A 56,797-nucleotide genomic window follows, 5' to 3' on the forward strand; every position below is an offset into this window, starting at 1 on the left:
ATATCGCCAAATGGTTGCTCAAGGACGGGGTGTACGACACCGCCGCGGCAGAACCGATTCTGCGCGGTGGCGGGCCAGCGGATTATTTCCAGCTGGGGCCTGAGGCATTGTTCAAGATGTTCCGCCCGGGGGCGGTCAAGTAATTACCAGATCAGGTCGCCGTCTTCGCCGACACCCTTGAGCCGGGTCAATTCCAGGGCGGCCGCTTCGTCCGCCTCTCTGGCGGTCTTGAACGTCTGGTCTTCCAGCAGTTTGTTGAAGCGCGGTGCACCGGATCCACCGATTTGTTTGGTGGCGATGGCCGCGTAGTAACCGCCCTCGCGGGGCACTACGGCCGATACGGCTTCGAAGGTTTCAAAGGCTTTGCGTGCCATGTCGCGGATCCTGGCTAATGGAGTATGGGCGCCATTAAACCTTCAACCGGCCAGTTTGTGTACCGGTGCTTGTGCGTGGCCCAGAGCCTGACCCGCCGAGACGTCCCTGAAGGTATGGAAATCCAGGCTGTTGACCACCAGCTCCTGCACCAGCTCGGCGAAGATCGCCATGGCCGGGCTGTTGAAATAGGCGGTCATGGCCTGTTGGTTGATCCAGAAACCGGACACCAGCCACAATTGCGGATCGCATTGCGAATGTTGCAAGGCAAAGCTCAAGCAACCCGGTGTGCTGCGCGACGGCTCGATCAATGCGCTCAGGCGTACACCGAGTTCTGCCGAACGCCCGGCGCGGGCGCGGACAAAGGCCATATGACTGACGGGGATCTGCGTAGACATGTTCAACCCTCCCAGGTAGTCGACCGCAGCCGTGGGACGGGCTGCGACAGGATCAAAGGTTAAGTGCGCCGGGGCCATTGCGGTTAGTCGATTCCTGCCGCCCTGTTGCACAATTCTGCGAGGCTTCAAAAAAAACCTGTAACAACCTGTAAATGCGTTCACACCCATGAAATACGGCTTTCAAGCAAGATTGCCTGGGGTTGCCCTGTTTTAGAGCCACCGCTAATTCACCCAGTGCAGAATCAGGCAAGCTTGAGGCAGGATGTGTCTACCGCTTCCTCTTGCACAAACTTAAGCTCGGCTCATTACCCACGTCCCACCGAGGATGCCTTGCATGTCGTCGCTCGATCACTTTCAAGCCCCGCTGGACGCCGATATGGAGAAACAGCGCGCGGAACTGGCCGCCATCATCCGCCGCAACACGCAGGACGATGGCAATTATGCCACTGCCATCGGTTCGCTGTTCATGGCCAAACACAGCAAGTCCCATGACTTTGCCCCGGTGCTGGCGCAACCGGCCCTGTGCATCATGGCGCAGGGGCGCAAAGAGGTCAGGCTGGCCGACGAATACTTCAATTACGATCCGCTGAATTACCTGGTGGTCTCGGTTTCGATGCCGCTGAGCGGGCGGGTGGTGAATGTCACGTCTGAAGAACCGATCCTTTCGGTGCGACTGGACATTGATCCGGCGGAAATCACCGCGCTGATCGCGGACGCTGGCCCCCTCGGCGTCCCTACCCGTCCGACGGGGCGTGGCTTGTACGTTGAACGGCTGGACGCTGCGATGCTCGACGCCGTACTGCGCCTGGCTCGCCTGCTGGACACACCAAAAGACATCGCCATGCTCGCGCCGCTGATTCGGCGGGAGATTCTCTATCGATTGTTGCGCAGCCAGCAGGGGCATCGGCTGTATGAAATTGCCATCGCCAACAGCCAGAGCCATCGCATCAGCCAGGCCATCAAATGGCTCAACGGCAACTATGAGCAGCCGTTGCGCATCGATGATCTGGCCAAGGAAGTGAACCTGAGCGTATCGACGCTGCATCATCGGTTCAAGGCCATGACGGCGATGAGTCCACTGCAGTATCAGAAGCAGTTGCGCTTGCAGGAGGCGCGGCGGTTGATGCTGGCCGAAGGGCTGGAAGCGTCGGCGGCGGGATATCGGGTAGGGTATGAAAGCCCGTCGCAATTCAGCCGGGAGTACAGCCGGTTGTTCGGCGCGCCGCCGCTGCGGGATTTGGCGCGGTTGCGGTTGTCGGTTTGATCCAGTTTTTGTTGTGTGGCTGATGGCCTCATCGCGGGCAAGCCCGCTCCCACAGGTTTTGTGTACAACGCGATTCCTGTGGGAGCGGGCTTGCCCGCGATGAGGCCAGCAAGGCCAATATCAAATCTGGATCAGGCGCTGAGCACCCGGCAAGCCTCGGCCGGCAAGGTCACCGACACCGGATTGCCAATGCTCAACCCAAACCCCTGACACGGCGTGCTCAATGCCGTAAAGGACACCCCGGAACACTCCACGGTGGTTTCAATCGTCGCACCGATATCACGCACGAACGTCACCTTGCCGAGCAAGCGATTACCCGCCGTTGCCTGGGGTTGCGACAGTTGCAGGTCTTCCGGGCGAATCAGCATCTTGATCTTCTCCCCGACCACGATACTGCTGCAGATCGGTACTTGCAGGGCATCGCCACCGGGCAAGCCCACCCTGCCATTGCCCAGCGCGGTGGCCGGGAAGATGTTGCCCGAGCCGATAAAGTCCGCGACGAACTCGTTGGCCGGATGACGGTAGATCTCGATCGGCGTCCCCACTTGCTGCACGCGATGTTCACCCAGCACAACGACGATATCCGCCATGGTCATGGCTTCACGCTGATCGTGGGTCACCATGATGGTGGTGATGTTCAGGCGCTGTTGCAGCTGGCGGATTTCCACCTGCATGGATTCGCGCAGTTTGGCATCCAATGCCGACAACGGTTCGTCGAGCAACAGGATTTTCGGGTGATTGGCAATCGCCCGGGCAATCGCCACGCGCTGGCGTTGACCGCCGGAGAGTTTGGCCACCGGGCGATCAATCATTTCCTGCAGTTGAATCAGCTCCAGCAACTCCACCACCCGCGCCTGCTGATCAGCCTTGCTGACGCCACGCAGTTTCAGTGGATAGGCGATGTTCTCCCCCACCGTCATATGCGGAAACAGCGCCAGCGACTGGAACACCATGCCGAAATTGCGCTGGTGCGCCGGGGTGTGGCCGATGTCTTCACCGTCCAGGCGAATCTCGCCGCCGCTCAGGGTTTCAAGCCCGGCGATCATGCGCAGCAAGGTGGTTTTGCCGCAGCCCGACGGGCCGAGAAAACACACCAGTTTGCCTTCCGGCAAATGCAGGTTTACATCCTTTACCGCGCAGGCCGAGCCGTAATGTTTCTCGACGTTTTCCAGAATCAGACCAGACATATGAATCACCTCAAGAATCAGAACGAAACGCCACCTTCACCGACCAGCTTCTCCAACGCCCAGATCAGGACGAAGTCGATTAGCACGATCAGCACGGCAAACGAGAAAACGGTAGGGTCGAGCGAAGACACGGTGCGGCTGTACATCCAGATCGGCACGGTCATGACGTCGATGGTGTAGAGGAAATAGGTCACGGTGAATTCGTTGAACGAGACGATGAACGCCAGCAGCATCCCCGCCAGGATCCCCGACTTCATCAACGGCACCACCACATCGACAATCGCCCGCAGCGGTGAGGCGCCGAGCATCTGCGCGGCCTCTTCGACTTCGCTGCCGATGGAGAGCATCGCGGCGGTGCAGTTCTTCACCACGAACGGCAACGCCAGAATCACGTGGGCAATCACCAGCCTCGAGGTGGTCATCTGGAACGGCAGGCTGTCGAACACCAGCAGCAACGCCAGCCCCAATACCACCATGGGGAATACCAGGGGCAAAGACATCAGCTGCAGCGCCACGGCCTTGCCACGGAACTCGCAACGGGTCAGGGCATAGGCGGCGGGCACCGCGACAATGGTGGCGAAGACCATGGTCAGGCAAGCGACCATCAGGCTGGTGGTCATGGCCTTGCCCAGGCTCAGCACATCGCTGGAGTCCGGCGAGACAAAGGTGTGCCAGGCGGCCTTGTACCATTGCAGGCTGTAGCTGCTCGGCGGGAAGTCGAGGTTCGACGCTCCGCTGAACGACATCACGATCATGGTCAGGATCGGCAACACCGCCAGCAACAGGATGAAGCCCGACAGGATGCCGGCAAACTTGCCGGTCTCGCCGGGCAGCAGCCCATAACGCTTCTTGGTCAGGGTACTCATTGGGAAGCCTCCAGCATGCGCCGACGACGGCCGGTGATGTATTCGGACAAGGTCATGATCGCGAGCGTGGTGACAATCAACACCACACCGGCAGCGGACGCGGCAGGCCAGTTCATCAGCGGGGCGATCTGGTCATGCACCATCACGGCCAGCATCGGCACGCGTCGGCCACCGAGCAGCAGCGGCACCACGAAACTGCTGGCGTTGTAGGCGAATACCAACGTCGCACCCGTGATGATCCCCGGCATGCTCATCGGCAGCACCACCTGACGAAACACCTGCAAGCGACTGGCGCCCAGGGTGGCGGCAGCTTCTTCGTAGGTACGGGCGACACCGCGCATGGCGCTGGCAATCGGCAGCACCGCCAGCGGGAAAGCCGTCTGCACCAGGCCCATCAGGACGCCGTTCTGGTTGTACAGCAGCATGATCGGGCGCTTGATCAGGCCCAGGCCCATCAGCGCCTGGTTGAGCATGCCGCCAGGACCCAGGATCACCAGCCAGCCATAGCTTTGCAGCAGCAGGTTGACCAGCAACGGCAACAGCACCGCCGCGAGGAAGATCCGTCGCACAAAGGGCGAGGTCAGCCGCGACATGGTGTAGGCCACCGGGATCGCCAGCACCACCGCGATCACCGCGCTGATCAGGGCCAGGCGCAGGGTCAGCAGCAAGGATTTCAGGTAATAGGGCTCCAGCAGCTGGGCGTAACTGGCCAGGCTGAACCCGGTCCATTCCGCGCCCTTGGTGCCTACGCTCATGCGCAACACCAGGAGGCTGGCGGCAATCAGCACGCCCAGAAACAGCATCGACGGCGAGAGGAAAAACCAGGCACGGGTCGTCGGCGAAACGCCCCGGTTGACGCGCGCGGAGGCCACGCTTACCGGGTGAGTCAGAGGTTGGTGTTCCATAGCAGTGGTCTCGTCAATGGAAAGCAGCTGGCAAACACAGCCCTCAAAACCACCGCTGACCCTGTGGGAGCGGGCTTGCCCGCGATAGCGATCTGTCAGTCACATCATTGTCGACAGGAAGGCCGTCATCGCGGGCAAGCCCGCTCCCACAGGGTTTTGCGGTGTTCGCAAGACTTGTGTTCGCCACTCGATCAGGAAGAAAAGATTTCCGTGTAGCGACGAATCCATTGGTCATGCACGGAGGCCAGGAAGGCGTTGTCGTGCATGATCGCCTTCTCGGCAATCTGCTCCGGCGTGAGGATGTACGGGCTCTTGCGCGCTTCGGCGGAGATGATCGCCTTGGCGTTGACCGGGCCGTTGTAGATGTCTTCGGCCATCTTGCCCTGCACCAGCGGGTCCAGGGAGTGGTTGATGAAGGCGTAGACCAGGTCGGTATCGCCTGGACGATTCTTCGGCATCACCGACAGCATCAGGTCGGTGTAGAAGCCTTCCTTCATGCCGAAGGTGGCGCCCAGACCGTAGGCCGGATCGCGGATCTGTTTGGGGAAAAACGCCGGTGCGTACAAGCCGCCCATGTCCAGGGAACCAGTGCGGAACAGCTCGGCGATCTGGTTCGGGTTTTCCCCCAGGGTCACCACGCGATCCTTGAGTTCGGCGAGTTTCTTGAAGCCAGGTTCGATGTTGTGCTCGTCACCACCGGCCAGTTTGGCGGCGATGATGATCAGGTCCATCGCTTCGGTCCAGTTCGGCGGCGGCAGGAAGATGTTCGGTGCCAGGTCGGCGTCCCACATCGCGGCGTAGCTGTCCGGCGCTTCTTTCACGGTGCGGGTACTGTAGACCAGGCTGTTGCACCACAGCAGGTAACCAATGCCGTGGCCACTGGCGCCGGTGCGGTATTTTTCCGGCACGTCGACCAGGTTGGGAATGCGGTTGAGGTCGGGTTTTTCCAGCAGCCCGGCGGCGGCCAGACCTTCGGCGCCGACGCCGGCCAGGGTGATGACATCGTACTGCGGACGATCACCGGCGGCCTTGAGTTTGGCGACCATTTCCGAGGTGCTGCCGGTGCGGTCGGCGACGACTTTGCAACCGTACTTGTCCTCGAAGGTGGCTGCGATATTGCGCAGTGCGGCCAGGCCGGTGTCGTCAGACCAGGTCAGCAGGCGCAGGGTCTTGCCCTGGAAGCGCGTGTCGCTGGCATTGGCCCGGACGAAGGGCAGGCTCATGGCCGCTGCGGCTACGGACGCCACACCCACGGTTTTGATGAATTGACGTCTGTTCAGATCATGCTCGCCCATGAAGGACTCCCTTTGTTTTTTTAAGTATGAGGTGGGTCGCAACCCTTGCATCCGCGCGGTCGGACCTGCTTGAAGCCCCCGGTTTCAAAGGGCAAGAGCGGCGCCGACAGCGTCATCCTGAGGTCGTGCAAAACACCTGACTATCGATAAAAACTCATTGAAGCCATGACGCTGGCGCATGCCTCATCACGAGGCATGCGCCGCCCGTTTTCGAGCCGTCAGAGCGCCCGAATCACGTGTTTGATTTCCTGAAAGGCCTGCAAACCCCACGGGCCCAATTCACGGCCGATGCTGCTCTGCTTGTAGCCACCCCAGGCGGTCTGCGGGAAGATCACTTGCGGCGCGTTGATCCACACCAGCCCCGCCTGCAAGGCATTGGCGACCCGATCCGCAGCCTCGGTGTCGCGAGTGACCACGCTGGCCACCAGGCCGAACTGGCTGTCGTTGGCCAAGGCAATCGCCTCGGCTTCGCTGGTGAAACTGCGCACGCAGATGACCGGGCCAAAAATCTCTTCACACCACAGCGCACTGTCCAAGGGCACGTCGGTGAAAATCGTCGGCTGTAAAAAATAGCCGCGCGGCAGGTCTGCCGGACGATTGCCGCCGTAAATCAGTGTGGCGCCGGCACTCAAACCGCGATCGATGTGACCGAGCACACGCTGGTATTGCGCCTGATTGACCAGTGCGCCCATTTCCACGTTCGGGTCGAACGGGTCGGCCACGCGAATGGTCTCGGCACGAGTTTTCAGTTTCGCCAGAAACTCATCGGCCAGTTCATCGGCGACCAGCACACGGCTGGTGGCGGAACACATCTGCCCGGCGTTGAAAAAACCGCCGCCACAGGCCACTTCCACGGCCAGTTCGATGTCGGCGTCCTTGAGCACCAGCAGCGAGGATTTACCGCCCAGTTCCAGGCTCACGCCCTTCACCGTTTCCGCTGCCCGTTGCATCACTTGCACGCCGACTGCGTTGCTGCCGGTGAAGGAGATTTTGGCAATGCGCGGATCGGCTGACAGCGGCGCACCGACCGCCAGGCCTGTGCCGCAGACCAGATTGAACACGCCCTTGGGCAGACCCGCCCCGGCGATGATCGCCGCCAGTTCCAGTTCCGGCAGCGGTGTCACTTCGGAAGGCTTGAGCACCACACAGCAACCGGCGGCCAACGCCGGGGCGAGTTTCCAGGCGGTGGTGACCATCGGGAAATTCCACGGCACGATCAGGCCGACCACACCGCAAGGCTCGCGGCGCAGGCGGGCGCTGAAGTCATCGGTGGGCAGCGCCACGGCACTGTCTTGCCTGGCGTCGAGTCCTTCGGCCAGCCCGGCGTAATACTCGAACGTGGCGATCACATCATCAACGTCGATAGCCGCTTCGAACAGCGGTTTGCCGTTGTTGCTCGACTGCAAGTGCATCAACTGCTCGCGACCGGCCTGCACGCCCGCAGCGATGTTGCGCAGGATCGCACCACGCTCGACGCCGGTGGTGGTCGACCAGCCCTTGAAGGCTTCGGTCGCCGCGCTGACGGCGTGATCGACAGCGCGTTCATCACCGCCGTTGACGGTGGTCAACAAGGCTTCGGTCGCGGGGTTGATCACCCGCAGATGTTCGTTGCCGGCGGACCATTGGCCATTGATGTACAGGCCATCGAGCGTCGTAGGAAAACTCATTTCGACACCGCCTGCATCCACTGGGTCTGGTCGATTTCGATCAGCGTCGGGCCTTGGCGATCGGTGGCGGCGCGCAGCGCACTGCGCAGTTGCTCGACACCGTTGACGGCTTCGGCCGCACAACCCAGCGCCTTGGCCACGCCGATGAAGTCCGGGGTATAGATGTCCACGCCGACCGGCTCGATGGCGCGGTTGACCATGTATTTCTTGATCTCTTCGTAGCCCTGGTTATTCCACAGCAGGACAATCACCGGGGTGCGTGCTTCAACGGCGCTGGCCAGTTCTGGCAGGGTGAATTGCAAGCCACCGTCGCCGATCAGGCACACCACCGGGGGCCGGGTACCGTTTTCAGCACTGCCGCCGAGCCAGGCGCCAATCGCTGCCGGCAACGCATAGCCGAGGGTGCCGTAGCCGGTGGACGAGTTGAACCAGCGACGCGGACGTTCCGGGTTGAACGTCAGGTTGCCGGTGTAGACCGGTTGGGTCGAATCGCCGACGAAAACGGCGTCCGGCAATTCGTGCAAGACGGTTTCCAGGAAGCGCGTCTGCGCCAGGGTCGGCGCGTCCCAGGTGGCAGCGAGTTCTTCGCGCAAGCGTGCAACACGCACCTGGCCCCAATCGTTGCGGCGTTCGGCCAGCGACTTGTGGGACAGCGCGCTCAGCAAGGCGTGGGCCGCATTGCGCGAGTCGGACACCAGCGCGACATGCGGCGGATAGTTGCGCACGGTCTGGTCCGGGTCGATGTCCACCCGCAGCAACTTGCCAGGAATCTCGAAACCACCGGCGAAGGTCACGTCGTAGTCGGTCTCGGCCAGTTCGGTGCCGATCGCCAATATCACGTCGGCCTCGGCGACCAACGCGCGAGTGGCAACCAGACTCTGGGTCGAACCGATCAGCAACGGATGCCTGGATTCGAGCATGCCTTTGGCATTGATGGTCAGGGCCACCGGCGCATCCAGCAGTTCGGCCAGTTCAGTCAGTTCGGCAGCCGCATCGATGGCGCCGCCACCGGCGAGGATCAGTGGACGCTTGGCGCCGGCGAGCAACTCGGTCATGCGGTTGATCGCGCTCGGCGAAGCACCGGCGCGGTCGATGTTCACTGGCAGGCTGGCGAGCAGGTCATCGGCCTCTTCGACCAGCACATCCAATGGGATTTCGATGTGCACCGGACGCGGACGACCGGCCTGGAACAGGGCAAAGGCACGGGCCAGCACACCCGGCAACTCGGACGCCGACATCAGGGTGTGGGAAAACGCCGCCACACCGCCGACCAAGGCGCTCTGGTTCGGCAGCTCGTGCAGCTTGCCGCGACCGCCACCCAACTGGTTGCGGGTCTGTACGCTGGAGATCACCAGCATCGGGATCGAGTCGGCATAAGCCTGACCCATGGCCGTGGTGATGTTGGTCATGCCCGGGCCGGTGATGATAAAGCACACGCCCGGTTTGCCGCTGGTGCGCGCATAGCCGTCGGCCATGAAACCGGCGCCCTGTTCGTGACGCGGAGTGACGTGGTTGATGCTCGAACGGGCCAGCCCGCGGTACAGCTCCACGGTGTGAACCCCGGGAATGCCGAACACCTGCTCCACAGCGTAATCTTCGAGTAACTTGACCAATACTTCGCCGCACGTCGCCATGTCATTGCCCTTCTTGTTCGTTTGAGACGCCGGGCCTGCGCAGTGTTTATGATGAGTCGGCAGGTCCAGGGATGGCCTCATTGGAACGGGCGACACGTAGCCGCAACAATGGATAAAAAGTCATACTAGCCATGACCTCACGTCATACCTTGGATCCCAATGAAACGATTGCCTCCCCTGCCGGCGCTGCACACTTTTCTGATTACCGCGCAGTGCTGCAACTTCACCCGGGCCGCCGAGCAGCTGTACATCACCCAAGGCGCGGTGAGCCGGCAGATCGCCGGGCTGGAAGATCATCTGGGATATGAACTGTTCATTCGCCAGGCCCGAGGCCTCGATCTCACGGCCGAAGGACGGGAGTGGCTGCCACGGGTCCAGCAGATTTTCGGCTTGATCGACGAGGCGGTGGAGCAGATCGGCGAAAAGCGCGAAACCTTGCAACTCAAGGCGCCGACCTGTGTCATGCGCTGGTTGTTGCCGCGGCTGCTGCAGTGGCAACGGGAACGTCCGGATGTGCCCGTAGAATTGACCACTACGGTCAAGCATGGGGTGGATTTTCAGCGCGAGCAGTTTGATGCGGCGGTGATGTATGGCGCACCGCCCGACAGTGCATTGGTGGCCCATCATTTGTTCGATGAACAACTGACGCCAGTTTGTTCCAGACCCCTGCTTGAAGGTCCGGTACCACTCTTCACCCCGGCTGATCTGGAGCGACACCTGTTACTGCATCCGACCAGCGATGAGCGGGACTGGAAAGCCTGGCTCAAAACTGCCGACGTTCACTTAAGCAACGTCGGCAAGGGGCAGCATTTCGAAACACTGGACCTGGCCATGTCGATGGCCTCCCAGGGTACAGGGGTGGCCATCGGGGACTGGTCGTTGATCGGTGATGACTTGCGGGCCGGCCGGTTGGTGATGCCCTTTGAACTCAAAGTACGCACGGGGTTGGCGTATTATCTTGTTCACCCTGAACGACCCGCCCCGAGTGCTCCTTTGACCGAGCTGCTCGAATGGCTGCAAGCTCAGGCGCGGGCCATGTCCTAGGCCCGGCAGGCACTCATCGCCAGGAAATGGCTCCAAGGAAATTCACTGTCGCTGTGTAGCGCCCGGCCATCGCCTGAATCGATGGTACATCGACTATCAATGACGGCGCGTTCGTTTGTAAAAAATGCTCATACGCTGCCAGTATTTTCTGTGCTTCCCGCACCCAGTTTCCAGTGACCTGATCGAGGGTTTTGATAGCTTCGAGCTTCTGCAGCCGATTGCCTGCTTCCTGGAGCTGGGAGTCGGCATCCGTCAGCTCTTTTTGCACCTTACCCAGTCGTGTCCAAACACTGTCTCGTGCCTCCGTCAGGTTTGAGTAACGCCGCCCATTTTCAATCCCTTGCAGATTGCCTTTGAGGCGGGCGAGCACCTGTTCAAGAAATTCACGATCCAGCGCTGGAGTGGTCACCAGCTTCATTGTCGTCTCGATGTCTTTTGCACTGGGTATCAGCTGATTAAAAGTATCCAGCCATCCCGGTGCCTGAAGCTGTGCAATCTGGGCATCGATGACGCATTTTTCCTCCTGAAGTTTTGTCTGGTCGTCCCGTAGTCCCGCGATCGCATGCACCAGACGTGCCCGTCGACCCGTTTCGATCGGCACAAGATCGGCACCGTGCTCGGCGAATCTGATGTCCTTAAGGTTGCGTGTCGCCTGACGCAAATCCTGGGCGGCCGTTTCTACCGAAACCCGCGCAACTTCGACACGATCCGCGCAATACTTCAAAAGATCGATAATCTTCCCTTCACGCATACTGGCGGCTGCGGTCGGGTGATTCCGGATCTCTTCGAGGCGCGTCAGAATACTGGTGAACTGGACGTTGTTCAGCGCTGCAATCGTCTTTTTCAGATAGTCGCCGGTGCAATGATCATAGGTGTTGAGCTGATCACGCAAGTACAACGCCTTGTCTTGTACAGCAGGCAGAAATTCAAACGTTTTATCGGCCACCAAGGTATCGAAGTGCCGTTGGCTGACTTTCATGGCCTGCCTGTCGGGTGTCGTGTAACCGTGAGTATCGTTAATAATATTGTTCATCATGAACCCTTCCATCCTTGAAATATCAAATAAAACATCAACCAACCGTTTCATTGAAAACATTGGACAAAGCCTTGGCATGCCCTTGAATAACGTTCCACGGTTCGATCACGTCCTGCAAGTCCAGAACCAGCAAATTCAGATCAAATGCGTTCCTGGCCGTAGCCAATCGCTCGGCGGACTCCACGACATTAACCCATATGATTGCCCAAACATCCTCCAGGTTTTTTGCGCCTTGTTCTGCGTCTATCATCAGCGCTTTCATGTTAGTCAATCGCCCAGCCAAGTCGCTTAATGACGTTGAAATAGTTGCACGGTCCATCTTTTTCAGCAGATCGGTTCGGGATTCGATCAACGCGTTTCTCTCGCTTCTGACAGTTTCCGCCTGGAAGCCGTAAATACCCCCGGTAATAGCAACGCCAATGGGGCCGAATACAAGGCCGGCAAAGGCATAACCGACCAGACTGGCGTACTCCGCGTTCTTCTCGGCGATATGTATATCGAGTTGTTCGAGCTGAGACTTAATGGACCCAATCTTCGCAGGCCCATCGATACCCGCTTTATCAACATAGTCCAATTTGGTTTTGACTGCCGGCAGGAGCTCTACCGTAATTTTTCGGGAAAATTCGGTCGCCAACCCTTTGACCTCTGCTACGGAGAGGAAAAAATTTACGACATCCTTTATCATCCGCTTAAAAAATTTTTCCAGACTTTGTACTTTTTCAATGTCTGAGCCATTCAACGGGATATCTTTGAGTTCTGCGAGTTCCGAATCTGACAAGGTATCAACCGTACCGCTCAAATCCTTGTACCCGGCAAAATTTTTCAGATGAGAGACTACGTCCCGTCCGGTGTTGACGAACCCTTTGGCGAAAATATCCAGTTGCGAGCCAAGGACCTTGGTCTCGCGCTCCAGTGTTGTCCAAGACAGCGCGTGCTGGTGAATGCGCTGGTTCAATTGCTGAAAATCCGCAGGCTCAAGCCCGTCAATATCAAGTCTCTTATAGCCTAGCTGTTTCTCGATTGCGCTAAGGTCGACCGGCTCACGCAGACTAGCCTCGACATAACGTTTGATGGCGAAAAGATTAGCTCTTTTAACAATAAAAGTTCCATCCTGGTAATCCGGTGCGTCTTTACCCGCCATGACACCGAAGTATTGAACGGGCACATATTTTGCCGCCTCTGCAATCGAGTCCACACCTTGCAACTCTTGCACCGCCTTCAACGCAATACCCGTGAAATCAATTTTCTCTCGCTCTTTCATAGTGGCATCCTTTGCTACTCCAATCTAATTAACTACAAGATACATTACAGGATAGTTGTCCTTGACCACTAACAGTGGTGGAACCCACGATAGCCTTTCAAAACGCCCCCATCAACTTCACTACAACGGCAAACACCGTAGGAAATACAACCCATGACGCTGTCGATTTTTAACGCTATGAAAAAGACGAAACTGATTGACTGGAAAAAACCATCAAGATTACCGGTCGACATATTCCTATCACGCATAAAAAAGCACAAATCAATAGAGTGATCTGTGCTCGATATTTCTGTGACGACGCCTTCGCTGGCAAGCCAGCTCCTACAGGGGTTATCAGCGTTCTGAACATCCGGTTACATGCGCAGGCCACATTAGTGGCATTTCACCGGCACTGACCTATGCTCAATGTAAATACCCAAGGGTATTCGTTCAGAGGTCAGCGCCATGAACATCAGAACAAGAAGGTACCTCGCGATTTTCATCACCTGCGCGGCCACGTTGGCGCTGTATGGCACGGCAGCCTGGCGCGTCGAGCAGTTGCGCCAACTGCCCCGTGAAGCCGCGAGCTGCAATTTCGAGCGTTGCATGCCCCACAACGCGACCCTCAACGCCCTCCGCTGACGAAGGGGATCAGGTCCCGTTGCCCTGATCGGCCTTCAAGCGGTCGCGAAAAGCCTTGGGCGAGATTCCCACCCGGCGGCGGAACAGGCGCGTGAAGTTGGTCGGATCGGAAAACCCCAACACGTCGGACATTTCATAAATGGTCATGCTGGTGTAGGTCAGCAAGCGCTTGGCCTCCAGCAACTGACGTTCATGCATGATCTGCAACGCCGGTTGCCCCGCCAGCTCACGGCACGTGCCATTGAGGTGGGACACGGAAATCCCCAGGCGATGCGCCAGGTCTTCGACCTTGACGTGCTGGCGGTAGGTTTCTTCCACCAACTGAATAAAACCGTTGAGGTATTCCCGGGCTCGCTGCGGACGCTGGCTGGCGGACCGGCGCTGAAGCACCTGACGGCTGACCCACACCATGATCACGCTGACCAGCGAATGCATGAGCATCTCGCGCGCCGGCTGATGGCCGGTGTACTCGTTTTGCAGGGCTAAAAACAGGCTATTGAGGTACTCGCCGTCCTTGCCCGCCGGATAACTTTCCGCCAGGGCCAGGGCGTTCACCGCGTTGCCCAGTTGCGCCTGCAGATGGGCGACCAGCGGTGCGGCGAGGGTCACGACAAACCCTTCGACGTCCTCGGAAAAGCGAAAGCCGTGCACCGACAGCGGTGGCAGGACCTGGATCGCCGGTTCAGTCAGTTGCGTACGTTGGCCTTCGATTTCAAGCTCGGCCTGACCTTTGAATACGAAGAGCAACTGGCATAAATCGGCGTGACGGTGGGGTTTGATTTCCCACTGGTGTTCGCGGCTGCGTTTGGAAATGGTTTCACAGTGCAGCAAGTCCGGGGTCGGCCAGTCCAGGCTTTCACCGTAGAGCTTGAACACTGGAATCGAAGGCATGTCAGGCTTGTTCATCACTTCAATCCAGGCCTCAGGGCTGACGGGCGATAATCGCACCGATTGGCAGAATGTACAGCTCAGTTTTCACCTTCAATTGACAGACCCGCAAGTGAAAAATGCAAGCACACGACCCATAAAAATTATCAACACATCGTCGATGTCGGCACTCCAGTATTGTGTCGACTCAGCAGCGGGTCGAAAAAACCATCGCAGAAAACGACGGCGGACTTCCGTACGAGGCTATCGAATAGCCTACTACCGACTTACACTGGCGAGCACTTACCCGCTCGCCTTGCGCCTGGCGGGTGTCAATCACTGCCCGCAGGTTCTACCGTGACCAACCTCAACCAGCCTGATACGCCCAAGCCGGCCATTCGCAGCGTGTTGATCGCCCTGATGCTGGCCATATTTCTCGGCGCGCTGGACCAGACCATCGTCGCCGTTTCAATGCCGGCCATCTCCGCGCAATTCAAGGACGTCAGCCTGTTGGCCTGGGTCATTTCCGGCTACATGGTGGCGATGACAGTGGCAGTGCCTATCTACGGCAAATTGGGCGATCTGTACGGCCGCCGCAAATTGATGCTGTTCGGCATGGGCTTGTTCACGCTGGCTTCGCTGTTCTGCGGCCTGGCCCAGAGCATGGAGCAACTGGTGCTGGCGCGGATTCTCCAGGGCATCGGTGCGGGCGGGATGATTTCGGTCAGCCAGGCGATCATCGGCGATATCGTTCCACCTCGGGAACGCGGACGCTATCAGGGCTACTTCAGCAGTATGTACGCGGTGGCCAGCGTCGCCGGTCCGGTGCTCGGTGGCTACATGACCGAATACCTGTCCTGGCGCTGGGTGTTTCTGATCAATCTGCCGCTGGGCCTGGGCGCGTGGCTGGTGGCCAATCACACGCTGGTGGGGCTGCCGGTGCCGCAGCGCAAACCGATCATCGATTACTTCGGCACGTTATTGATGATCATCGGATTGACCGTCTTGTTGCTGGGCATCACCGAGGTCGGCCAGGGCCATGCCTGGCGCAGTGCCGAAGTAGTGGGCCTGCTCGCCTGCTCGGTCATGGTCCTGGGGTTGTTTGTCTGGCACGAACGTCGAGCACGGGAGCCGTTGCTGCCGATGCATCTGTTCGCCAACCGCAATGCAATCCTGTGCTGGTGCACGATTTTCTTCACCAGTTTCCAGGCGATCTCGCTGATTGTGCTGATGCCACTGCGCTTCCAGAGCGTCACCGGGGCCGGGGCCGACAGTGCCGCGCTGCACCTGCTGCCATTGGCCATAGGCTTGCCGATCGGGGCGTATATCGCCGGGCGCCGAACCTCGGTGACCGGACGTTACAAACCGATGATCCTGACGGGTGCCATGCTCATGCCGGTTTCGATTCTTGGCATGGCATTCAGTCCGCCCCAGGCCTTTTTGTGGAGCAGCCTGTTCATGTTGCTCAGCGGTATCGCCTCCGGCATGCAGTTCCCGACGTCGTTGGTGGGGACGCAAAATGCGGTGGATCAGCGCGACATCGGTGTGGCCACCAGCACCACCAACCTGTTCCGCTCGCTGGGCGGCGCCGTGGGTGTGGCGTTGATGTCGGCACTGCTGCTGGCGCTGTTGCAGGATTCGGGTTTCGCCCACCTCGCAGGCTCGTCAATAGTCGCCGAGGGCAGTTCGGGGAATGTCTTGCTGGACGGTTTGAACGCTGCACCTGGGGATGCGCAGAATGCCTTGCGGGCGGAGTTGCTGCTGACTTTCCGGCATTTGCTGATGGTCAGTGCGGCGGTGTCGCTGCTGGGGCTGGCAGCGGCGATTGCCATGCCGAACAGGGTGCTTCGGGGGCGGGGAGACAAGGTTCGGTAGAAAGAACGAGTCGCCTGCATCGCGGGCAAGTCGAATCGTCGCACCGCCGCTCCCACAGGATTTGCGTGGTCCATGTGGGAGTGGGCTTGCCCGCGATGGCGTCGTCATTGACGCCCTGAAATCAAGGGCTGTAATACCCCACCGCCACCAGAAAATGCCCGACCTTTTTCAGGTAGGCATGCTTGTCTTCGACCTTGCCGGTCACCGGGTTTTTCCAGCGGTATTGGTAATCGCCATAATCCTGCTTGGCGATCAGCGCCAGAATCGGCTCCCCAACCGGTTTGCCCTCCGGGTCCTTGACCTGGCCGAAATCGGTATTGATCAACCGCAGGCTGGTGCCATGGGCAACGTAACGCTGGTTGTTCAGGTCGACCACGAACACATACAGGTCATCCTGCAAGTAACCGCCCTTGAGGGAATTGATCGCCTTCAGCGTCCCCTTCTCGTCCTTGGCCAGATCGGTCGCCGCTTTGTTCAGCAAGGCCATTGCCTGCTCCGCCGACGCCCGTGGCAGGTAATAACCCACCGCCAGGATCCTCTGTCCCACGCGCTGATAGAACACATGCTTGCGTTCGATCTTGCCGTCGGACCAGTTCTGCCAGCGGTATTCGGCCTGCTGAATACCGTTGCCTTCGGGCACTTTCAAGGCATCCTTGAAGGCTTTCTGCAAATCCGGTCCGAGCACATCGGACACGTCACGACCAATCAACGCCGAAGACGGCCCGCCGCTGGCGAGCATCACGCCCTTGGTGTCGACCACGAAAACATAACGATCCTTGTCGACGAACTCGCCTTGACGGCTGAACGCAGCGAAGGCTTTTTCACCATTGTCGTGGTAGTAGGCCAACGCCTTTTCCAGCAAGGCGATGGCGGCCTGGCGGTCGTCTTTTTCCGTCCCGGCGGCTTGAACCTGACCCAGACACAGCAAAACCATCGCGCCCAGCAAGGCTAACTTATGCAAAACCCCCATAACGCATTCCTCGTTCTTGTCGGTGTTTCAAGAGCGTAGACGGCTGGGGGCTATGCACGAATATTCAGCGAACCACAGCTCAATGCGGTGAGGATGGGTGCGAGGAGCTCTTGTGGCGAGAGAGCTTGCTCCCGCTCGGCTGCGAAGCAGTCGCAAATCGGCCACCGCGGAATATCTGAAGAACCGCGGTGAATGGATTTAGGGCGGCCTCGCCACCCAGCGGGAGCAAGCTCGCTCGCCACAAAAAGCCGCCTCGCAGCAGATATGCTGTCAGCCAGACGATTACGGCCGATTGCGCAGCTGCTGCGCCAAAGTCTGGATCTGTGCCTGCAGGGTGTTGATGTTGCGCGTGACCTGGCCACGGAAGGCGTCGAATTCGGCGGTGGTGGCGCCTTGTGCCGCACTCGGACGATTGTCCTGCTGGCTCTTGAGGACAATCATGTCTTGCTCCAGACGATCGATGGCGGCGCTCGGGTTGCCTTGCTTCTTCAGCGCGGCGATGTCGGCGCCGAGGCTTTTCAGCTGAGCGTCAATCTTGCTGGTGTCGGACGGGGCACTTTTCAGCGCGGCCAATTCACCGTCCAACGCCTTGACCTGCGCCTGCAATTGCGTGTTGGCGCTCTGTTGTTCGGTGTTCTGGGTGCTCAACTGCGCCAGTCGCTTATCCAGCTCGGTGGATTGCGTAGTCAACTGCGCCAGACGCTTGTCCAGTTCAGTGGTTTGCGCAGTCATCTGCGCCAGACGCTTGTCCAGCTCGGAGGTCTGGCCGGCGACACCTTGCTGCTGCTTGCCCTGATCCTGAAGTTTGCTTTCCAGCTGTTTGATCTGCAGTTTCAGGGCTTCGCTGTCGCTGCTGACGTTGGTCTGGCTGGCGACCACCTTGCCGGAAATGTCCTGCAGGCGCCCCGCCGCGTCCTCGCTGATACGGGCGAAGCTTTCCTGAGTCGCCACCAGTTGCTGTTCCATCAGCGAGATTTGCTGAAAGCTCCACCAGGCAAGGCCGGCGAACGCAAAGAACAAGGCGCCGACCAGCGCCCACAACGGGCCGGTGCTCGGACTTTTGACCTTGACCACCGGCGTCGTGCGCGAACGCACCGAGGTGCGAGTGGTGGGCACAAAATCATCGTCGTCGAGGTTGTCGGCACGCAGGCTCGGTACATCGTCGAAGTCGTCGTTGGCATCGTTACGCATGGACATTGAGTCAACCTTTGTGGAACGCGGTGATGGCTTGATGCGGCGAGTATAACCCCCACTGCCGCACCGATTGACCCTGAACCCCCGGACTCGGTTCATTACCGGCTTTTTCAGTGGAGGTCCTGAGCCTTCCACCAGCCACAGAACTCATCCAGCGCGGTCCAGAGACTGACCTTCGGATCGTAATCCAGATAGTGGCGCGCCCGGCTGATGTCCAGGGTGAAATTTTTGTTCATGACCTGCATGCCCAGCCGCGACAGGGTCGGCTCGGGACGGCCCGGCCACAGCTTGCACACGCCTTCGTTGAGCGCCGCCACGGTGTAGGCCAGACCGAAGGACCGGTAGCGGGTGACCTGTGGCACGTCCATCTTGCGCATCACGTAATTGACCACATCCCACAACGGCACCGGCGCACCGTTGCTGATGTTGTAGGCCTTGCCCAGGGCTGAGCCCGTCGCCAGCAAGCTGCTGAGCAACGCTTCATTCAGGTTCTGCACGCTGGTGAAATCCACCTTGTTCAAACCGTTACCGATGATTGCCAGGCGACCTTTGCGTTGCATGTTCAGCAACCTTGGGAAAATGCTCATGTCGCCGGCACCCGTCACGAAGCGCGGGCGCAAGGCCAGGGTTTCGAGGCCGAATTCCTGGGCACCGAAGACCTTTTGCTCGGCCAGGTATTTGGTCGCCGCGTAGGGATGCCTGAAGCGCTTGGGCACCTGTTCTTCGCTCAATCCCAGATGATCGCGACCATCGAAATAGATCGATGGCGACGACAAGTGCACCAGGCGCCGAACCCGCTGTTTCAGGCAGGCTTCGACCACGTTTTCGGTGACCTGTACGTTGCCTTGATGAAAGTCCTGGTAGCGCCCCCACAACCCGACAGCGCCAGCGCAATGGACCACCGCTTCGACGTCCCTGCACAGGTCACGCGCCAGTTGCGGGTCACTCAGGTCGCCCTGAATGAACTCGGCGCCACGGCGCACCAGGTGTTCCACACTCTCGGCCCGGCGACCGTTGACCCGCACGTCCAGGCCTTGTTCCAAGGCGAAACGCGCAAAGCGCCCGCCAATGAAACCGCTGGCGCCGGTAACCAGAATCTTCATCAATTGCTCCAACAAATGCAGATGCAAGCTTCAAGCTACAAGCTGCAAGTTAAAAACGGTCCGCAAGCGCTTTACTTGCAGCTTGCAGCTTGACGCTCAAGGCTGCTCCCAAGGCACCAGCCATTGCTTCGATGAGCGCACCAATTGATCGGTGAGCAAGCCCAACAGCTGACCGCCATTGCGCCAATGATGCCAGTACAGCGGCACATCGATCGGCTTATCTGGCAACAGCTCGCGCAACACGCCTCGTTCCAATTGATCGCGCACCTGCAGCTCAGGCACCAGCCCCCAACCCAGGCCCGCCTCCGTGAGGCGGATAAAGCCTTCGGACGATGGACATAAATGGTGTTCGAAACCGCCGTCCACGCCCAGAGAGGCCAGATAGCGATGCTGCAGGAAGTCATCCGGACCAAATACCAGCGCTGGGGTTCGGGCCAACTGATCGGCCCGCACACCGTCAGGAAAATGCCGGGCAATGAAGGCCGGGCTGGCCAGCGCGCGGTAGCGCATCGCCCCCAGCAACACACTGCGCGCGCCAGCCACCGGGCGCTCGCTGGCGCAGACGCAGGCCGCCACCTCGCCGGCGCGCATGCGTTTGAGGCCGACGGTCTGGTCTTCGACCACCAGGTCCAGCAGCAGATGATGTTCGGCACAGAAGTCACCCACCGCCACCGCCCACCAGGTGGCCAGGCTGTCGGCATTCAGGGCGATGCGCAGGCGTTCCGGCAGCCCTTCTTCGTCCAGCGCCGGTACCAGGGTTTGCAGATCCCGCTCAAGCAAACGCACTTGCTGCACATGGTTGAGCAGCCGTCGGCCGATGTCCGTCGGGGCCGGTGGCGTCACCCGCACCAACACCGGCTGGCCAACCCGCGCCTCCAGCAACTTGATGCGCTGGGAGATAGCCGATTGCGACAATCCCAACACCTGCGCCGCGCGTTCGAATCCAGCCTGCTCGACCACCGCGGCCAAAGCAGAAAGCAATTTATAGTCGAACATCAGTTTTCCTAATGAGCGATCAGAAATATTGGTTTTTCTTATACAACGATGCACCGGAGAATAGCCAGCAAGCACTCTTGAAAAAGGACCCTCGACATGACTGGCGAAACATCATTGGCAACCCTGCTGCGCAGCATGAGCCCGCAACTCAACGTCGGCGAATACGTGTTCTGCACCCTGCGCGACGGCAAGCTGCCTGTTGGCCTGGAGATCGTCGGCAGTTTCCGCGAACAGGAAGGGCTGACGGTGATTCTCGAACGCTCCGACGCCGAAAAAGCCGGTTTCAGTTTCGACTACCTCGCGGCCTGGATCACCCTGAACGTGCACTCGGCCCTCGCAGCCGTCGGCCTGACCGCCGCGTTCGCCACCGCATTGGGCCAGGCCGGGATCAGCTGCAACGTGGTCGCCGGCTACTACCACGATCACCTGTTCGTCGGCCTGGCCGATGCCGAACGGGCCATGCAGGTGCTGCAGGACCTGGCAGCCAACGCGGAGTAAACCTTATGTGGCAAAGCTATGTGAACGGCCTGTTGGTGGCCGCGGGGCTGATCATGGCGATCGGCACCCAGAACGCCTTTGTGCTGGCCCAGAGCCTGCGGCGCGAACATCACCTGCCGGTGGCGGCGCTCTGCGTGACGTGCGATGCGTTGCTGGTGGCGGCCGGGGTATTTGGCCTGGCGACGGTGCTGGCGCAGAACCCGACCCTGCTGGCCTTTGCCCGTTGGGGTGGTGCGGCGTTTCTGCTGTGGTACGGCAGCCTGGCGCTGCGTCGGGCCTGCTCTAAACAGAGTCTGCAACAAGGCGAAAACCAGACCGTTCGCTCACTTCGGGCAGTCATGCTCAGCGCTCTGGCCGTGACCCTGCTCAACCCGCATGTCTACCTGGATACCGTGCTGCTGATCGGCTCCCTCGGTGCCCAACAAACGGAACCCGGCGCTTATGTCGTGGGGGCGGCAAGTGCGTCGTTGCTGTGGTTTTTCACCTTGGCGCTCGGCGCTGCCTGGCTGGCGCCGTGGTTGGCGCGGCCGAGCACCTGGCGAATGCTTGACCTGCTGGTGGCCGGGATGATGTTCACCGTAGCGTTCCAGTTAATCAGCGCCGGTTGATTTATTCCAAAAGGCTCTGGAACCTCTATTCCACACAGTTGTTGCGTGGTTATGCCGCACCCCCGGTGCTATGATCCGAACCCTGCGCCGCAAAGAGTACAAACTCCCCGGCGCTAGTTTGGCCGCCCGTGATCGGCCTTGCGCTCACCGCAACTGACCTGATTAGGAGAATCATCATGGCTTTCGAATTGCCGCCGCTGCCGTACGCACACGATGCCCTGCAGCCGCATATTTCCAAGGAAACGCTGGAATACCACCACGACAAGCACCACAACACCTATGTCGTGAACCTGAACAACCTGGTGCCAGGCACCGAGTTCGAAGGCAAGACCCTGGAAGAAATCGTCAAGACTTCCTCGGGCGGTATCTTCAACAACGCCGCTCAGGTCTGGAACCACACCTTCTACTGGAACTGCCTGGCGCCAAACGCCGGCGGTCAGCCAAGCGGCGCACTGGCGGACGCGATCAACGCTGCCTTCGGTTCGTTCGACAAGTTCAAGGAAGAATTCAGCAAGACGTCCATCGGCACCTTCGGTTCCGGTTGGGGCTGGCTGGTGAAAAAAGCTGACGGTTCCCTGGGCCTGGCCAGCACCATCGGCGCCGGCAACCCGCTGACCAGCGGCGACACCCCGCTGCTGACCTGCGACGTCTGGGAACACGCCTACTACATCGACTACCGCAACCTGCGTCCGAAGTACGTCGAAGCGTTCTGGAACCTGGTCAACTGGAAGTTCGTGGCTGAGCAGTTCGAAGGCAAAACCTTCACCGCTTAAGATCGATGCCAGTCAGAAAACCCGGCTTTTTTAAGCCGGGTTTTTTTATGCCTGCGGGAAAGTCTTGGGGTGGTAGTCAGGCCGCCTTCGCGAGCAAGCTCGCTCCCACATTGGCACGGTGCCAGGCACAATTCTCGCAGACACCCGCAATCCCCTGTGGGAGCGAGCTTGCTCGCGAAGAACGATAACGCGGTGAGCCTGCGATCTATTGTGGATCAACGTTATCCAGCGCGCGGTTCACCGCCAACTCCGCCAGCATGATGATCTGCGCAATGGCCAGCGCAGTGCTGCGTTGAGGGCCGGTCAGGTAGGTGGCGAAATCACTGGTGATGACGTTGGCAGAGGCTAATGACTCGCAGGCGTGGGCGAGGAGGGATTCGGTATCCATGTCCGGGACGATCATGAAGAGGGTGTTGGGGCGATAGGGTCTGGCGGTTTCGAAGGGGGGATCGGGAATTAATTTGTCCATTAAAACAATCCTTTTGCAGTGGCGCCACCCATTGCCGTTTCTCACACGGCGAAGTGGTGGCAGCTATGTGCGAGGTGAGAAAACCGGTTATGGACACCCGGCCAGACCGAAGTCTGCCCGCACACAGCCGCCATAACGCATAGACGGCCAGCGGATAAGCTGGCGGCGATTATGCGGTTACTGGCACTGGATGACCATAATTTGCCGGGTTCTCACGCCCGATCGCTGAGTATTCAGCGACAGTTAGAGGCTATTGAGTCCGCTTCCGACGGGCAACCTGAAAACTGTGTGGGAAAAGTCTGGCGTTTTTACATGTGCTTAAACAGGTAAAAGCGGAACGCGGAGCTTCCTTGGCGGGATTCTCACGAGCAAGCGTAGGAATGATCAATTGGGGCAGCAGGAATTGATCAATCGAACTATGATTTTTCATGGACCCGCCCTCGCTGTCGATGGCTATTTAGACTGCCACCGTGGCGCATTGACGCCTCGGCTTGGGCGAGTCCATCCAATTACAAGGGGTCTGGGTACATCTGCAGAATCAGGTCGGCTGGCAGGCCGCCAAGATCAAGATCAAAATCAAAATCAAAAGATCGCAGCCTTCGGCAGCTCCTACAGTGGGTCAGCGTACATCTGACAGAGATTGGTCGGCTGTCAGGCCGCCTTCGCTGGCAAGCCAGCTCCTACACTGAATCGGCGTACACCTGTCGCTCTTCACCACTCATCAGGCCGAGCGTTAGCTAGCCTGCAGCTTTTGATCTTGATCCACCCGCCCCTTCGGGATGCTGAGTGGAGGTGTTCATCCGGGGAGTGGCGCGTAGCGCCGTTCGACGCAGTCGAACACGCTGCATGTAGGTCGTCGCGAAGCAGACCGGAGGGCAGTGTCCCCGGATGAATACCGGAGCGAAGGAACGCCGAGCCCTAGCGAGGGGCCGGACGCCGGGGCGAGCCTTTTTGGGTACTTTTTTGGCGTTTGAAAAAAGTGCCTCGCCGTAAGGGCGAAACCATAGGCGGCCGTTACCGCAGCAACGGATATGTACTCAACCACCAAGAACCTGGTCGGCCCAAAGGCCGCCAAGATCAAAATCAAAAAATCCCAGCCTTCGCCAATTTCACACAATGAAACCAGCATTCACCCCCTTGCCCCAACGCCACAGCCGTCTAACATCTACCAGAAGGAAAATAAGGCAAAATCCCCCCTCAAGTTGAAGGACCCAACAACCGACACAGTACTAATAGGGAAATTACTCCCGGCAACAGCATTTCGGCCAACCCACAGGCAAATGCCCCTGTGCTGGATTGTCCCTTTGACTGCCATCACCGGATTGCCAATACTCATGGCAACTTGATGCTACCCGCATGGAACAAGGAATGACTCTTTGAAGCTGGAACTCAAGAACAGCTTGTCGGTGAAGTTGCTCCGGGTCGTGCTCCTGTCGGCATTGATCGTCGGCGTGGTCTTGAGCTGCGCACAGATCGTTTTCGACGCTTATAAAACACGCCAGGCCGTGGCCGGCGATGCCCAGCGCATCCTCGACATGTTCCGCGACCCCTCGACCCAGGCCGTCTACAGCCTGGACCGGGAAATGGGCATGCAGGTCATCGAAGGCCTGTTCCAGGACGACGCCGTGCGCCAGGCCTCCATCGGCCATCCCAACGAGGCCATGCTGGCGCAAAAGTCTCGTGAGTTGCAGCAATCCAACAGTCGCTGGCTGACCGACCTGATCCTCGGCAAGGAACGCACCTTCACCACCCAACTGGTGGGGCGCGGTCCTTACAGCGAATATTACGGCGACCTGAGCATCACCCTCGACACCGCGACTTACGGCCAGGGGTTTATCGTCAGTTCGGTGATCATCTTCATTTCCGGGGTATTGCGCGCCCTGGCGATGTCACTGGTGCTGTACCTGGTCTACCACTGGCTACTGACCAAACCGCTGTCGCGCATCATCGAGCACCTGACCGAAATCAATCCGGATCGTCCCAGCGCACACAAGATTCCACAGCTCAAGGGCCACGAGACAAACGAACTGGGGATCTGGATCAACACCGCCAATCAGTTGCTCGAGTCCATCGAGCGCAACACCCATCTGCGTCACGAGGCGGAAAACAGCCTACTGCGCATGGCCCAGTACGATTTCCTCACCGGCCTGCCAAACCGTCAGCAATTGCAGCAGCAACTGGACAAAATCCTGGTCGACGCCGGCAAGTTGCAACGGCGGGTCGCGGTGCTCTGTGTCGGTCTCGATGATTTCAAGAGCATCAACGAACAGTTCAGCTACCAGACCGGCGACCAACTGCTGCTGGCCCTGGCCGATCGCCTGCGGGCCCACAGCGGTCGTCTCGGCGCCCTCGCCCGCCTGGGTGGCGACCAGTTCGCCCTGGTTCAGGCCGATATCGAACAACCCTATGAAGCGGCCGAGCTGGCCCAAAGCATTCTCGATGACCTGGAAGCGGCGTTCGCCCTCGATCATCAAGAGATCCGCCTGCGCGCCACCATCGGCATCACCCTGTTCCCCGAGGACGGCAACAGCACCGAGAAGCTGCTGCAAAAGGCCGAGCAGACCATGACCCTGGCCAAGACGCGCTCGCGCAATCGGTATCAGTTCTATATCGCCAGTGTCGACACCGAGATGCGGCGCCGTCGCGAACTGGAAAAAGACCTGCGCGATGCCCTGGCCCGCAACCAGTTCTACCTCGTCTACCAACCGCAGATCAGCTACCGCGATCACCGGGTGGTGGGCGTCGAGGCGTTGATTCGCTGGCAGCATCCCGAGCACGGGATGGTACCGCCCGACCTGTTCATCCCGCTGGCCGAGCAAAACGGCACCATCATCGCCATCGGTGAATGGGTACTGGATCAGTCCTGCAAGCAATTGCGCGACTGGCATGACCAGGGTTTCACCGACCTGCGCATGGCGGTCAACCTGTCCACCGTGCAGTTGCACCACGCCGAGCTGCCACGGGTGGTCAACAACCTGCTGCAGATGTACCGCCTGCCGCCGCGCAGTCTGGAGCTGGAAGTCACCGAAACCGGCCTGATGGAAGACATCAGCACTGCCGCCCAACACCTGCTGAGCCTGCGTCGTTCCGGCGCACTGATCGCGATCGACGACTTCGGTACCGGTTATTCGTCACTGAGTTATCTGAAAAGCCTGCCGCTGGACAAGATCAAGATCGACAAGAGCTTCGTGCAGGACCTGCTCGACGACGACGACGATGCGACCATCGTTCGGGCCATCATCCAGCTGGGCAAGAGCCTGGGCATGCAGGTGATTGCCGAAGGCGTGGAAACCCCCGAGCAAGAGGCCTATATCATTTCCGAGGGTTGTCATGAGGGTCAGGGCTATCTGTACAGCAAACCCTTGCCGGCGCGGGAGTTGAGCGCTTATCTCAAGCAGGCTCAGCGCAGTAATGTGGCTGGTTTCAAGATTACCTTGTAGGAGCGAGCTTGCTCGCGAAAAACCTGCAGGCGACGCGTTCCTCCAGGCAGCACGCGTCATCGTTCACGTCCATCGCGAGCAAGCTTGCTCCTACAGGCAGGGTTCGATGGTCATGTGAATAAGAAATATTTCCAGGTACAACCCTTTACACATAATGCGAAAGATTTGCATTATGTCGCAGTTTTGCGCCTTTATTGCGCCATTCCACCCCCTCTCGAAGCAGGATGTTCGCCATGATTCGTATGCCTCTGGCTACCGCCAGTCTGTTGGCCATCGCTATTTCCCTCGCCGGTTGTGGCGAAGGCAAAGACAAGGCTGCCGCTCCGCAAGCGCCTACGCCAGCCGCCACCACCACGGCTCCGGCTGTTGCGCCTGCTGCTGCGGGTAACGTCGACGAAGCCGCTGCCAAAGCCGTTGTCGCGCATTACGCCGACATCGTCTTCGCCGTTTACAGCGATGCCGAATCCACCGCGAAAACCCTGCAAACCGCCGTCGACGCCTTCCTCGCCAAGCCGGACGCCGACACCCTGAAAGCCGCCAAGGCCGCTTGGGTCGCTGCTCGCGTGCCTTACCTGCAGAGCGAAGTGTTCCGCTTCGGCAACACCATCATCGACGACTGGGAAGGTCAGGTGAACGCCTGGCCCCTGGACGAAGGCCTGATCGACTACGTCGACAAGTCCTACGAACACGCACTGGGTAACCCGGGCGCCACCGCCAATATCATCGCCAACACTGAAGTCCAGGTCGGCGAAGACAAGATCGACGTCAAGGACATCACTCCGGAAAAACTCGCCAGCCTGAACGAGCTGGGCGGTTCCGAGGCCAACGTCGCCACCGGTTACCATGCCATCGAATTCCTGCTGTGGGGCCAGGACCTGAACGGCACCGGCCCTGGCGCCGGCAACCGTCCGGCGTCCGACTACCTGGAAGGCACCGGCGCAACCGGCGGTCACAACGAGCGTCGTCGCGCCTACCTGAAGTCCGTGACCCAACTGCTGGTCAGCGACCTGGAAGAGATGGTCGGTAACTGGAAGCCGAACGTGGCCGACAACTACCGCGCCACCCTGGAAGCGGAACCGGCTGAAAGCGGCCTGCGTAAAATGCTGTTCGGCATGGGCAGCCTGTCCCTGGGCGAACTGGCGGGCGAGCGCATGAAGGTTTCTCTGGAAGCCAACTCGCCGGAAGACGAACACGACTGCTTCAGCGACAATACCCATAACTCGCAGTTCTACGATGCCAAAGGCATCCGTAACGTCTACCTGGGCGAATATATCCGCGTCGATGGCAGCAAGATGACCGGCGCCAGCCTGTCGTCCCTGGTGGCCAAGGCTGACCCGGCTGCCGACACCGCCCTCAAGGCCGACCTGGCGGCGACCGAAGCGAAGATGCAGGTCATCGTCGATCACGCCAACAAGGGTGAGCACTACGACCAACTGATTGCTGCCGGCAACACGGCTGGCAACCAGATCGTCCGTGACGCTATCGCCTCCCTGGTCAAGCAGACCGGCTCGATCGAAGCGGCTGCCGGCAAACTGGGCATCAGCGACCTGAACCCGGACAATGCCGATCACGAGTTCTGATCAACGCTGGCTGAACAAAAGGCGACCTTCGGGTCGCCTTTTTTGCCCCTGCTGAACACCCCCCCTGTAGGAGCTGGCTTGCCGGCGAAGACGGTAAAACATTCAACACATGTGTTGGCAGTCAAGACGCCTTCGCCGGCAAGCCGGCTCCTACAGGTTCGGTGCAAGCCCGCGATGGCTTCGACGCGGTCTCAAGTCAACGCGCCCCACATCAACCAAACGATAATTCCTCTTATTCAATCTCCCCTGCCCTGTTAGACTTTGCGCCCTTGTTTTGCTCGTCTTGCAGGATGTCTGATGCCCTCGCTGCCTCTTCGCTTGTCCGCACTGTTGCTGGCCCTGGGCCTGAGTGCCTGCGATGACGCCCCGAAGTTCACCCGGGCCGAACCCGGTGAAGCCCGCTCCGGTGGCAGCGCGACCGTGCGCAAGACCGATCAGAATTCATTCTCCCTGCCCTCCGCCAACCTGCCGCCCTCCCGGCGCGTGGACTTCAGCGTCGGCAACAGCTTCTTTCGCAACCCGTGGGTGATCGCCCCGTCGACCACCACCGCGCGGGACGGCCTGGGCCCCTTGTTCAACACCAACGCCTGCCAGAACTGCCACATCAAGGACGGCCGCGGTCATCCGCCCGCGCCTGACGCGCCCAATGCCGTATCAATGCTGGTGCGCCTGTCGATTCCCGATACGCCGGCGTATGCCAAGGTCATCGAGCAACTCGGTGTCGTCCCGGAGCCCGTCTACGGCGGACAATTCCAGGACATGTCCGTGCCGGGTGTCGTGCCGGAAGGCAAAGTGCGCGTCGATTACACGCCCGTTCCAATTCGTTTCAAGGACGGCACTGAAGTCGAGCTGCGCAAGCCACGCCTGAACATCACCCAGCTCGGCTACGGCCCGATGCACCCTGACACGCGTTTCTCGGCCAGGGTTGCACCTCCAATGATTGGCCTGGGCCTGCTCGAAGCGATTCCCGACGAGGCGATCCTGGCCAATGCCGAGGCTCAGGCAAAAAACAAAAACGGTATCGCCGGACGCCCGAACCGGGTCTGGGATGACGCGCAGCAAAAAACCGTTCTCGGACGATTCGGCTGGAAAGCCGGGCAACCGAACCTCAATCAACAAAATGTCCACGCGTTTTCTGGCGACATGGGGCTGACCACCCGCCTGAGAACCGTCGACGATTGCACCGACGCGCAAACCGCTTGCAAACAGGCGCCCAACGGCAATGGCCCGGATGGCGAGCCGGAAGTCAGCGATAACATTCTGCGCCTGGTGCTGTTCTACAGCCGAAACCTCGCCGTGCCGGCGCGCCGCGATGTCGGCGCGCCTGACGTGCTGGCCGGCAAGAACCTGTTTTTCCAGGCGGGCTGCCAGTCCTGTCACACCCCCCAGTACACCACCGCCGCCAACGCCGCCGAACCTGAACTGGCCAATCAAGTGATTCGCCCTTACAGCGATCTGCTGCTGCATGACATGGGCGAAGGCCTGGCCGACCACCGCACCGAGTTCCAGGCCAGTGGCCGCGACTGGCGCACGCCGCCGTTGTGGGGCATCGGCCTGACGCAGGCGGTCAGTGGCCACACCCAGTTTTTGCATGATGGCCGCGCGCGCAATCTGCTCGAAGCCGTGCTCTGGCATGGCGGCGAAGCACAAGCGGCGCAGCAACAGGTTTTGTCTTTCAATGCCGGGCAGCGCGCTGCGCTGCTGGCGTTTTTGAATTCCCTTTAATACCTATTCCTCAAGCGGGAGCCCGACATGTTCCGTCCCAAATTGTTGTTCACCAGCCTTGCCGCGTTAGCCCTGGGCGCCTGTTCGCCTCAGGACCCGCAGGCCGTCACCTCGGCAGCCATTGCCAAGTCGGTGATTTTGCCGACCTACACGCGCTGGGTTGAAGCCGATCGCCAACTGGCCGTCAGTGCCCTGGCCTACTGCGAAGGCAAGGCCGACCTCGACACCGCCCGCGCCGACTTCCTGCATGCGCAAAAAGCCTGGGCCGAGCTGCAACCGCTGCTGATCGGGCCACTGGCCGAAGGCAATCGCGCCTGGCAGGTGCAGTTCTGGCCGGACAAGAAAAACCTGGTCGGCCGTCAGGTCGAGCAACTGGTCACTGCTCAGCCGCAGATCGATGCCGCCGCCCTGGCCAAGTCCAGCGTTGTGGTGCAGGGTCTTTCGGCTTACGAATACATCCTGTTCGACAGCAAGCCTGATGTGGCCAACGCGGAGCAGAAAGCCAAGTACTGCCCACTGCTGATCGCGATTGGCGAGCGTCAGAAACAACTGGCCGAAGATATTCTCAAAGGCTGGAACAACACCGATGGCATGCTCGCGCAGATGAGCAAGTTCCCGAACCCGCGCTACGCCGATTCCCACGAAGCCATCGCCGACTTGCTGCGGGTGCAAGTCACCGCCCTCGATAGCCTGAAGAAAAAGCTCGGCACGCCGATGGGCCGCCAGAGCAAGGGGGTGCCGCAACCGTTCCAGGCCGATGCATGGCGCAGCCAGTCTTCCCTGACGGGCCTGGAAGCCAGCCTTGCCGCTGCCAGGACCGTGTGGGAAGGGGTCGACAACAAAGGCCTGCGTGGCCTGTTGCCGAGCGAGCAGAAACCCTTGGCCGACAAGATCGACGCCGCGTATGCCGCCTCCCTGAATCTGTTCGCCAGCAACCAGCGCTCGCTGACTGAAATGCTCAACGACGATGCCGGCCGCCAGCAACTCAACGATATCTACGACAGCCTCAACGTCGTCCACCGCCTGCACGAAGGCGAACTGGCCAAGGCGCTGGGCATCCAACTGGGCTTCAACGCCAACGACGGTGACTGATGAGGGCAAGTGCCATGCTGCGACGCCAGGCTCTGACGTTAGGTAGTTTGCTGATGGGAGCCGTGACACTGGGCGGCTGGACGCTGTTCAGGCAAAAGGACAAAAGCCCGCTGCTGCTCTCGGCGCGGGACGATGGCGACGGCAAGCACTACGCCGTCGGTTATCGGCTGGACGGCACCCGGGTGTTCGCCACCCGGGTCGGCCAGCGCTGCCACGACATCATCAACCACCCGACGCTGCCGATTGCAGTGTTCGTCGCCCGCCGTCCGGGCACCGAGAGCTACCTGATCGACCTGCGCGACGGCACGCTGCTGCAAACCGTGGTCTCACAGCCGAACCGGCACTTTTACGGTCACGCGGTGATTCACCCGAGCGGCGACTGGCTGTACGCCACCTTGAACGACACCTCCGATCCGGGGCGTGGCTTGCTCGGGGTGTACAGGTTCGAAGGTGAACGGCTGGTGCACGCCGGCGAGCTGTCGACCCATGGCATCGGCCCGCATCAGGTGTCGTGGATGCCCGATGGCGAAACCCTGGTGGTGGCCAACGGCGGCATTCGTACCGAGGCCGAAAGCCGGGTCGAAATGAACCTCGACGCCATGGAACCGAGCCTGGTGCTGATGCAACGCGATGGCACCCTGCTGAGCAAGGAAACCCTGGCCCAGCCAATGAACAGCGTGCGCCACCTGGGGATCGCCAGCGACGGCACCATCGTCGCCGGCCAGCAGTTCATGGGGCCGTCCCATGAGTCTTCGGAGCTGCTGGCGATCAAGCGTCCCGGCCAGCCGTTCGTGGCCTTCCCGGTGCCTGAACATCAATTGCAGGCGATGGGGCATTACACCGCCAGCGTCGCGGTCCACAGTGACTTGCGGCTGGTTGCCTTGACCGCGCCGCGCGGCAACCGCTTTTTCATCTGGGACATGGACAGTGGCGAAGTACGCCTGGATGCGCCGCTGCCCGATTGCGCCGGGGTCGGTGCGGTGGCCGACGGGTTTGTCGTGACCTCGGGGCAGGGACGGTGCCGCTACTACGACTGCCGCCAGACGGATCTGGTTGCTAAACCCCTTGAGCTGCCTGCGGGGCTCTGGGACAACCACCTTCATCTGATAGCGTGAGTAACGCCGAAAAGATCGCAGCCTGCGGCAGCTCCTACATTGGAATGCGTACCCCTGTAGGAGCTGGCTTGCCAGCGAGGGCGATCTCAAGATCACCACAACATCCAGCGGCCCCTTCGCCGGCAAGCCGGCTCCTACAATAGCGAAGGCGATCTCAAGATCACCACAACATCCAGCGTCCCCTTCGCCGGCAAGCCGGCTCCTACATGGATCGGGGAAACCCGGAAACATCCATTGGAATCACCTACGCACTCGGAGTAATGTGCCGGACTGTATGCCCTGATTTTCTCCAAGGAAGTGGAAATATGCTGCGTCGCCGCATGTTGATCATGTTGGGTGTTGTTCTGCTGATCGTGCTGGTCCTGGCCGGTTACAAAGCCTTCTCCATCTACACGATGATTCAGGGCTTTTCCGCGCCGAAACCGCCGATCAGTGTCGCTGTGGCCACGGCCACCGAACAGCCGTGGCAAGACCGTCTGCCGACCGTCGGCACGCTCAAGGCCCTGCAAGGCGTGGACCTGAGCCTGGAGACCGACGGCACCGTCATCGACTTGCAGTTCGAGTCAGGGCAGAAGGTCAAGGCCGGTCAACCCCTCCTGCGACTCGACAGCGCCGTGGAAAGTGCCTTGCTGGAAACTGCCCTGGCCGACCTCGGGCTGGCCCAACTCGATTACGGTCGCGGTAGCCAACTGGTGGGCAGCCAGGCCATTTCCAAAGGTGAATTCGACCGACTCTCGGCGGTGTTGAAAAAGAGCAAGGCCACGGTCAATCAGCTCAAGGCGGCGCTCGGTAAAAAAAGCATCCTGGCACCATTCAGCGGCACCATCGGCATTCGCCAGGTGGACGTCGGCGACTACGTGGCCAGCGGCACCATGATTGCCACCCTGCAAGACTTGAGCAGTCTCTATGTCGACTTCTTCGTGCCAGAGCAGTCAGTGCCGAAGATAGCCATCGGGCAGCCGGTGCAGATCATTGCCTCGGCCTATCCGACGCAAAGCTTCCCCGGCACCATCACTGCAATCAACCCGAAAGTCGAAAACAGCACGCGCAACGTTCAGGTCCGCGCCACCCTGGCCAACCCTGACGGCAAGCTGCTGCCCGGGATGTTTGCCAGCCTGCAGGTGATGTTGCCCGACCCGCAGCCACGCATCGTGGTGCCGGAAAGTGCGATCACCTACACCTTATATGGCAATTCGATCTACGTCGTCGCGCAGAAAAAAGCCGAAGACGGCAACCTGGAAAAAGACGACAAGGGCCAACCGATCCTGATCGCCGAACGGCGTTTCATCGAAACCGGCGAGCGCCGTGATGGGCAGGTGATGATCACCAAAGGTGTGCAGAACGGCGAAAAAGTGGTCACGGCCGGCCAGATCAAACTGGACAACGGCGCGCACATTGCCATCAGCGACGACAAGACTTTAGCCGAGAAGAACAGCCCGCCGCGCGTGGACTGATCAAGGAATCCCCATGGCTTTTACCGACCCGTTCATCCGCCGCCCGGTGCTCGCCACCGTGGTCAGCCTGTTGATTGTGCTGCTGGGCTTTCAGGCCTGGAGCAAGCTTCCACTGCGCCAGTATCCGCAAATGGAAAACGCCCTGATCACGGTGACCACGGCTTACCCCGGGGCCAACGCCGAGACTATCCAGGGCTACATCACCCAACCGATGCAACAGAGTCTGGCCAGCGCCGAGGGCATCGACTACATGACCTCGGTCAGTCGCCAGAACTTCTCGGTGATCTCGATCTACGCGCGCATCGGCGCCAACAGCGACCGCTTGTTCACCGAACTGTTGGCCAAGGCCAACGAGGTGAAGAACCAACTGCCCCAGGACGCCGAAGACCCGGTCCTGAGCAAGGAAGCCGCCGATGCCTCGGCGCTGATGTACATCAGCTTCTTCAGCAAGGAGCTGAGCAACCCGCAGATTACCGACTACCTGTCGCGGGTCATCCAGCCAAAACTGGCGACCTTGCCCGGCATGGCCGAAGCCGAAATCCTCGGTAACCAGGTATTCGCCATGCGCCTGTGGCTGGACCCGGTGAAACTGGCCGGTTTCGGCCTGAGCGCCAGCGACGTCACCGATGCCGTGCGCCAGTACAACTTCCTCTCCGCTGCCGGCGAAGTGAAGGGCGAGTACGTGGTCACCAGCATCAACGCCAACACCGAGCTCAAATCCGCCGACGCCTTTGCCGCGATCCCGCTCAAGGTCGATGGCGACAGTCGCGTCCTGCTCAGGGATGTCGCGCGGGTGGAAATGGGCGCGGAGAACTACGACTCCATCAGCTCCTTCGGCGGCACCCCCTCGGTGTACATCGGCATCAAGGCCACGCCCGGCGCCAACCCGCTGGATGTGATCAAGGAAGTGCGCAAGATCATGCCGGACCTGGAAGCCCAGCTACCGCCGAACCTCAAGGGTGAAATCGCCTACGACGCCACGTTGTTCATCCAGGCCTCGATCGACGAAGTGGTGAAAACCCTATTCGAAGCGGTGCTGATCGTGATTGTGGTGGTGTTCCTGTTCCTCGGGGCGCTGCGCTCGGTGGTGATCCCGGTGGTCACCATCCCGCTGTCGATGATCGGCGTGATGTTCTTCATGCAGATGATGGGTTATTCGATCAACCTGCTGACCCTGCTGGCGATGGTGTTGGCCATCGGCCTGGTGGTGGACGACGCCATCGTGGTGGTGGAAAACATTCACCGACACATCGAAGAGGGCAAGACGCCGCTGGATGCGGCCATCGAAGGCGCCAGGGAAATCGCCATGCCGGTGGTCTCGATGACCATCACCCTGGCCGCGGTCTATGCGCCGATCGGCTTCCTGACGGGGCTGACCGGGGCGCTGTTCAAGGAGTTCGCCCTGACCCTGGCCGGGGCGGTGGTGATCTCGGGCGTCGTCGCCCTGACCCTGTCGCCGATGATGTGCGCCTTCCTGCTGCGCCACGATGAAAACCCCAGCGGCCTGGCCCATCGCCTGGATCGGATTTTCGAAGGACTCAAGCGCCGTTACCAGCGCCTGCTGCACGGCACGCTCGCCACCCGGCCGGTGGTGCTGGTGTTTGCGGTGATCGTACTGTGCCTGATCCCGGTACTGCTCAAGTTCACCAAGTCGGAACTGGCACCGGATGAGGATCAGGGCATTATCTTCATGATGGCCAATGCCCCGCAGCCGACCAACCTCGACTACCTGAGCGCCTACACCGACGAGTTCATCACGATCTTCAAGACGTTTCCCGAGTACTACTCCTCGTTCCAGATCAATGGCTTCAACGGCGTGCAATCGGGCATCGGCGGCTTCCTGCTCAAGCCGTGGAACGAGCGCAGCCGTACGCAAATGCAGATCCTGCCCGAGGTCCAGAGCAAACTGGAGCGCATTGCCGGGCTACAGATTTTCGGCTTCAACCTGCCCTCCCTGCCGGGTACTGGCGAGGGCTTGCCGTTTCAGTTCGTCATCAACTCCGCCAACGACTACGAGTCGCTGCTGCAAGTGACTGACCGGGTGAAAAAGCGCGCGCTGGAATCGGGCAAGTTCGCCTTTGTCGACGTCGACCTGGCCTTCGACAAGCCCGAAGTGGTGGTGGATATCGATCGCGCCAAAGCCGCACAGATGGGCGTGTCCATGCAAAATCTGGGCGGCACGCTGGCGACGTTGCTGGGTGAAGCGGAGATCAACCGCTTCACCATCGAAGGTCGCAGCTACAAAGTCATCGCGCAGGTCGAGCGGCCTTTCCGGGATAACCCCGACTGGCTGAACAACTATTACGTCAAAAATACCCAGGGCGAACTACTGGCCCTGTCGACCCTGATTACCGTGACCGACCGGGCGCGTCCACGGCAATTGAACCAGTTCCAGCAACTCAACTCGGCGATTCTTTCCGGGGTGCCGCTGGTCAGCATGGGCGAAGCCATCGACACCGTGCGCCAGATCGCCCAGCAAGAGGCACCGGTGGGTTACGCCTTCGACTACGCCGGCGCATCACGGCAATACGTCCAGGAAGGCAGTGCATTGTGGGTCACCTTCGCCCTCGCGCTGGCGATCATTTTCCTGGTACTGGCCGCCCAGTTCGAAAGCTTCCGCGATCCGCTGGTGATCCTGGTCACCGTGCCGCTGTCGATCTGCGGCGCGTTGATTCCGTTGTTCCTGGGCTGGTCGAGCATGAACATCTACACCCAGGTCGGTCTGGTGACCTTGATCGGGTTGATCAGCAAACACGGGATCCTGATCGTCGAATTTGCCAACCAGTTACGCAAGGACAAAGGCCTGACGCCACGCGAGGCCGTGGAGGAAGCCGCGGCCATTCGACTGCGTCCTGTGTTGATGACGACCGCCGCCATGGTGTTCGGCATGGTGCCGTTGATCATCGCCACCGGTGCGGGCGCGGTCAGCCGGTTCGACATCGGTATGGTGATCGCTACGGGGATGTCGATCGGGACGTTGTTCACGCTGTTTGTGTTGCCGTGCGTGTACACATTGCTGGCTAAACCCGACAACCCCTAAGATCAAAAGATCAAAAGATCAAAAGATCGCAGCCTGCGGCAGCTCCTACCTTGGAATGCGTACACCCTGTAGGAGCTGCCGCAGGCTGCGATCTTTTGATCTTGCGTCAAATAAAAGGCCTCGCATTGGCGAGGCCTTTTATTTGGGCTTCAATCTGTTCAACTCTGCGGCCTCAGTCCTTGAGAAAGTCCGAACATGAACAGCAATAAATCATGATCGGGTTGGGTGGCCACGGTTGCCTTCGCAACCCGTGGCATGGGACAACGCGCGTCCCCATTCATCGAACTGAGGATGCGCGGGCGAGGTTGCTCCCAAGCCGCCAGCGCCAGTGAAGCAACTGCCAAGGCTCCTACCAGGAACAAACCTCGTGCAATTTCGAGTTTCATTGCTATAAACCCTTGATAGCGCTGCCAAACGCCGTCTCATAAAAGTAGATGAGTTTTTGCCAGTCCGTCGTGCTGAACGACGAGTGGCGGCGCAATTGCTTCATGTCATGGGAGGCCGCACGACGCGCGGTCAACCGCTGCCGGCACTTCTCCAGGTCGATCAAGGCCACCTCGACCCTGGCCGCATCGCCCTCGCCGGTGACCCGGACGAACACGTGCTTGATGTAAATGCAGCTGTGCTGCCAACGGCCCTTGTGCATGCGGGCCAGATTCTCGGCCAGGTCCTTGAGCACGCGATCATGCACCGCTTCGCCGTGGCGTTCACGACCGCCGCCGGCATACCAATGTTCGATTTCCTCAAAGCCGTCCAGTGACTTGGTCACCAGCAGGGCACGCCATTTGTGCACCGGGTCGCGCTGCGCACCGCAGAACACAATTTGCGGAACGCGCACGTCGATCTGGCTCAGACCGATCAGCGCATCACGTTCGCGCAATACCGTCGGCCGACCAAACGGATGCTGCCAGCTGCGATAAATGTGCCCGGTCTGTCGTTTAGTGTAGAGCAGGTTTCCATCGCTGCCCCGAACGCGCTGCACACCACTTTCGCCACCGCGCCGGACGTTGGGCTCTTCTACCCATTCGCCGCGCAGATTCCAGAAATAGTCGAAGCGCTCCTGGGGAGCGATTTCCGATCCTGCTGCACATTGCACTGCCATTTGTTACCTCTTGCGTAATACGTAAACTCGCCACATGGCATAGAGCGGTAAAAAATCCAGACGTTGCTGGATACGGAATCCCGCCTGCTCGAATTCCTTTTCGACCGTAGCAGCCGGTAACACAAAACGATTTTGGTAACTGACCTGCCCACGGGTACCTTCAAGCCGCTTGCGTTTCCACGCTTTGAAGTTGCCGTCCACCCACAATGAAAGAATCACGCTGTCACGGGTGACACGCTCGAACTCACGCAAAATGGCCAGTCGATGCTCGGCTTCACCGATGTGGTGGAGTAAACGCATGCAGAAAATGCTGTCGACGGCGTTATCGGGCAAGGCAATGTCGAAAGCAGAAGTGTGCAAGGGTTGTACCCGTTTCACCACGTCGGCAGGTTGCGCCTGCAGGGCAATCTTGATCATCGATTCGGAGTTGTCGGCTCCGATGATGGCGCGATTGGCTTTTTCCGCCAGCAATGGCCAGAAACGCCCCGCGCCACAGGGTAAATCGAGGACCAGCCCCGGCTCCCCAACCAGTTTGAGCGCCTGTCGCGCCATATGCTCATCACGCCAATGCGACAGGCGGCGAGCGAGGCCAGCCTGATGCTTGCGCAAGTAGTGTTGAGCGTGTTGATCGTCGTACTTTTCGGAAAAATCGAGTTTGATCGGGCCGTCCATCATCAGGTCTCCAGAACATCTGATGGACCCACGATAGGCAGCGCCGTGTCGGTGTCAGGTCATACCTTTGTGAAAAAATTGTCATGTAAAATGTCAAATTATTTCGAGGTTTTACAGGGAGACAGTGATAGCTCTGGGCCATCAACGAAACACTTGATCAGGTTGCGCCCTGGCTCAACTCCACCTGAAAGCGGCAGCCGTTGGGTTCCATGGTCGTCAGACTGACGCTCCAACCCTGGTTTTCGCAAATCCGCTGCACCAGCGACAGACCCAGCCCCAGGCCCTCGCCGCGCTTCTCGTGGCCCCGCACGAATGGCTCGAACATCGCTTCGCGTTTTTCCTCGGGAATGCCGACGCCACTGTCCTCGACCACAAAACCGGTGGTCGTCAGGGTCAAGCGGATGAACCCCTGTTCGGTGTAATGCAGGGCGTTACGCAGCAGGTTGCCCATGACGGCGTGCAGAAGGGTGGCGTTGTAGCGGGTGGTTGCCGGCTCTCCCGCTTCGAAGATCAGGCTCAGCCCCTTGGCCTCGATCGGCTCGCGCCACAGATTGAGCAGCCCGTCAGCCACCTGACTCAGGGTTTGTTGCGGCGCCATGCTGGCGTCGTCACGTTGCGCGCGCGCCAGCATCAGGAAGGTTTGCACCAGCTCTCGCATCTCTTCGCAGGCTCGGGCGATTCGCTCGACCTGAGCACGACCCCGTTGATCGAGACCGGGATTTTCCAGCAACAACTCACAGGAACTGGCCAGCACCATCAACGGCGTGCGCAGTTCGTGGCTGACGTCACTGGTGAACAAGCGCTCGCGGGACAACGCCTGGCGCAAGCGCCCCAAGGTCGCGTCGAAGGCGACGGCCAGCTCCCCGACTTCATCGGCGGCGTAATCCGGTGCCAGCGGTGGCGCCAGCCCCAACAATTGGTCGCGATGACGTACCTGCCGGGCCAACCGCACCACCGGCGCCATGACCTTGCGTGCCAGTACCCAACCGAGAAACACCGCCAACGCCAGGCTCAGCACGAAACCCACCAGTACCACGGCAAACAGCACCCGCTCGCGCTCCTCGAAATCGCTCTGGTCCTGCAACAGCACGTAGCGCCGGCCGTCGACGACTTCGACCATCGCGTGGTACGACAGCTGCTCGCGAAACACTTCGTGAAAACCAGGGTCCAGGTGCCGTAAGTCCTTGGGCAATTCGAAGTCGCCCGGCCCGCCACTGAAATAGAACAGTTGATCCGGCTCCGGTCGATGGCTCCAGTCCGACACACTGTCCATCAGCAGCAGGCGTTGCAGATCGCCGCCCAGACCTGCCGAAATCAGTTTCTCTTCCACCAGGTGCACGGTCGCCACAATGCCCATGGCGAAGGCCCCTGCCACCAATGCGCTCATCAACGCAAAGGCGATGATGATCCGTTGCGCAAGGCTTTGTCTAAACTCCATCACGGCCCTCGGCCAAGCGATAGCCGACACCGTGCACGGTTTGCAGCAAGGGCTTGGCGAACGGCTTGTCGATTACCTGGCGCAATTGGTGGACATGGCTGCGCAGGCTGTCGCTGTCCGGGCAGTCGTCGCCCCACAGCGCCTCTTCGAGAATTTCCCGGCGCAAAACGTGAGGGCTTTTCTGCATCAGCACGGCCAGTAACTTCAGGCCTACCGGATTGAGTTTCAGCAGCCGCCCTTCGCGGGTGACTTCCAGGGTGTCGAGGTCGTAGCTCAGATCGCCGACTTGCAAAGTACGGCGACCGCCACCCTGGGCCCGGCGCATGACCGCTTCGATGCGCGCCGCCAGTTCAGACAGGGCAAAGGGTTTGATCAGGTAATCGTCGGCACCGGACTTGAAGCCTTGCAGGCGGTCGTCCAGTTGATCGCGAGCGGTGAGCATGATCACCGGTGTGTCGCGGCGGGCGTCTTCGCGCAGGCGCTTGCACAGGGTGTAGCCATCGATGCCGGGCAACATGATATCGAGCACGATCAGGTCGTAATGCTCGGTGGCCGCCAGGTGCAGACCTGACAATCCGTCCTGCGCGCAATCCACGGTATAACCCTTGAGCCCCAGGTAATCGGCCAGATTGGCCAGGATATCGCGGTTATCTTCAACCAATAGAATTCTCATGGGAACCTCCTGCGTACACAGTAACGGCCGTCTTGGCCCGCGCAGCTTAAGGCCAAGCGGGGCTCAGGGCCAGAACTGTGTGCAGTTGTAAATCCAGGCCACGACCTTAACGACTTTTTCACTATCGGTTCACAGGCTGACGACAGGAAGAGGCCCAGACTCCGCGCGGCTGCGCTCTTCAGAACATTTCACTGACCAAGGAATTGCCATGGTGTCGACCACTGCCCACCCCGCCTCGCGCCCGCTCGATTTGCGGGTGTGCCTGGGCGTTCCTGCCATCGCGGCGATCATCCTGGTACTGCTTGAACTGACGTCCCTGGACATGGACCTGGCCAGGCTGTTCTATGACCCGGTCGCGGGTGATTTCACAGGGCGCCACAGTTACTTCCTGGAAGACATCCTGCACGACCGCGCCAAGCAAGTGGTCATTGCCTTCTCGGTGTTGGCCATCTTCGGTTTCATCGCCTCTTTTTTCATCAACAGGCTCAAGCCGATCAAACGGGAACTGGGCTGCCTGGTGCTGTCCCTGGCGCTGGCCACCTCCTTTGTCACGCCAGTCAAGGCGCTGACCGCGGTGCAATGCCCGTGGAGCCTTGAACAGTTCGGCGGCCATGAAACCTACAGCGAGCTGCTCAGCCCTCGCCCGCCAACTGACAAACCCGGCCGCTGCTGGCCTGGCGGGCATGCCGCGACCGGTTTCACGCTGTTTGCGCTGTTCTTTGTGCTGCGTGATCGGCGTCCGCGCCTGGCACGCATGGCGTTTGTCTTCGCCTTCACGTTGGGCTCGGTGTTTTCCATCGGCCGGATGATGCAGGGGGCGCATTTCTTTTCGCACAATGTGTGGACGGCGATTTTCTGCTGGTTGATTTGTCTGGGGGCGTATTACTACGTTCTGTATCGGCCGGCCTCGAAGGTGGAGCGCGTACCCGAAGCAAAACCGGTCAACGCCTGAAATACAAAACCAAATGTGGGAGCGAGCTTGCTCGCGATGGGGCCATCGCAGTCGACATCAATGTTGAATGTCAGTCAGTCATCGCGAGCAAGCTCGCTCCCACAGGGGGCTGATGCAGCTTCAAGATCGGGTTGAATAGAAGGCAATAAAAAACCCCGCCTGCTTTCGCAGGCGGGGCTTTTTTATAGGGGTAAGCTTGTACGGGGTAAGGCTGGCTTACATCATGCCGCCCATGCCACCCATACCGCCCATGTCTGGCATGCCGCCGCCAGCTGGGCCGTCTTCCTTGATCTCGGCGATCATGGCTTCGGTGGTGATCATCAGGCTGGCGATGGAAGCCGCTGCCTGAAGAGCCGAACGAGTCACTTTAGCCGGGTCCAGGATACCCATTTCGATCATGTCGCCGTATTCGCCGGTCGCAGCGTTGTAACCGTAGTTACCCGAACCCTGCTTGACCTTGTCGACAACTACGCTTGGCTCGTCACCGGAGTTGGCAACGATCTGGCGCAGTGGCGCTTCAACAGCGCGACGCAGCAACTGGATACCAACGTCCTGATCAGCGTTGTCGCCTTTCAGTTCGGAGATAGCCTGCAGAGCGCGAACCAGTGCCACGCCACCGCCAGGTACCACGCCTTCTTCAACGGCTGCGCGGGTTGCGTGCAGGGCGTCTTCAACGCGGGCTTTCTTCTCTTTCATTTCAACTTCGGAACCAGCGCCAACTTTGATCACTGCAACGCCGCCGGACAGCTTGGCCAGACGCTCTTGCAGTTTTTCACGGTCGTAGTCGGACGAAGTATCAGCCACTTGCTGACGGATCTGCAGAACGCGAGACTGGATGTCAGCCTCAACGCCGGCGCCGTCGATCACGGTGGTGTTTTCCTTGGTCACGGTGACGCGCTTGGCATTACCCAGGTGTTCCAGGGTAGCGCTTTCCAGGCTCAGGCCGATCTCTTCGGAGATAACGGTACCGCCAGTCAGGACAGCGATGTCCTGCAGCATTGCCTTGCGACGGTCGCCGAAGCCAGGCGCCTTGACGGCAACCACTTTAACGATACCGCGCATGTTGTTCACAACCAGAGTCGCCAAGGCTTCGCCTTCAACGTCTTCGCTCACGATCAGCAGTGGGCGGCCGGCTTTGGCAACAGCTTCCAGAACTGGCAACAGTTCACGGATGTTCGAGATCTTTTTGTCGACCAGCAGGATCAGCGGACCGTCCAGCTCGGCAGTCATGGTCTCTGGCTTGTTGACGAAGTACGGGGACAGGTAGCCACGGTCGAACTGCATGCCTTCAACAACCGACAGTTCGTTTTCCAGGCCCGAGCCTTCTTCAACGGTGATCACGCCTTCTTTACCGACTTTTTCCATGGCTTCGGCAATGATGTCGCCGATGGAGCTGTCGGAGTTGGCCGAGATGGTGCCGACCTGAGCGATGGCCTTGGTGTCAGCGCAAGGCTTGGACAGGGCTTTGAGCTCTTTGACGATAGCGATGGTCGCTTTGTCGATACCGCGCTTGAGGTCCATCGGGTTCATGCCGGCAGCGACGGCTTTCAGGCCTTCGTTGACGATCGATTGAGCCAGAACGGTAGCGGTGGTGGTGCCGTCGCCTGCGTCATCGTTTGCACGGGAGGCAACGTCTTTGACCAGCTGCGCGCCCATGTTTTCGAAGCGGTCTTTCAGCTCGATTTCTTTTGCAACGGACACGCCGTCCTTGGTGATGGTCGGAGCGCCGAAGCTCTTCTCGATGATCACGTTACGGCCTTTAGGGCCCAGGGTCGCTTTTACTGCGTCAGCCAGGACGTTGACACCGGCGAGCATTTTCTTGCGGGCGGAATCGCCGAATTTAACTTCTTTAGCAGCCATGATCGATATTCCTTAAATACTTTGTAGTAGCGGGAAAATGAGCGGGGATTCAGCCTTCGATAACAGCGAGAATTTCGCTCTCGCCGATGACCAGCAGGTCTTCGCCGTCGACTTTCACGGTGTTGCTGCCGGAGTAAGGGCCGAACACAACCTTGTCACCCACTTTCACGGCCAGCGCGCGCACTTCACCGTTGTCCAGTGCTTTGCCCGGGCCTACAGCGAGGACTTCGCCCTGGTTTGGCTTTTCAGCAGCCGAACCTGGCAGGACGATACCGCCAGCGGTTTTCTTTTCTTCTTCGCTGCGACGGACGACGACGCGGTCATGCAGAGGACGAAGCTTCATTGTCGATCTCTCCTAATTGTGGTTTTCATCGGCCGGTGTAGTCCCGGCGGGTTTAACAAATCCGGCGAAGCCGGGTGCGGTTTGGCAAGCAAACCGCGGAAGTCTGTCTGGCGTAATTACCAGAAACCTTGCGGTGACAGTTACATAAGGGCGGACAAGCCTATTACAAGGGCGGGGGTCAAAAATTTTTCAGGTTGTCGCACCGAAAATGAACACGGCACCCGAAGGTGCCGTGTGCTGAAACGATTACTTGGGATCGCGGTGTTCGAACTCGCCTTCGATCACGTCCGGTTCGCGCCCCAGCGGCTGACGCGGAGCCGGACCGCCACGGGGTTGCAGGTCATCGGCGAACGCACGCTGGCGTATCGCCTGTTCCTCGGCACGCTGGCGCATTTTATTGGCCAGCAGCCGACGGGAGATCGGCAGCAGCATGATCAGGCCGAGCACGTCAGTGACGAAGCCCGGCAGGATCAACAGACCGCCGGCCAGGGCCAGCATCAGGCCTTCGAGCATGGTCTGGGCCGGCAGCTCGCCGCGGTTCAGGCTTTCACGGGCACGCAGTGCAGTGGCCAGACCGGCGATACGCAGCACGAAGACGCCGAACATCGAGCCGAGAATGACCAGCAGCAGGGCCGGGAAAAACCCGATCGCCCCGCTCACCTTGACGAATACGAACAGCTCCAACACCGGAAACAGTACAAAGAGCAATAAAAAAGGGCGCATCAAATGGTTCCTCAACGCAAGAATGCCTTGCCAGTCTCCCCTAGATGACGTCGCCATTGCGTGAATTCAAGCGTCGGCCACTGCATTTTTCGGCCAATGCTCGGCGTGAGCCAGAAAAACCAAGGCTTCCCGGACTTGTGTCGGCGTATTACATGGTGCCTGGAACGGCAGCCAGTAAAGGCCCTGGCCAATGCGCAGGTGCATGCCCTCGGTGTCGATACCCGCCAGCTGTGCCGGTTCGCTCTTCGGCAGGCCCGCCAGTTCGACGTAGTGGGCGATGGCCTTGGCGTGATCGGCATTCATATGTTCGACCATACTCAACTCGGCCTTGCCGGCGAACGGGTTGGCCAGGGTCAACTGGTCGACCCAGTGAATGGCGCCAAAACCGCCGATGTAACGGTGACGGACCGGTTTGAGTACCCAGAAATCGAAGTCGTGGGCCTTGTGATAGCTCTGCGAATCCGGGAAATAGCGATAGTAACGGTCCGCCGCCGCTTCGATGGCGGCCTCGTCCTCGAGCTTTTCCGCTTCGGCGAGGTAGGTCAGGCGACCAACGGCTTGCACGTCTTCGGCCCCGCGCTCGCCGACGAACAGTGAGCATTTCGGATCTTTTTGCAGATTGTGGGTGTGCTGGGCGATGCGGCTGATAAGGATCAGCGGCCAGCCCTGTTCGTCCAGACAGTACGGAACCACCGAGCCAAACGGGAAACCGGGCATCGCCTTGGAATGCGTCGAGAGCACTCCGCGGTATTCCTTGAGAAGCAATTCTCGGGCATTCTTGGCCGCTTCAACGCTCAATTTATGACTCCTTATATAGAATCCGTCAAAAAAACGGACGGGCATCTGGGATAAGTTCCAGCACGCCAACGGGCAGTTCTCATGTGCAACCAGGCCACATCAGGTGCAGATCGAGAGGCTCTCCAGGAGCAAAACCACTCTGACCTGCTATTGGGGCATGCGAATGCAACTCACTGACAAAGTAATCATTATCACGGGCGGTTGCCAGGGTTTAGGCCGCTCCATGGCCGAGTATTTCGCTGGCCTTGGCGCGAAGCTGGCACTGGTGGACCTGAACCAGGAAAAACTCGACGACACCGTCGCCGCATGCCAGGCCAGGGGCGTCGAAGCCCGCGCCTACTTGTGCAACGTCGCCAATGAAGAGCAAGTGGCGCACATGGTTGCCCAAGTGGCCAACGATTTTGGTGCGATCCATGGTCTGGTCAACAACGCCGGGATCTTGCGCGACGGTCTGCTGGTCAAGGTCAAGGATGGCGAGATGACCAAAATGAGCCTGGCCCAATGGCAGGCGGTCATCGACGTCAACCTGACCGGCGTGTTCCTGTGCACCCGGGAAGTCGCGGCGAAAATGATCGAGCTGGAGACGGGCGGCACGATCATCAATATCTCGTCGATCTCCCGCGCCGGCAACGTCGGCCAGACCAACTACTCCGCCGCCAAGGCCGGGGTGGCTGCAGCCACCGTGACCTGGGCCAAGGAACTGGCACGCTACGGCATTCGTGTGGCGGGCATCGCACCGGGCTTTATCGAAACCGAAATGACCTTGGGGATGAAACCGGAAGCGCTGGAGAAGATGACGTCCGGGATACCGCTCAAGCGCATGGGCACGCCTGACGAGATTGCTCATTCGGCGGCGTATATATTCGAGAACGACTATTACACCGGGCGGATTCTGGAATTGGATGGCGGGATGCGCATTTAAGGTCACCCCAGAACCACTGTGGGAGCGAGCTTGCTCGCGATGAGGGCGTCACATTCACCATTGCTGGTGACTGATACACCGCTATCGCGAGCAAGCTCGCTCCCACAGGTTTTTCGTGTTATCCGAAGGATATCAATCGTCGCTGATGGTGATGTTCGGCATCGCCGGCGTCACCGCTTCCTGCAACACAATCCGTGCGCCGACATGGCGAGCCAGTTCCTGGTACACCAGCGCAATCGGGCTGTCCGGCTCGGCGATCACCGTAGGCTTGCCGCCATCGGCCTGTTCGCGGATAGCCATTGCCAACGGCAACGAGGCCAACAGTTCGACGCCGTACTGGTTGGCCAGCTTCACCCCTCCGCCCTCACCGAACAGATGCTCGGCATGCCCGCAGTTGGAGCAGATGTGCACGGCCATGTTTTCCACCACGCCCAGCACCGGGATGTTGACCTTGCGGAACATCTCCACACCCTTGCGCGCGTCCAGCAATGCCAGGTCCTGCGGCGTGGTCACGATCACTGCACCGGCCACCGGGACTTTCTGCGCCAGGGTCAACTGGATGTCGCCGGTGCCAGGGGGCATGTCGATGACCAGGTAATCCAGGTCGCCCCAGGCCGTTTGAGTGACCAGTTGCAACAACGCCCCGGAAACCATCGGTCCACGCCAGACCATCGGCGTGTTGTCGTCGGTCAGGAACGCCATGGACATCACTTCGACGCCATGGGACTCGATCGGCACGAACCATTTCTGATCCTTGACCTTCGGTCGGGTGCCTTCGGGGATACCGAACATGATGCCCTGGCTCGGACCGTAGATGTCCGCGTCGAGAATCCCGACCTTGGCGCCTTCGCGGGCCAGGGCCAGGGCCAGGTTGGCGGCGGTGGTGGATTTGCCCACACCGCCCTTGCCGGACGCCACAGCTACCACGTTCTTGACGTTGGCCAGGCCGGGAATCTGTGCCTGAGCCTTGTGCGCGGCGATCACACTGGTGATCTCGACACGGGCGCTGGTCACGCCGTCGAGCTGTTCGATGGCCATTTGCAGCATTTGCGCCCAGCCACTTTTGAACAGGCCGGCGGCGTAACCCAGTTCCAGCTGGACGCTGACGCGATCGCCCTCGAGGTCGATGCTGCGCACGCACCCGGCGCTGACCGGGTCCTGGTTCAGGTAAGGGTCGGTGTATTGGCGAAGGACGGCTTCCACCGCTGCGCGATTGACGGCGCTCATGGGCAACTCCGATAGCAAGACTGGAAAATCAGGCGGGTATCCTACGCCGGACACTCATTTGTGGCGAACAGATTACCGCGGCTGGAAAGCTTCCTTGTGGTGAGGAAGATTGCCTGTGGCGAGGGGGCTTGCCCCCGTTGGGCCGCGAAGCGGCCCCCGAACCAGCACATGCAATCGGACAGACACACCGCATTCGTCGGTTTTACGACTGCTGCGCAGCCGAACGGGGGCAAGCCCCCTCGCCACAAAGCGCATTTGCAACACAACTCCGCCGAGCCACAGGGGTGAAAAATATGCGCCAGCGCTTTATAGTGGCCGACCTCCGTTTCATCAAGTAGCCGAGCCCCATGTCCGAGCCACGCAAGATCCTCGTCACCAGCGCCCTGCCCTATGCCAATGGTTCGATCCATCTTGGCCACATGCTGGAATACATCCAGACCGATATGTGGGTGCGCTTCCAGAAGCACCGCGGCAATCAATGCATTTATGTCTGCGCCGACGACGCCCACGGTTCGGCCATCATGCTGCGCGCGGAAAAGGAAGGCATCACTCCGGAACAACTGATCGCCAACGTCCAGGCTGAACACAGCGCCGACTTTGCCGAGTTCCTGGTGGACTTCGACAATTTCCACTCCACTCACGCCGAAGAAAACCGTGAGCTGTCGAGCCAGGTCTACCTGAAGCTGCGCGACGCCGGGCACATCGCCACGCGTTCGATCACGCAGTACTTCGACCCGGAAAAGAAAATGTTCCTGGCCGACCGCTTCATCAAGGGCACCTGCCCGAAATGCGGCACCGAAGACCAGTATGGCGACAACTGCGAAAAATGCGGCGCGACTTACGCACCGACCGACCTGAAGGATCCGAAGTCGGCGATCTCCGGCGCCACCCCGGTGCTCAAGGATTCCCAGCACTTCTTCTTCAAGCTGCCGGACTTCCAGGAAATGCTGCAGGCCTGGACCCGCAGCGGCACCCTGCAAGAAGCCGTGGCCAACAAGATCGCCGAATGGCTCGATGCCGGCCTGCAACAATGGGACATTTCCCGTGATGCGCCGTACTTCGGTTTCGAGATCCCCGACGAGCCGGGCAAGTACTTCTATGTCTGGCTGGACGCGCCGATCGGCTACATGGCCAGCTTCAAGAACCTGTGCGACCGCAAGCCGGAACTGAACTTCGATGCGTTCTGGGGCAAAGACTCCACCGCCGAGCTGTATCACTTCATCGGCAAGGACATCGTCAATTTCCACGCGCTGTTCTGGCCCGCCATGCTCGAAGGCGCCGGGTTCCGGAAACCGACCGGCATCAACGTGCACGGCTACCTGACCGTCAACGGTCAGAAAATGTCCAAGTCCCGCGGCACCTTCATCAAGGCCCGGACCTACCTGGATCACCTGTCGCCGGAATACCTGCGTTACTACTACGCGGCCAAGCTCGGCCGTGGCGTCGACGACCTGGACCTGAACCTCGAAGACTTCGTGCAGAAGGTCAACTCCGACCTGGTCGGCAAGGTCGTCAACATCGCCAGCCGTTGCGCAGGCTTCATTCATAAAGGCAACGCGGGTGTGCTGGTGGCCGGCAATGCCGCGCCAGAGCTGACCGAAGCCTTCCTGGCCGCGGCACCGAGCATCGCCGACGCCTACGAGGCTCGCGATTTCGCCCGTGCCATGCGCGAGATCATGGGCCTGGCCGACCGTGCCAACGCCTGGATCGCCGACAAGGCGCCGTGGTCGCTGAACAAACAGGAAGGCAAGCAGGAAGAAGTCCAGGCCATCTGCGCCCTGGGCATCAACCTGTTCCGCCAACTGGTGATCTTCCTCAAGCCGGTATTGCCGCTGCTGGCCGCCGACGCCGAGGCGTTCCTCAACGTGGCGCCGCTGACCTGGAACGACCACGCGACCTTGCTCAGCAACCATCAGCTGAACGAGTTCAAGCCCTTGATGACCCGTATCGACCCGGTAAAAGTGCAAGCCATGACCGATGCTTCGAAAGAAGACCTGACCGCCAGCCAGACCGACACTGGCGATGCCGCGCCTGCCGGCAACGGCGAGCTGGCCAAGGATCCGCTGTCGCCGGAGATCGAGTTCGACGCGTTTGCCGCGGTCGACTTGCGCGTCGCCCTGATCGTCAAGGCCGAACACGTGGAAGGTGCCGACAAGCTGCTGCGCCTGACCCTGGACATCGGTGACGAGCAACGCAATGTGTTCTCCGGGATCAAGAGCGCCTACCCGGATCCGTCCAAGCTCGATGGTCGCCTGACCATGATGATCGCCAACCTCAAGCCCCGCAAAATGAAATTCGGCATCTCCGAAGGCATGGTGATGGCCGCCGGCCCCGGCGGTGAAGAAATCTACCTGCTCAGCCCTGACAGTGGCGCCAAGCCAGGTCAGCGCATCAAGTAACACCCTGCGGTAAATCGATCCCACAGTCGTGCCTGGCGCGCCTGTGGGATTTTCATGTCTGGCCCACCCTCCGTCCTTGCCGGATAATGCCTAACCTTGTTAGACAGCTCCATTGGAAAGCCCCCGTTCTTGCCGGCACGATCATGACCGAGATACTGCTTACGCTTATCAGCGCTGCCCTGATCAACAACCTCGTGTTGCACTGGCCCCTGGGCGTCGATCCGCTGCTGGGCAGCGAGCGCCGCCAGGTGCATGCGCTGGGCATTGCGACGACGTGCCTGATGCTGATTGTGGGCATGTCGAGCTACGCGCTTTACCACTGGCTGCTGGTGCCTTTGGGGCTGACGCCGCTGCGCCTGTTCGTGTTTCTGCCACTGAGCGTGCTGTTGATCGCGCCCTTGTTGAAGCTGCTTGCACGGCTGCTCGGGAAGCTTTCGTTCGAAGGCCTCTGGCCGCTGCTGCTGGGTAACGCCGGTGTGCTCGGCCTGGCGCTGATCAATGTTCAAAATGACAAGGGATTCTTTCATGCCACAGCCCTGAGCCTCGGTGCCGGGCTGGGTTTCTGGCTGGTGCTGAGTCTGTTCAGCGACCTGCGCCAGCGCACTATCGATAACGATATCCCCCTGCCCTTTCGCGGCCTGCCGATCGATCTGATCGGCGCCGGACTGATTGCAGTGGCTTTTCTCGGATTCAGCGGGCTGATCAAAACATGAGTCTGATTCAACGCATCGACGCCCTCTTGCCGCAGACCCAATGCGGCAAGTGCGGCCACCCCGGATGCAAGCCCTACGCCGAAGGCATCGCCAGCGGCGAGTCGATCAACAAGTGCCCGCCGGGCGGCAGCGAAACCATCGCGGCCCTGGCAGAACTGCTGAAGGTGCCGGTGCTGGAGCTGGACGTCAGTCGCGGTGCGGCTCCCGCGCAAATCGCTTATATCCGCGAGGCCGAGTGCATCGGTTGCACCAAATGCATCCAGGCTTGCCCGGTGGACGCCATCGTCGGTGCAGCCAAACTGATGCACACGGTCATCGTCGACGAATGCACCGGTTGCGACCTCTGTGTAGCGCCCTGCCCGGTGGATTGCATCGAGATGCGGCCGTTGCCGCTGGCCACGGTAGTGCCGGTGGTCGGCGGCCTGGCGTTCAGTCTTGAACAGCAACAGGCTCGCGCCGCCAAACGCAATCACGCGCGGCGCCGGTTCGAACAGCGCAACGCCCGCTTGCGTCGTGAAGAACAACAGAAACTCGCCGAGCGCCACGCCCGGGCGCAACGCGCCGTGCCGCAGCACAGTGAGGTGGTGCTCGATCCGGTGCAGGCAGCCCTTGAACGCATACGCGCGCAAAAAGCCGCCAATGCCGATGCCGCACTGAAGAAGGCCAAGATCGATCTGGCGATGAGCCGCGCGCAACTGAATAAATCGCTCAAGGCTTTCGGGCATCCGCCAACGTTCGAGCAGCAATCGCAACTGATCGTGCTGCAACAGCAGTTCGAGGCCGCCGAGCAAGCCCTGGCCAGACTGGAGAGTACTGCTGCACCTGCCCCGGCGCCTGTTGCCCCGGTGAAGAATGCGCAGCTGAATCGGGCGAAGATCCAATTGGCCATGCGCCGCGCCGAACTCAAGAAAGCTCAAGCCAGTGAAGCACCGGCCGAACACATTGCAGCGCTGGAGCACGCGGTGACTGAAGCCGAGCAGCAGGTGGATGCCCATGCCACTGCTTGAACCGGCCGACGAACGCCTTCAGCAGGCCATGAAGCAGGTATTGCTGGCCACGGTGCCGGGAATGCTGGTGTTGTTCTGGTGGTATGGCTGGGGCGTGTTGATCAACCTGCTGCTGGCGGGTGTGACCGCACTGGCGGTTGAGGCGCTGGTGTTGCGGCTGCGCAAGCGCCCCATCAAACCGACCTTGAGCGACGGCAGCGCGCTGGTCAGTGCGACGCTGCTGGCACTGGCCTTGCCGCCTTATTGCCCGTGGTGGCTGACGGTCAGTGCGGTGGCTTTTGCGCTGTTGTTTGGCAAGCACCTGTATGGCGGCGTCGGCAAGAACCCGTTCAACCCGGCCATGCTCGGTTTTGCCCTGGTGCTGGTGGCCTTTCCCCAGCAGATGACCCACTGGCCATCGTCCCACGGCATGGACCTGTTCGGTGGCTTGCGGCAGGTGTTCGGTTTCAGTCTCGGCCAGGCACCGGATGCCTGGGCCCAGGCCACGGCACTGGACAGCCTGCGGATCAACAAAAGCCTGACGATGGACGAACTGTTCGCCGATAACCCGGCATTCGGCCGGTTCGGCGGGCGGGGCGTGGAATGGGTCAACCTGGCCTTTTTGGCGGGCGGCGCGTTTCTGCTGCAACGGCGGGTGTTCAGCTGGCACGCGCCGGTCGGCATGCTGGCCAGCCTGTTCGTGATCAGTCTGCTGTGCTGGAATGGCACCGGCTCCGATTCCCATGGCTCACCGCTGTTTCATCTGCTCACTGGCGCGAGCATGCTGGGGGCATTCTTCATTGTCACCGAACCGGTGTCCGGCGCCAAAAGCCCCGGTGCCCGGCTGCTGTTCGGCGCGGGCGTGGGGCTGCTGACGTATGTGCTTCGCACCTGGGGCGGCTATCCGGACGGCGTAGCCTTTGCCGTACTGCTGATGAACCTGTGCGTACCGGCGCTGGAGCGGATTGCCGCGGCCAGGCAGGAGCGGGTTGAACCATGAGCCGAGCGTCGAGTGTCGTGATCCTGGTGTTGCTGGCGGGCCTGGGGACAGGCGCGACCTACCTCGTGCAGCACACCAGCGCGCCGCGCATTGCGGCTGAACAGCGTCTGATCGACAGTCGTAACCTGCTCGACCTGCTGCCCCCTGACAGTTATGACAATCAGCCGCTGGAACAGCCCCTCAGCCTTGCAAGAACAGACTTGCCTGAAAGCATGCTGCTGGGTGGCTACCGCGTGACCAAGGCTGGCCAACCCAGCGCCGTATTGCTGCGCAGCCAGACCCTGGGCTACGCAGGTTCAATCGAACTGCTGATCGCCATCGGCGCAAATGGCCGGTTGCTGGGCGTCAAAACCCTCAATCAATCGGAAACCCCAGGGCTGGGTGGCAGGATTGCCGACTGGCCCAACGCCTGGCTTCAGGTTTTCGCCGGCAAAACCCGAGCCGAACCCGGCGACGCGGGCTGGGCCCTGAAAAAAGATCAGGGGACATTTGATCAGATCGCTGGCGCGACCATCACCTCAAGAGCGGTGATCAACGCCATTCATGACGCGTTGCGCTACTTCGATGAACACTCGCAACAGCTGATCGGGAGCAGTGCCCATGAATAACTCATCGCCCCTGCAACACTCGCTGATGCTGGCGCCCCTGATCGGCGCGACGGACTCGCTGATGAAGGCGCTGGGCTTGTGGCTGATGTTCATCGTGGTGAGCAGTGTCTTTGGGGTGTGCATGGGCGCGTTGCGCGCCCGACTGATTCCAGCGACCCAGGTGCTTGCTGGCGTCTTGCTGGCGGCCACGCTGACCAGTTGCGCTGAACTCGGGGCGCAGGCCTGGTCGCTTCAATGGCATCAACAGATGGGCTGGTATGCAGGATTGATTGCCTTGCAATGCGTCGTCATGGACCAGACCGGTTTTTTCCAGCGCACAGGGCGTGATCGTCTGCGCCTGTGTGGCCTGTTCGGCGCGTTGCTGATGGGTATGGGCCTGCTGCGAGAGCTGTTGGGCAGCGGCACACTGGGCGGCCACCTGCCATGGCTGGCTGGCGCCACGCAACCGGACTGGCAAGGCTGGGTCCTGACCGCCGACGGTGGGGTACGCCTGGCTATCCTGGCGCCCGGTGGATTCATTCTGCTCGGGCTGCTGCTCGCCGCCTGGCAGGCCTGGGCGCACCCGACGCCTTCACACTGACTGTCTTCGAGGAAAATCACTGTTCATGAATGCTGCAAAACGTCTGGAAATTTTCCGCCGGTTTCACGAAGACAACCCGGAACCGAAAACCGAACTGGCCTACTCGTCGCCGTTCGAACTGCTGATCGCCGTGATTCTTTCGGCACAGTCGACCGATGTCGGCGTCAACAAGGCCACCGCCAAACTCTATCCGGTGGCCAATACGCCTGCCGCGATTCACGCCTTGGGCGTCGAGGGATTGTCGGAGTACATCAAGACGATCGGACTGTTCAACAGCAAAGCGAAAAATGTGATCGAGACCTGTCGTTTGCTGCTGGAGCGTCATGGCGGCGAAGTGCCGCAAACCCGTGAAGCGCTGGAAGCGCTACCCGGTGTCGGTCGTAAAACGGCCAACGTGGTGCTCAATACGGCATTCCGTCAGCTGACCATGGCCGTGGACACCCATATTTTCCGGGTCAGCAACCGTACCGGGATTGCGCCGGGCAAGAATGTGGTCGAGGTCGAGACAAAGCTGATGAAGTTCGTGCCCAGGCAATACCTGCTCGATTCCCATCACTGGCTGATTCTCCATGGTCGCTACGTCTGCCTGGCTCGCAAGCCCCGCTGTGGCAGTTGCCGGATTGAAGACCTGTGCGAATACAAGCACAAGACCTCGGACGATTGAGGCGCTATTAGGTTTTTCAATATATCGATTGAAAAAATCTTTTTTACCCACCGCACGAATGTCGATATAAGGAGCGCCAAAGGCAGTCTTAGCCTGGAGTTGACCCTATGAGTACTGGCAAAGAGCAATTGGACGTAGAAGACGACTTCACCCCCGTTGAGGCTGATGACGCCGACCCTGTGGTTGAAGTGGCAAAGACCAACCTCAATAAACGCCGCACCATTGACAATCTGCTGGAGGAGCGCCGACTGCAAAAGCAATTGGCCGATTACGATTTTGACCTATGACACCTCAAAAGCCTCCCGAAACGGAGGCTTTTTACCCAGAGCCGCCCCCCTGATAATCGCCTAACGCCTATCGTCAACGTTGCCGCCGTCACACCAGACCATTGCGTTGCGCCAATTCGATCAGATCGACCAGGGAACGCGCATTGAGCTTCAATAACAAGCGCGTCTTGTAAGTGCTGACGGTTTTATTGCTAAGGAACATGCCGTCGGCAATCTCCTTGTTGGTCCTCCCGCGGGCCAGTTGCTGCAACACCATCATTTCCCGCCCCGACAGACGATCCACCATATCGGATTCACTGGCATTGCCCATACTGGAACGCACCGTGTGCAGGGCTTGATTCGGAAAATAACTGTAGCCTGACAACACCGCCTTTATTGCGCTGAGCAATTCAGTGAGATCCTGTTGCTTGCAAACATATCCGGCAGCCCCCGATTGCATGCAACGCATGGAAAAATGACCCGGTGCCTGGGACGTCAATATCAATACTTTTATTGGCATGGCTGCCGATGCCAGTCGCGCAATGACTTCCAACCCATCGAGTTTTGGAATGCCAATATCCAGAATGACAATATCGGGCATAAGTTCGCGGGCAAGCTGTAACGCATCCACACCATTATCTGTTTCTGCAATGACTTCGTAGCCATGACGTTCCATCAGCATACGTACCGCTAGACGAATGACGGGGTGATCATCCACGATCAGCACTTTATTCATGGGCAAGTCCAATTTCGCTGTTCGAATTTTTAGAGCCCGCACAATAGCCTAGTCGTTTCACCCATGGCATGCCGCCCCCCCCGGCCATCCACAGCAAGAGACATTCCCTACAAACAACACAGATTATTCCTACAAAAATTCCTTGAATACAGTGCATCAGAAAACTTATCAGGCGCTCGACTTGCGATTCCTCAACAGTTTTTTGTATCGATTTGCAACCATAAAACAAACAAAAAGACTCGGATACCGAAAATCCGGCCTGCAACGATGTTTGAACTATCCTGAAAAGTAACCGATATTTTCCGGCCCAGGACGCACATTAACAATATTGCCTATCCAGCGTCCTCTTACTCATATAGCCAAACAACCACTAAGGTGCTAACACAATGAAACAGATATACCCGAAACACTAACAAGCAGTTACCATCCCGAGCAGCAGACCAAAACCTCTCCCATACACCCAAGAGAAAAGACAAACTTTAATGAGAAAAAAACATGGAACATATAAAACAAAAAATCACCAACCCCCTGACACTCATCGCGATATTCGCAACCCTGTCGGAAACTTCAGCGGCTGTCTCCCTGCCCTTCCTTGATGATGAAGACCGGGATATCTACGTCTGGTTCTTGATCAGCTTTCCTTTTTATCTGCTCTTTCTTTTCTTTGCCACACTCAACTTCAACTATCGGTCGCTTTACGCACCTTCCGATTTTGCAAAAGGCGAGCACTTCATAAAAGCCATGAACAAGGCCGAGCGTCCGGGAAAGCGTGAGTCCAGGTCGACACATAAAAAACCGGCCCGGAGTCAATCGACGATTGATCGCGGCTCCACTCCCCCTTCCGGTTACGCACAGGACCCTCCCGGGACGGATCTACAGACCGCGCCGGAGCACTACATCCGCCTGCCGGAGCGACTCAAAGACCTGTATATCGTCGATATACGCGGGATGAGCCAACACATCGAGATGGACGCCTCGCTGGAAAATATTCGACAAGAACAGGGAAAAGCTGCGCATGCCATCGTGTTCATCACCTGCAGTGAATCACAGAGGCTGCTGAAGGAGAGCCCATTCAAACATGCAAGAAACACAAAGAAACACAGTGGTGCAGCGCTCTATGTTGCTTACAATTTGAATTCAAATGGCCTGACGGTCATTGAACAAACGCATCCATTGACGCAAAGCAGTCAATAGCGATTGAAGACCCGGTAGAAACAGACAGGACAGTCATCAGTACGCGGCAGCGCAATGTCAGGCAGAACATCCCCCCCTTCAGATCTGTGGCCTTGTCAACGACAAGGCCACAGATTCAACGACGCGGGTTGCACTGCGTTATCTGACGTCTCAGAACAGCTTGCGGCCTTTGTTCGCCGCAATACGCATGCGCAAGGCATTGAGCTTGATGAAGCCCGCCGCATCGGCCTGGTTGTAAGCGCCGCCATCTTCCTCGAAGGTCGCGATGTTGGCGTCGAACAGCGATTCGTCGGACTTGCGGCCGGTGACGATCACGTTGCCCTTGTACAGCTTCAGGCGCACAACGCCGTTCACATGGGCCTGGGAAGCATCGATCATCTGTTGCAGCATCAGACGCTCAGGGCTCCACCAGTAACCGGTGTAGATCAGGCTGGCGTATTTCGGCATCAGCTCATCCTTGAGGTGAGCCACTTCGCGGTCCAGGGTGATCGATTCGATCGCACGGTGGGCGCGCAGCATGATGGTGCCACCAGGGGTTTCGTAGCAGCCACGGGACTTCATGCCGACGTAGCGGTTCTCGACGATGTCGAGA

54 protein-coding genes (2 of these 54 running past the window's edge) are annotated in these 56,797 nt (G+C 59.6%); 26 read left to right on the forward strand and 28 right to left on the reverse strand.

Annotation, left to right across the window (positions count from 1 at the left end; translation table 11 throughout):
- On the forward strand, positions 1-143 hold the 3' portion of the coding sequence (locus ACA062_RS26705; RefSeq protein WP_497453721.1) for a flavin reductase family protein. Its footprint begins 487 nt before the window's first position; 143 of the gene's 630 nt are visible here — the last part of the coding sequence; its start codon lies beyond the left edge, outside the window; its stop codon occupies positions 141-143.
- Here ACA062_RS26705 and ACA062_RS26710 read toward each other — a convergent pair whose 3' ends face one another.
- On the reverse strand, positions 144-374 hold the full coding sequence (locus tag ACA062_RS26710) for a hypothetical protein (protein WP_497453722.1): 231 nt from the start codon (positions 372-374) through the stop codon (positions 144-146). It lies immediately after the preceding gene.
- Between the two features lie 42 nt (positions 375-416).
- The gene (locus tag ACA062_RS26715; RefSeq protein ID WP_497453723.1) at positions 417-770 is read right to left on the reverse strand and encodes a putative quinol monooxygenase; all 354 of its coding nucleotides are present in this window, start codon (positions 768-770) and stop codon (positions 417-419) included.
- 334 nt (positions 771-1,104) lie between these two features.
- On the opposite strand from ACA062_RS26715, the gene ACA062_RS26720 reads away from it, so the two are divergent.
- A complete protein-coding gene (locus ACA062_RS26720) occupies positions 1,105-2,034 on the forward strand; it encodes an AraC family transcriptional regulator (RefSeq protein ID WP_497453724.1) in 930 nt (309 codons plus the stop codon).
- 131 nt (positions 2,035-2,165) lie between these two features.
- Here the strand turns inward: ACA062_RS26720 and ACA062_RS26725 are convergent, their stop codons facing one another.
- The 6 genes from ACA062_RS26725 to ACA062_RS26750 form a co-directional block, all read right to left on the reverse strand.
- Positions 2,166-3,221, reverse strand: coding sequence for an ABC transporter ATP-binding protein (locus ACA062_RS26725; protein WP_497453725.1), 1,056 nt, complete (start codon positions 3,219-3,221; stop codon positions 2,166-2,168).
- A gap of 17 nt (positions 3,222-3,238) precedes the next feature.
- Positions 3,239-4,087 (reverse strand): ABC transporter permease, encoded by an 849-nt coding sequence (locus tag ACA062_RS26730; protein ID WP_128870019.1) that lies wholly within the window; start codon positions 4,085-4,087, stop codon positions 3,239-3,241.
- The gene (locus tag ACA062_RS26735) at positions 4,084-4,992 is read right to left on the reverse strand and encodes an ABC transporter permease (protein ID WP_497453726.1); all 909 of its coding nucleotides are present in this window, start codon (positions 4,990-4,992) and stop codon (positions 4,084-4,086) included. Before ACA062_RS26735 ends, ACA062_RS26730 begins: the two co-directional genes overlap by 4 nt.
- Before the next feature lie 191 nt (positions 4,993-5,183).
- Positions 5,184-6,287: an ABC transporter substrate-binding protein gene (locus ACA062_RS26740; RefSeq protein WP_497453727.1), complete on the reverse strand. Its 1,104-nt coding sequence runs from the start codon at positions 6,285-6,287 to the stop codon at positions 5,184-5,186.
- A 218-nt stretch (positions 6,288-6,505) separates the two neighbouring features.
- The gene (locus ACA062_RS26745; protein WP_497453728.1) at positions 6,506-7,954 is read right to left on the reverse strand and encodes an aldehyde dehydrogenase family protein; all 1,449 of its coding nucleotides are present in this window, start codon (positions 7,952-7,954) and stop codon (positions 6,506-6,508) included.
- The gene (locus ACA062_RS26750; protein ID WP_497453729.1) at positions 7,951-9,588 is read right to left on the reverse strand and encodes a 5-guanidino-2-oxopentanoate decarboxylase; all 1,638 of its coding nucleotides are present in this window, start codon (positions 9,586-9,588) and stop codon (positions 7,951-7,953) included. The genes ACA062_RS26745 and ACA062_RS26750 overlap by 4 nt, the downstream gene beginning before the upstream one ends.
- Positions 9,589-9,747: 159 nt before the next feature.
- On the opposite strand from ACA062_RS26750, the gene ACA062_RS26755 reads away from it, so the two are divergent.
- Positions 9,748-10,632 carry a LysR substrate-binding domain-containing protein gene (locus tag ACA062_RS26755; protein ID WP_497453730.1) on the forward strand — a complete coding sequence of 295 codons (885 nt, stop codon included), beginning with the start codon at positions 9,748-9,750 and terminating at the stop codon, positions 10,630-10,632.
- A 13-nt stretch (positions 10,633-10,645) separates the two neighbouring features.
- On the opposite strand, the gene ACA062_RS26760 is transcribed toward ACA062_RS26755, so the two are convergent.
- Positions 10,646-11,668, reverse strand: a complete 1,023-nt coding sequence (locus ACA062_RS26760) for an alpha-xenorhabdolysin family binary toxin subunit B (RefSeq protein WP_497453731.1) — start codon at positions 11,666-11,668, stop codon at positions 10,646-10,648.
- Between the two features lie 34 nt (positions 11,669-11,702).
- Positions 11,703-12,929, reverse strand: a complete 1,227-nt coding sequence (locus ACA062_RS26765; RefSeq protein ID WP_497453732.1) for an alpha-xenorhabdolysin family binary toxin subunit A — start codon at positions 12,927-12,929, stop codon at positions 11,703-11,705.
- 444 nt (positions 12,930-13,373) lie between these two features.
- On the opposite strand from ACA062_RS26765, the gene ACA062_RS26770 reads away from it, so the two are divergent.
- Positions 13,374-13,550, forward strand: a complete 177-nt coding sequence (locus ACA062_RS26770) for a hypothetical protein (protein ID WP_178084714.1) — start codon at positions 13,374-13,376, stop codon at positions 13,548-13,550.
- Positions 13,551-13,559: 9 nt separating this feature from the next.
- On the opposite strand, the gene ACA062_RS26775 is transcribed toward ACA062_RS26770, so the two are convergent.
- On the reverse strand, positions 13,560-14,456 hold the full coding sequence (locus ACA062_RS26775; RefSeq protein ID WP_497453733.1) for a helix-turn-helix domain-containing protein: 897 nt from the start codon (positions 14,454-14,456) through the stop codon (positions 13,560-13,562).
- A gap of 318 nt (positions 14,457-14,774) precedes the next feature.
- Between ACA062_RS26775 and ACA062_RS26780 the strand changes: the two genes are divergently transcribed.
- Positions 14,775-16,292, forward strand: coding sequence for an MDR family MFS transporter (locus ACA062_RS26780; RefSeq protein WP_497453734.1), 1,518 nt, complete (start codon positions 14,775-14,777; stop codon positions 16,290-16,292).
- Positions 16,293-16,413: 121 nt separating this feature from the next.
- On the opposite strand, the gene ACA062_RS26785 is transcribed toward ACA062_RS26780, so the two are convergent.
- The 4 genes from ACA062_RS26785 to ACA062_RS26800 form a co-directional block, all read right to left on the reverse strand.
- Positions 16,414-17,262, reverse strand: coding sequence for a cache domain-containing protein (locus ACA062_RS26785; RefSeq protein WP_497453735.1), 849 nt, complete (start codon positions 17,260-17,262; stop codon positions 16,414-16,416).
- Between the two features lie 282 nt (positions 17,263-17,544).
- Positions 17,545-18,459, reverse strand: coding sequence for an ATPase (locus tag ACA062_RS26790; RefSeq protein WP_497453736.1), 915 nt, complete (start codon positions 18,457-18,459; stop codon positions 17,545-17,547).
- Positions 18,460-18,566: 107 nt separating this feature from the next.
- Positions 18,567-19,559: an NAD-dependent epimerase/dehydratase family protein gene (locus ACA062_RS26795; protein WP_497453737.1), complete on the reverse strand. Its 993-nt coding sequence runs from the start codon at positions 19,557-19,559 to the stop codon at positions 18,567-18,569.
- 96 nt (positions 19,560-19,655) lie between these two features.
- A complete protein-coding gene (locus tag ACA062_RS26800) occupies positions 19,656-20,555 on the reverse strand; it encodes a LysR family transcriptional regulator ArgP (RefSeq protein WP_497453738.1) in 900 nt (299 codons plus the stop codon).
- Between the two features lie 96 nt (positions 20,556-20,651).
- On the opposite strand from ACA062_RS26800, the gene ACA062_RS26805 reads away from it, so the two are divergent.
- The 3 genes from ACA062_RS26805 (at position 20,652) to ACA062_RS26815 (ending at position 22,434) form a co-directional block, all read left to right on the forward strand.
- Positions 20,652-21,053 (forward strand): ACT domain-containing protein, encoded by a 402-nt coding sequence (locus tag ACA062_RS26805; protein WP_497453739.1) that lies wholly within the window; start codon positions 20,652-20,654, stop codon positions 21,051-21,053.
- A 5-nt stretch (positions 21,054-21,058) separates the two neighbouring features.
- Complete coding sequence (locus ACA062_RS26810; protein ID WP_497453740.1) at positions 21,059-21,661, forward strand: LysE/ArgO family amino acid transporter; 603 nt, start codon at positions 21,059-21,061, stop codon at positions 21,659-21,661.
- Between the two features lie 176 nt (positions 21,662-21,837).
- On the forward strand, positions 21,838-22,434 hold the full coding sequence (locus ACA062_RS26815) for a superoxide dismutase (protein ID WP_497453741.1): 597 nt from the start codon (positions 21,838-21,840) through the stop codon (positions 22,432-22,434).
- A 205-nt stretch (positions 22,435-22,639) separates the two neighbouring features.
- On the opposite strand, the gene ACA062_RS26820 is transcribed toward ACA062_RS26815, so the two are convergent.
- Positions 22,640-22,903 carry a DUF6124 family protein gene (locus tag ACA062_RS26820; protein ID WP_497453742.1) on the reverse strand — a complete coding sequence of 88 codons (264 nt, stop codon included), beginning with the start codon at positions 22,901-22,903 and terminating at the stop codon, positions 22,640-22,642.
- A 1,376-nt stretch (positions 22,904-24,279) separates the two neighbouring features.
- On the opposite strand from ACA062_RS26820, the gene ACA062_RS26825 reads away from it, so the two are divergent.
- From ACA062_RS26825 to ACA062_RS26855, 7 genes are all read left to right on the forward strand, one after another.
- Positions 24,280-26,343 (forward strand): putative bifunctional diguanylate cyclase/phosphodiesterase, encoded by a 2,064-nt coding sequence (locus tag ACA062_RS26825; RefSeq protein ID WP_497453743.1) that lies wholly within the window; start codon positions 24,280-24,282, stop codon positions 26,341-26,343.
- A gap of 233 nt (positions 26,344-26,576) precedes the next feature.
- On the forward strand, positions 26,577-27,923 hold the full coding sequence (locus ACA062_RS26830) for an imelysin family protein (RefSeq protein WP_497453744.1): 1,347 nt from the start codon (positions 26,577-26,579) through the stop codon (positions 27,921-27,923).
- Positions 27,924-28,220: 297 nt separating this feature from the next.
- Positions 28,221-29,648 (forward strand): di-heme oxidoreductase family protein, encoded by a 1,428-nt coding sequence (locus tag ACA062_RS26835; RefSeq protein ID WP_497453745.1) that lies wholly within the window; start codon positions 28,221-28,223, stop codon positions 29,646-29,648.
- Between the two features lie 27 nt (positions 29,649-29,675).
- Complete coding sequence (locus ACA062_RS26840) at positions 29,676-30,740, forward strand: imelysin family protein (protein ID WP_497453746.1); 1,065 nt, start codon at positions 29,676-29,678, stop codon at positions 30,738-30,740.
- A gap of 14 nt (positions 30,741-30,754) precedes the next feature.
- Complete coding sequence (locus ACA062_RS26845; protein WP_497453747.1) at positions 30,755-31,855, forward strand: DUF1513 domain-containing protein; 1,101 nt, start codon at positions 30,755-30,757, stop codon at positions 31,853-31,855.
- A 305-nt stretch (positions 31,856-32,160) separates the two neighbouring features.
- Positions 32,161-33,309 carry an efflux RND transporter periplasmic adaptor subunit gene (locus tag ACA062_RS26850; protein ID WP_497453748.1) on the forward strand — a complete coding sequence of 383 codons (1,149 nt, stop codon included), beginning with the start codon at positions 32,161-32,163 and terminating at the stop codon, positions 33,307-33,309.
- A 13-nt stretch (positions 33,310-33,322) separates the two neighbouring features.
- Entirely contained in the window at positions 33,323-36,349 is a 3,027-nt protein-coding gene (locus tag ACA062_RS26855; protein ID WP_497453749.1) for a multidrug efflux RND transporter permease subunit, read from the forward strand.
- A gap of 158 nt (positions 36,350-36,507) precedes the next feature.
- On the opposite strand, the gene ACA062_RS26860 is transcribed toward ACA062_RS26855, so the two are convergent.
- The 5 genes from ACA062_RS26860 to colR form a co-directional block, all read right to left on the reverse strand.
- Complete coding sequence (locus tag ACA062_RS26860) at positions 36,508-36,735, reverse strand: hypothetical protein (RefSeq protein ID WP_497453750.1); 228 nt, start codon at positions 36,733-36,735, stop codon at positions 36,508-36,510.
- A 2-nt stretch (positions 36,736-36,737) separates the two neighbouring features.
- Positions 36,738-37,451: a lipopolysaccharide kinase InaA family protein gene (locus ACA062_RS26865; RefSeq protein WP_497453751.1), complete on the reverse strand. Its 714-nt coding sequence runs from the start codon at positions 37,449-37,451 to the stop codon at positions 36,738-36,740.
- A 3-nt stretch (positions 37,452-37,454) separates the two neighbouring features.
- A complete protein-coding gene (locus tag ACA062_RS26870; RefSeq protein WP_497457501.1) occupies positions 37,455-38,123 on the reverse strand; it encodes a class I SAM-dependent methyltransferase in 669 nt (222 codons plus the stop codon).
- 157 nt (positions 38,124-38,280) lie between these two features.
- Positions 38,281-39,561: a sensor histidine kinase gene (locus ACA062_RS26875; protein WP_497453752.1), complete on the reverse strand. Its 1,281-nt coding sequence runs from the start codon at positions 39,559-39,561 to the stop codon at positions 38,281-38,283.
- Positions 39,551-40,234: a two-component system response regulator ColR gene (colR, locus tag ACA062_RS26880; RefSeq protein ID WP_008032118.1), complete on the reverse strand. Its 684-nt coding sequence runs from the start codon at positions 40,232-40,234 to the stop codon at positions 39,551-39,553. Before colR ends, ACA062_RS26875 begins: the two co-directional genes overlap by 11 nt.
- Before the next feature lie 208 nt (positions 40,235-40,442).
- Between colR and ACA062_RS26885 the strand changes: the two genes are divergently transcribed.
- Positions 40,443-41,186, forward strand: coding sequence for a phosphatase PAP2 family protein (locus tag ACA062_RS26885; RefSeq protein ID WP_497453753.1), 744 nt, complete (start codon positions 40,443-40,445; stop codon positions 41,184-41,186).
- 216 nt (positions 41,187-41,402) lie between these two features.
- On the opposite strand, the gene groL is transcribed toward ACA062_RS26885, so the two are convergent.
- The 4 genes from groL to ACA062_RS26905 all read right to left on the reverse strand — a co-directional run bounded on the left by groL (position 41,403) and on the right by ACA062_RS26905 (position 44,910).
- Positions 41,403-43,046: a chaperonin GroEL gene (gene groL / locus ACA062_RS26890; RefSeq protein ID WP_497453754.1), complete on the reverse strand. Its 1,644-nt coding sequence runs from the start codon at positions 43,044-43,046 to the stop codon at positions 41,403-41,405.
- Positions 43,047-43,095: 49 nt separating this feature from the next.
- Positions 43,096-43,389 (reverse strand): co-chaperone GroES, encoded by a 294-nt coding sequence (locus ACA062_RS26895; RefSeq protein WP_007898444.1) that lies wholly within the window; start codon positions 43,387-43,389, stop codon positions 43,096-43,098.
- Between the two features lie 246 nt (positions 43,390-43,635).
- On the reverse strand, positions 43,636-44,112 hold the full coding sequence (locus tag ACA062_RS26900) for an FxsA family protein (protein WP_128872612.1): 477 nt from the start codon (positions 44,110-44,112) through the stop codon (positions 43,636-43,638).
- Between the two features lie 66 nt (positions 44,113-44,178).
- Positions 44,179-44,910 (reverse strand): HugZ family pyridoxamine 5'-phosphate oxidase, encoded by a 732-nt coding sequence (locus tag ACA062_RS26905; RefSeq protein WP_497453755.1) that lies wholly within the window; start codon positions 44,908-44,910, stop codon positions 44,179-44,181.
- Between the two features lie 163 nt (positions 44,911-45,073).
- Between ACA062_RS26905 and ACA062_RS26910 the strand changes: the two genes are divergently transcribed.
- Entirely contained in the window at positions 45,074-45,832 is a 759-nt protein-coding gene (locus tag ACA062_RS26910) for an SDR family oxidoreductase (protein ID WP_497453756.1), read from the forward strand.
- A gap of 132 nt (positions 45,833-45,964) precedes the next feature.
- Here the strand turns inward: ACA062_RS26910 and apbC are convergent, their stop codons facing one another.
- On the reverse strand, positions 45,965-47,059 hold the full coding sequence (apbC, locus tag ACA062_RS26915) for an iron-sulfur cluster carrier protein ApbC (RefSeq protein ID WP_497453757.1): 1,095 nt from the start codon (positions 47,057-47,059) through the stop codon (positions 45,965-45,967).
- 347 nt (positions 47,060-47,406) lie between these two features.
- On the opposite strand from apbC, the gene metG reads away from it, so the two are divergent.
- From metG to ACA062_RS26955, 8 genes are all read left to right on the forward strand, one after another.
- A complete protein-coding gene (gene metG / locus ACA062_RS26920) occupies positions 47,407-49,458 on the forward strand; it encodes a methionine--tRNA ligase (RefSeq protein ID WP_497453758.1) in 2,052 nt (683 codons plus the stop codon).
- A 143-nt stretch (positions 49,459-49,601) separates the two neighbouring features.
- The gene (locus ACA062_RS26925) at positions 49,602-50,171 is read left to right on the forward strand and encodes an electron transport complex protein RnfA (RefSeq protein WP_497453759.1); all 570 of its coding nucleotides are present in this window, start codon (positions 49,602-49,604) and stop codon (positions 50,169-50,171) included.
- A complete protein-coding gene (rsxB, locus tag ACA062_RS26930) occupies positions 50,168-51,178 on the forward strand; it encodes an electron transport complex subunit RsxB (protein ID WP_497453760.1) in 1,011 nt (336 codons plus the stop codon). The genes ACA062_RS26925 and rsxB overlap by 4 nt, the downstream gene beginning before the upstream one ends.
- A complete protein-coding gene (locus ACA062_RS26935; protein WP_497453761.1) occupies positions 51,165-52,157 on the forward strand; it encodes an RnfABCDGE type electron transport complex subunit D in 993 nt (330 codons plus the stop codon). The genes rsxB and ACA062_RS26935 overlap by 14 nt, the downstream gene beginning before the upstream one ends.
- Complete coding sequence (locus ACA062_RS26940) at positions 52,154-52,765, forward strand: RnfABCDGE type electron transport complex subunit G (protein WP_497453762.1); 612 nt, start codon at positions 52,154-52,156, stop codon at positions 52,763-52,765. Before ACA062_RS26935 ends, ACA062_RS26940 begins: the two co-directional genes overlap by 4 nt.
- Entirely contained in the window at positions 52,758-53,345 is a 588-nt protein-coding gene (locus ACA062_RS26945) for an Rnf-Nqr domain containing protein (protein ID WP_497453763.1), read from the forward strand. The genes ACA062_RS26940 and ACA062_RS26945 overlap by 8 nt, the downstream gene beginning before the upstream one ends.
- 25 nt (positions 53,346-53,370) lie before the next feature.
- Entirely contained in the window at positions 53,371-54,009 is a 639-nt protein-coding gene (gene nth / locus ACA062_RS26950; protein ID WP_497453764.1) for an endonuclease III, read from the forward strand.
- 107 nt (positions 54,010-54,116) lie between these two features.
- Entirely contained in the window at positions 54,117-54,296 is a 180-nt protein-coding gene (locus tag ACA062_RS26955; RefSeq protein WP_497453765.1) for a PA3496 family putative envelope integrity protein, read from the forward strand.
- Between the two features lie 88 nt (positions 54,297-54,384).
- On the opposite strand, the gene ACA062_RS26960 is transcribed toward ACA062_RS26955, so the two are convergent.
- On the reverse strand, positions 54,385-55,011 hold the full coding sequence (locus tag ACA062_RS26960) for a response regulator transcription factor (RefSeq protein ID WP_128872623.1): 627 nt from the start codon (positions 55,009-55,011) through the stop codon (positions 54,385-54,387).
- 495 nt (positions 55,012-55,506) lie between these two features.
- On the opposite strand from ACA062_RS26960, the gene ACA062_RS26965 reads away from it, so the two are divergent.
- Positions 55,507-56,205, forward strand: coding sequence for a hypothetical protein (locus tag ACA062_RS26965; RefSeq protein ID WP_497453766.1), 699 nt, complete (start codon positions 55,507-55,509; stop codon positions 56,203-56,205).
- 150 nt (positions 56,206-56,355) lie between these two features.
- On the opposite strand, the gene ACA062_RS26970 is transcribed toward ACA062_RS26965, so the two are convergent.
- Positions 56,356-56,797: the 3' portion of an argininosuccinate synthase gene (locus ACA062_RS26970; RefSeq protein ID WP_007898502.1), read on the reverse strand. Its footprint extends 776 nt past the window's final position; only the last 442 of its 1,218 coding nucleotides appear in the window; its start codon lies off the right edge, out of view — the gene reads right to left on this strand; it ends in the stop codon at positions 56,356-56,358.

This window comes from Pseudomonas sp. LBUM1679 (assembly GCF_059695565.1).

Excerpts from the sequence above, each read along its gene's own strand:
- ACA062_RS26710 (WP_497453722.1), bottom strand. The coding sequence starts at position 374 with ATGGCACGCAAAGCCTTTGAAACCTTCGAAGCCGTATCGGCCGTAGTG.
- ACA062_RS26715 (WP_497453723.1), bottom strand. The coding sequence starts at position 770 with ATGTCTACGCAGATCCCCGTCAGTCATATGGCCTTTGTCCGCGCCCGC.
- ACA062_RS26720 (WP_497453724.1), top strand. The coding sequence starts at position 1,105 with ATGTCGTCGCTCGATCACTTTCAAGCCCCGCTGGACGCCGATATGGAG.
- ACA062_RS26725 (WP_497453725.1), bottom strand. The coding sequence starts at position 3,221 with ATGTCTGGTCTGATTCTGGAAAACGTCGAGAAACATTACGGCTCGGCC.
- ACA062_RS26730 (WP_128870019.1), bottom strand. The coding sequence starts at position 4,087 with ATGAGTACCCTGACCAAGAAGCGTTATGGGCTGCTGCCCGGCGAGACC.
- ACA062_RS26735 (WP_497453726.1), bottom strand. The coding sequence starts at position 4,992 with ATGGAACACCAACCTCTGACTCACCCGGTAAGCGTGGCCTCCGCGCGC.
- ACA062_RS26740 (WP_497453727.1), bottom strand. The coding sequence starts at position 6,287 with ATGGGCGAGCATGATCTGAACAGACGTCAATTCATCAAAACCGTGGGT.
- ACA062_RS26745 (WP_497453728.1), bottom strand. The coding sequence starts at position 7,954 with ATGAGTTTTCCTACGACGCTCGATGGCCTGTACATCAATGGCCAATGG.
- ACA062_RS26750 (WP_497453729.1), bottom strand. The coding sequence starts at position 9,588 with ATGGCGACGTGCGGCGAAGTATTGGTCAAGTTACTCGAAGATTACGCT.
- ACA062_RS26755 (WP_497453730.1), top strand. The coding sequence starts at position 9,748 with ATGAAACGATTGCCTCCCCTGCCGGCGCTGCACACTTTTCTGATTACC.
- ACA062_RS26760 (WP_497453731.1), bottom strand. The coding sequence starts at position 11,668 with ATGATGAACAATATTATTAACGATACTCACGGTTACACGACACCCGAC.
- ACA062_RS26765 (WP_497453732.1), bottom strand. The coding sequence starts at position 12,929 with ATGAAAGAGCGAGAGAAAATTGATTTCACGGGTATTGCGTTGAAGGCG.
- ACA062_RS26770 (WP_178084714.1), top strand. The coding sequence starts at position 13,374 with ATGAACATCAGAACAAGAAGGTACCTCGCGATTTTCATCACCTGCGCG.
- ACA062_RS26775 (WP_497453733.1), bottom strand. The coding sequence starts at position 14,456 with ATGAACAAGCCTGACATGCCTTCGATTCCAGTGTTCAAGCTCTACGGT.
- ACA062_RS26785 (WP_497453735.1), bottom strand. The coding sequence starts at position 17,262 with ATGGGGGTTTTGCATAAGTTAGCCTTGCTGGGCGCGATGGTTTTGCTG.
- ACA062_RS26790 (WP_497453736.1), bottom strand. The coding sequence starts at position 18,459 with ATGTCCATGCGTAACGATGCCAACGACGACTTCGACGATGTACCGAGC.
- ACA062_RS26795 (WP_497453737.1), bottom strand. The coding sequence starts at position 19,559 with ATGAAGATTCTGGTTACCGGCGCCAGCGGTTTCATTGGCGGGCGCTTT.
- ACA062_RS26800 (WP_497453738.1), bottom strand. The coding sequence starts at position 20,555 with ATGTTCGACTATAAATTGCTTTCTGCTTTGGCCGCGGTGGTCGAGCAG.
- ACA062_RS26805 (WP_497453739.1), top strand. The coding sequence starts at position 20,652 with ATGACTGGCGAAACATCATTGGCAACCCTGCTGCGCAGCATGAGCCCG.
- ACA062_RS26810 (WP_497453740.1), top strand. The coding sequence starts at position 21,059 with ATGTGGCAAAGCTATGTGAACGGCCTGTTGGTGGCCGCGGGGCTGATC.
- ACA062_RS26815 (WP_497453741.1), top strand. The coding sequence starts at position 21,838 with ATGGCTTTCGAATTGCCGCCGCTGCCGTACGCACACGATGCCCTGCAG.
- ACA062_RS26820 (WP_497453742.1), bottom strand. The coding sequence starts at position 22,903 with ATGGACAAATTAATTCCCGATCCCCCCTTCGAAACCGCCAGACCCTAT.
- ACA062_RS26830 (WP_497453744.1), top strand. The coding sequence starts at position 26,577 with ATGATTCGTATGCCTCTGGCTACCGCCAGTCTGTTGGCCATCGCTATT.
- ACA062_RS26835 (WP_497453745.1), top strand. The coding sequence starts at position 28,221 with ATGCCCTCGCTGCCTCTTCGCTTGTCCGCACTGTTGCTGGCCCTGGGC.
- ACA062_RS26840 (WP_497453746.1), top strand. The coding sequence starts at position 29,676 with ATGTTCCGTCCCAAATTGTTGTTCACCAGCCTTGCCGCGTTAGCCCTG.
- ACA062_RS26845 (WP_497453747.1), top strand. The coding sequence starts at position 30,755 with ATGCTGCGACGCCAGGCTCTGACGTTAGGTAGTTTGCTGATGGGAGCC.
- ACA062_RS26850 (WP_497453748.1), top strand. The coding sequence starts at position 32,161 with ATGCTGCGTCGCCGCATGTTGATCATGTTGGGTGTTGTTCTGCTGATC.
- ACA062_RS26855 (WP_497453749.1), top strand. The coding sequence starts at position 33,323 with ATGGCTTTTACCGACCCGTTCATCCGCCGCCCGGTGCTCGCCACCGTG.
- ACA062_RS26860 (WP_497453750.1), bottom strand. The coding sequence starts at position 36,735 with ATGAAACTCGAAATTGCACGAGGTTTGTTCCTGGTAGGAGCCTTGGCA.
- ACA062_RS26865 (WP_497453751.1), bottom strand. The coding sequence starts at position 37,451 with ATGGCAGTGCAATGTGCAGCAGGATCGGAAATCGCTCCCCAGGAGCGC.
- ACA062_RS26870 (WP_497457501.1), bottom strand. The coding sequence starts at position 38,123 with ATGGACGGCCCGATCAAACTCGATTTTTCCGAAAAGTACGACGATCAA.
- ACA062_RS26875 (WP_497453752.1), bottom strand. The coding sequence starts at position 39,561 with ATGGAGTTTAGACAAAGCCTTGCGCAACGGATCATCATCGCCTTTGCG.
- colR (WP_008032118.1), bottom strand. The coding sequence starts at position 40,234 with ATGAGAATTCTATTGGTTGAAGATAACCGCGATATCCTGGCCAATCTG.
- ACA062_RS26885 (WP_497453753.1), top strand. The coding sequence starts at position 40,443 with ATGGTGTCGACCACTGCCCACCCCGCCTCGCGCCCGCTCGATTTGCGG.
- groL (WP_497453754.1), bottom strand. The coding sequence starts at position 43,046 with ATGGCTGCTAAAGAAGTTAAATTCGGCGATTCCGCCCGCAAGAAAATG.
- ACA062_RS26895 (WP_007898444.1), bottom strand. The coding sequence starts at position 43,389 with ATGAAGCTTCGTCCTCTGCATGACCGCGTCGTCGTCCGTCGCAGCGAA.
- ACA062_RS26900 (WP_128872612.1), bottom strand. The coding sequence starts at position 44,112 with ATGCGCCCTTTTTTATTGCTCTTTGTACTGTTTCCGGTGTTGGAGCTG.
- ACA062_RS26910 (WP_497453756.1), top strand. The coding sequence starts at position 45,074 with ATGCAACTCACTGACAAAGTAATCATTATCACGGGCGGTTGCCAGGGT.
- apbC (WP_497453757.1), bottom strand. The coding sequence starts at position 47,059 with ATGAGCGCCGTCAATCGCGCAGCGGTGGAAGCCGTCCTTCGCCAATAC.
- metG (WP_497453758.1), top strand. The coding sequence starts at position 47,407 with ATGTCCGAGCCACGCAAGATCCTCGTCACCAGCGCCCTGCCCTATGCC.
- ACA062_RS26925 (WP_497453759.1), top strand. The coding sequence starts at position 49,602 with ATGACCGAGATACTGCTTACGCTTATCAGCGCTGCCCTGATCAACAAC.
- rsxB (WP_497453760.1), top strand. The coding sequence starts at position 50,168 with ATGAGTCTGATTCAACGCATCGACGCCCTCTTGCCGCAGACCCAATGC.
- ACA062_RS26935 (WP_497453761.1), top strand. The coding sequence starts at position 51,165 with ATGCCACTGCTTGAACCGGCCGACGAACGCCTTCAGCAGGCCATGAAG.
- ACA062_RS26940 (WP_497453762.1), top strand. The coding sequence starts at position 52,154 with ATGAGCCGAGCGTCGAGTGTCGTGATCCTGGTGTTGCTGGCGGGCCTG.
- ACA062_RS26945 (WP_497453763.1), top strand. The coding sequence starts at position 52,758 with ATGAATAACTCATCGCCCCTGCAACACTCGCTGATGCTGGCGCCCCTG.
- nth (WP_497453764.1), top strand. The coding sequence starts at position 53,371 with ATGAATGCTGCAAAACGTCTGGAAATTTTCCGCCGGTTTCACGAAGAC.
- ACA062_RS26955 (WP_497453765.1), top strand. The coding sequence starts at position 54,117 with ATGAGTACTGGCAAAGAGCAATTGGACGTAGAAGACGACTTCACCCCC.
- ACA062_RS26960 (WP_128872623.1), bottom strand. The coding sequence starts at position 55,011 with ATGAATAAAGTGCTGATCGTGGATGATCACCCCGTCATTCGTCTAGCG.
- ACA062_RS26965 (WP_497453766.1), top strand. The coding sequence starts at position 55,507 with ATGGAACATATAAAACAAAAAATCACCAACCCCCTGACACTCATCGCG.